We start from the raw sequence: 55,312 nt of genomic DNA on the forward strand, positions 1-55,312 counted from the left end.
CGACAAGTTCGAGGGCCGTTCCTCGCTGCGGTCCTGGCTGTACCGGATCGCCACCAACGTCTGCCTGGACCTGCTGAACGCGGGGAAGAAGCGGGCCCGGCCGATGGATTTCGGGGCGCCGCAGCACCAGGCTTCGGCCGTGCTCAACGAGCGGCCGGAGGTGACGTGGCTGGAGCCGGTGCCGGACGGGCGGGTGCTGCCGCAGACCGCCGATCCGGCGGAGACGGCGCTGGCGAGGGAGTCCGTGCGGCTGGCCTTCGTCGCGGCGCTCCAGCACCTGCCGGCGAAGCAGCGGGCCGTGCTGATCCTGCGCGAGGTGCTGGCCTGGAAGGCGGACGAGGTCGCGACGCTGCTCGACACCACGGTCGCGTCAGTGAACAGCGCCCTCCAGCGGGCGCGGGCCACCCTCGCCGGTCAGGCGGTGCGGGCGAGTGATCCGGCGGACCCGCTGGACGCGGAGCAGGCGAAGCTGCTGGAGCGGTACCTGAGCGCCTTCGAGGCGTATGACATCTCCCGGCTCACCGCCCTGTTGCACGAGGACGCGGTGCTGTCGATGCCGCCGTACGACCTGTGGCTGCGGGGTCACGCCGACATCGCGGCGTGGCACCTGAACCAGGGCATCGGCTGCAAGGGGTCCCGGCTCGTCCCGACGACGGCGAACGGCATGCCCGCCTTCGGCCAGTACCGTCCGCGCGCGGACGGCCGGCCCGGGCACGAGCCGTGGGCGCTGCAGGTGTTGGAGATATCAGAGGGGAAGATCGTCGGACTGAACGCCTTCCTGGACACCGCCAGGTGGTTCCCGTTGTTCGGGCTCCCCGAGCAGCTCGACGAGTCCGACGAGGTTCAGCAGGGCGCGTAGTCGCGGTGCGGCCCCGGCCACGCTGAGGCGGACCCCGGCCCGGCGTGCGGCGAGGGCGAGGCGGGCGAGCCCGTCCACCTCGGCGAGCCCGGCGTGGTCGAGGCCCCCGGCGGCGCACACCACCCACAGCGGGCGGGGGCCGTCCCGGCACAGGGCGTCGAGCCGGTCGGCGTCCTCGGGGGTCACGGCGGGGCCGGACAGCACCAGTCCTCTGATCTCCACGAGGGGTTGACCGGGCCGCGCACCCGAACTCATCGCCCGGGACGCGGCGGGAAAAGCCGTCGGCGCGGCTCCGGACGGGGAGCCGCGCCGACGGGGTCAGGGGGGTGGTGCTCAGGCGATGCGGTCGAGCACGATCGGGTTCGCGGTGAAGGCGGTGCCCGCCGGGGCGACGTCGTAGGAGCCTTCCAGGGCGGCCAGGGCGTACTCGAACTTCTCCGGGGTGTCGGTGTGCAGGGTCATCAGGGCCTGGCCCGCGGTGACCGTCTCGCCGGGCTTGGCGTGCAGTTCGATGCCCGCGCCCGCCTGGACCGGGTCCTCCTTGCGGGCGCGGCCGGCGCCCAGGCGCCAGGCGCCGACGCCCACCGCGTAGGCGTCCAGCCGGGTCAGGACACCGGAGGCGGGGGCGGTGACGACGTGCTGCTCGCGCGCGACGGGCAGGGTGGCGTCCGGGTCGCCGCCCTGGGCGGCGATCATCCGGCGCCACACGTCCATCGCGGAGCCGTCGGCGAGGGCCTTGGCCGGGTCGGCGTCCTTGATGCCCGCCGCGTCCAGCATCTCCCGGGCCAGGGCCAGGGTCAGCTCCACGACGTCGGCGGGACCGCCGCCGGCGAGGACCTCGACCGACTCGCGGACCTCCAGCGCGTTGCCGGCGGTCAGTCCGAGCGGGGTGGACATGTCGGTGAGCAGGGCGATCGTCTTGACCCCGCTGTCGGTGCCGAGGGCGACCATGGTGGAGGCGAGCTCGCGGGCGTCCTCGATGTTCTTCATGAAGGCGCCGGAGCCGACCTTGACGTCCAGGACCAGCGAGCCGGTGCCCTCCGCGATCTTCTTCGACATGATGGAGGAGGCGATCAGCGGGATCGCCTCGACCGTGCCGGTCACGTCGCGCAGCGCGTACAGCTTCTTGTCGGCGGGGGCCAGACCGTCACCGGCGGCGCAGATGACCGCGCCGGTGGTGTCGAGGACGTTCAGCATCTCCTCGTTGGACAGCAGCGCGCGCCAGCCGGGGATGGACTCCAGCTTGTCCAAGGTGCCGCCGGTGTGGCCGAGGCCCCGGCCCGAGAGCTGCGGCACGGCCGCGCCGCAGGCGGCGACCAGCGGGGCCAGCGGCAGGGTGATCTTGTCGCCGACACCGCCGGTGGAGTGCTTGTCGGCGGTCGGGCGGGAGAGGGAGTCGAAGTTCATCCGCTCGCCGGAGGCGATCATCGCGGCGGTCCAACGGGCGATCTCGGCCCGGTTCATGCCGTTCAGCAAGATGGCCATCGCCAGCGCCGACATCTGCTCGTCGGCGACGACGCCCCGCGTGTAGGCGTCGATGACCCAGTCGATCTGGTCGGGGCTCAGTTCACCGCGGTCGCGCTTGGTGCGGATGACGGAGATGACGTCCATGGAGTGCTTCCTTCTACGCGCATAGAGAAGAGGGGGAAGGATGAAACGGAAACACGACGGCCCTTCGCCCGGGAGGAACGAAGGACCGTCGCTTCGGCTATCTGAGGTGGTCCGGCCCGAAGGCCTGGGGCAGCATCGCCGAGAGCGGCAGGACGCCTTCCGGCGTCTCCACCTGGAGCTCGGGGCCCCCGAACTCGAAGAGCAGCTGCCGGCAGCGGCCGCACGGGACGAGGATCTCGCCCTTGCCGTCCACGCACGTGAAGTGAGTGAGCCGACCGCCGCCCGTGGCCTGGAGGGCGGACACCAGCCCGCACTCGGCGCACAGGCCCAGCCCGTAGCTGGCGTTCTCCACGTTGCAGCCCACGACCGTGCGGCCGTCGTCGACCAGCGCGGCCACACCGACCGGGAAGCCCGAGTACGGGGCGTACGCCCGCGTCATCGCCTCCCGGGCGGCGGTCCGCAGCGCCTCCCAGTCGGCGGCGGCGTGCGGGCTCACTTGCCCTGGCCCTTGCGGTACGGCAGGCCGTCCGCCTTGGGCATCCGCAGTCGCTGCGCCGACAGGGCGAGCACGAGCAGGGTCGTGACGTACGGGGCGGCGTCCACGAACTGGCTCGGGACGGCGTCGGTGAGCGCGTACCAGAGGAAGAGACCGGCGGAGCACAGGGCCGCGATGGCCGCCTGCACGTGCTTCTTCTTGTAGATCTGCCAGACGACGACGAGTACGAGCAGGATCGCCAGCAGCAGGAGCATCGCGTGGACGTTCTCGGCGCCACCGCGCAGCCGGAGGCTGTAGGTGAAGCCGAAGAGACCCGAGCCGAGGGCCATGCCGCCCGGCATCCAGTTGCCGAAGATCATCGCGGCGAGACCGATGTAGCCGCGGCCGCCGGTCTGGCCCTCCTGGTAGATGCCGGTGGAGACGATCGCGAGGAACGCGCCGCCGAGACCGGCCATCGCGCCGGATACGACCACGGCGATGTACTTGTACTTGTAGACGTTCACGCCGAGCGACTCGGCGGCGATCGGGTTCTCGCCGCAGGAGCGCAGGCGCAGACCGAAGGAGGTCCGCCACAGCACCCACCAGGTCGCCGGGACCAGCAGGACCGCCACGATGGTCAGCAGCGAGAGGTTGGTGACCAGCCCGCCGAGGACTCCGGCGATGTCGGAGATCAGGAACCAGTGTTTGCCTTGCAGCGTCGCCAACCAGTCCGAGAGCCCCGGGACGGTGATCTCGGTGATCGAGTCGATGCGCGGGGACTGCTTGGAGGAACCGCCCGGGGCCTTGTCGAAGGTGAAGTTCGACAGGTACTGGGTGAAGCCGACGGCCAGGATGTTGACCGCCACACCGGAGACGATGTGGTTGACGTTGAACGTCACGGTGATGATCGCGTGCAGCAGGCCGCCGAGGGCGCCGCCGACGATGCCCAGGAGGACACCGGTCCACGGACCCCACTGGTAGCCGGCCCAGGCGCCGAACCAGGTGCCCAGGATCATCATGCCTTCGAGGCCGATGTTGACCACGCCCGCGCGCTCGGCCCACAGGCCGCCGAGGCCGGCGAGGGCGATGGGCACGGCGAGCTGGAGGGCACCGGAGACCTGGCCGACGGAGGTCAGGTCGTTGGCGCCGGAGACGATCCTCACGAGGGAGATCAGGGCGAGTCCGCCCGCGATCATCAGCAGGATCCAGGGCAGGGTCAGCTTGCGGCGGCCGCCGCCCTTCTTGGGCGCGGCGCTCGTCGCGGAAACGGTGCTGGTGCTCACGCCGCGACCTCCTTGTTGTCGGTCTTGAGGGCGTGGCCTGCGGCCAGCTCTTCGCCGACCTTCTGCTGCTGGCGGCGGATGCCGTAGCGGCGGACGAGCTCGTAGCTGACGACGACGGCGATCACGATCAGGCCCTGCAGGATCGTGCCGATCTCCTTGGCGTAGCCGTTCTGGTCGAGACCGGCGGAGGCCTTGTCGATGAAGGCGATCAGGAGCGCAGAGAAGAAGATGCCGACGGGGTTGTTCCGGCCGAGCAGCGCGATGGTGATGCCGGTGAAGCCGATGCCCAGCGGGAAGGACAGGTTGTAGGTGTGCGACTCGCCGAGCAGCAGCGGCATGCCGGTCAGACCGGCGACCGCGCCCGAGACGAGCATGGACGTCATGATCATCTTCTTGGCGTCCACACCGGAGGCCTGGGCGGCCGACTCGCTGGCACCGGTGGCGCGCAGGTCGAAGCCGAAGCGGGTCCGGTTCAACACGAACCAGTAGACGATGCCCAGGGCGAAGGCGACGAAGGTGAAGCCGTAGATGTCGCCGCCGGACAGGGAGAGGGACGGGAACCAGCCCGACTCCGGGATGTCGCCGGTGGTGAGGTCGTTGGAACCGGCCGGCTGGACGCCGAAGTTCTTCGGCAGGATCAGCCAGGCGATCAGCGAGGTCGCGATGGCGTTGAGCATGATCGTGGAGACGACCTCGCTCACGCCGCGGCGGGCCTTGAGGATGCCCGCGATACCGGCCCAGAAGGCACCCGTCAGCATGGCCACGGCCACGATCAACAGGATGTGCAGCGGACCGGGCAGCGAGACCGCCGTGCCGACCACCGCGGAGAACATCGCCGCGAGGCGGTACTGGCCGTCGACGCCGATGTTGAAGAGGTTCATCCGGAAGCCGATGGCGACGGCCAGGGCTGCCAGGTAGTAGATGCCGGCCTGGTTGATGATCAGGACCTGGATGTCCTCGTAACCGGCCTGCTCGATCATGATGCGCAGCGGGTCGATCGGGTCGACGCCCGAGGCCGCCAGCACGATCACGGTCAGCACCAGGGCGCTGATCAACGCGAGCAGCGGCCCGGCGACCGAGAGCAGCAGCCGGTCCTTGTCGAATTTCTTCATCGGGCCTCGTCCTCCGTCGTCCCGTCGGCAGCGGCGGAGCCTTCAACGTGGTCGTTCGTTGCTTCCAGGTGCCCGCTCGCGGCACCCGTCATGGCGGTGCCCAGCTCCTCGGGCGTGATGGTCGCCGGATCGGCGTCCGCGACCAGGCGGCCGCGGTAGATGACGCGCAGCGTGTCGGACAGGCCGATCAGCTCGTCGAGGTCGGCGGAGATGAGCAGCACGGCCAGGCCCTCGCGCCGGGCCTCGCGGATGGCGTCCCAGATCTGCGCCTGCGCACCGACGTCCACACCGCGGGTGGGGTGGGCGGCGATGAGGAACTTGGGGTTGTGGCTCATCTCGCGGCCGACGATCAGCTTCTGCTGGTTGCCGCCGGACAGGGAGGCCGCGGTGACGTCGATGCCCGGGGTGCGGACGTCGTACTCGCGCACGATGCGCTCGGTGTCCTTGCGGGCGGCCTTCGGGTCGAGGACACCGCGCTTGGAGTTGGGCGCCTCGGTGACGTGGCCGAGGATGCGGTTCTCCCAGAGCGGGGCCTCCAGCAGCAGCCCGTGCCGGTGGCGGTCCTCGGGGATGTAGCCGATCCCGCCCTCGCGGCGCTTGCGCACCGGCTCCTTGGTGATGTCGCGGCCGTCGAGGGTGATCACGCCCGAGTCGGCGGCGTTCATCCCCATGAGGGCTTCGATGAGCTCCGTTTGGCCGTTGCCCTCGACGCCCGCGATGCCCAGGACCTCGCCCTTGTGGATCGTGAAGGTGACGTCGTCGAGCAGGAGTCGGCCCGCTTCGGCGCTCTCACGGACGTAGGAGTCCTCCGGAGCCATGCGCCCTATGGCCTCCGGTTCGACGGCGACGGCGTCGGTGGCGGCCAGCGTCAGGCCCTCGACGGTCAGCATCGCAACGGCCGTCACCGTGGACTCGCGGGTCTCCGGCGAGGGCAGCTCGCTGCCGACCATCAGCTCGGCGAGCTGCTTGGTGGTGGCGGTCCGGGGGTCGGCGGTGCCGACCGTGGTGCCGCGACGGATGACGGTGATGTCGTCGGCGACCTTCAGCACCTCGCCCAGCTTGTGCGAGATGAAGATGACGGTCAGACCCTCGGCCTTGAGCTCGCGCAGGTTGTCGAAGAGCGCGTCCACTTCCTGCGGCACGAGCACGGCGGTCGGCTCGTCGAGGATGAGGGTGCGGGCGCCGCGGTAGAGGACCTTGAGGATCTCCACGCGCTGGCGGTCGGCGACGCCGAGCTCTTCGACGAGGGCGTCGGGGCGGACCCCGAGACCGTACGCGTCGGAGATCTCCATGATCTTCTTGCGGGCCTTGCCGCCGATCCCGTACAGCTTCTCGCCGCCGAGGACGACGTTCTCCAGGACGGTGAGGTTGTCGGCGAGCATGAAGTGCTGGTGCACCATGCCGATGCCGCGGGCGATGGCATCGCCCGGGTTGGCGAAGGAGACCTGCTCCCCGTCGATCGCGATGGTGCCCTCGTCCGGCTTCTGCATGCCGTAGAGGATCTTCATCAGGGTCGACTTGCCTGCACCGTTCTCACCGATGAGGGCATGGACCGTGCCCTTGCGAACGGTGATGTCGATGTCCTTGTTGGCGACGACGCCAGGGAAACGCTTGGTGATGCCGTGCAGTTCTACGGCGGGGGGGCTGGACGCGTTGATGACGCACTCTCCTTGGCGCGAAGGAGCGGAAGGCAGGGGGGACAGGGCGGTGAGAGAAGGTACCGCGTCCACGGTTCCTCTACGCGCGTAGCACTGTCGGAAGTGAAAACTGGTGGCCGGGTGGCCAAGTGACGCGGGGCGGGGTCCGGGTGGCGGCAGAGCCGCCACCCGGACCCCGGAGACCGTTCGACCGGCAGGCCGACCCTTACGGGGCGGTCTTGACGGTGATCTTCTTCGCGATGATGTCGGCCTTGGCCTTCTCCACCGCGGCGATGACGTCGGCCATCTTCTTGTACTCGGGGTTGGAGTCGGCCAGGCCGACGCCGTTCTTGTCCAGGCCGTAGCGGACCTCACCGGTCTGCGGCTTGCCGTCCACGACCGACTTGATCTCGTTGAAGACCGCGGCGGAGACGTCCTTGGTGACCGAGGTCAGGATGTGGTCCTTGTACTTCGACAGACCGGCCTGGTTGTACTGGTCGGAGTCGACACCGATCGCCCACTTGCCGGCGGTGGCGGTGGCCTCGATCGCACCCGAGCCGGCGAGACCGGCGGCGGCGTAGATCACGTCGGCGCCGGCGTCGAGCTGGCCCTTGGCGGTGGCCTTGCCGAGGTCGGGCTTGGCGAAACCGGAGAAGTCCGGCGGCTGCGTCAGGTAGGCCGACAGCACCTTGGCGTTCGGGTTGGTGTCCTTGACGCCCTGGGTGAAGCCCGCCTCGAACTTCTTGATCAGCGGAACCTCGACACCGCCGATGAAGCCGACCGTGCCGGACTTCGAGGCCTTGGCGGCGGCGACGCCGGCCAGGTACGAACCCTGCTCCTCGTTGAAGACGAGGTTGGCGATGTTCTTGTCGGTCACCGAGGTGTCGTCGATGATGCCGAACGTGGTGTTCGGGAACTTCGGCGCGACCTTCTTGATGGCCGGGGCGTAGGAGAAACCGACGCCGATGACCGGGTTGTTGCCCTTGCGCGCGAGCTCGGTCAGGCGCTGGACCTTGTCGGCCTCGGACTCGCCCTCGGTGGGCTCGGCCTCGGCGGTCTTGATCTTGAGTTCGGTCTTCGCCTTCTCAAGACCGGCGTAGGCGGCGTCGTTGAACGACTGGTCGCCGCGGCCGCCGATGTCGTACGCGATGGCGGCGCTCTGCTCCTTCGTCCCGGAGGACGAGCTGGAGGACGTGGCGTCCGACGACTTCTTTCCGCCACAGGCGGTGGCCGAGAGGGCCAGCGCCGCGGACGCGATGCCCACGGTGGCGATCCTGGTGATCCGGCGCAAGGGGAGGCTCCTTCAAAACCTGACCGAAGCGCCACGACCGGCGCTGGTTTCGCGGCGATCGTAACGCGCGTAGATGTCAGTTAAGAGCCCGTTCAGGAGTCGTTATCGGATCGTCGCGAACCGGACAGTGACCGTTCGGTAACAGTCACGCGCCCAGCCCTTGCATACCAAGGGCTGGACAGGTGCGCCGGGTGCCGCTCAGATGTTGTACAAATTTTGCCCTGACGTTTACCGGGAAGGCCTGGCGCGCGGCCCGTCGAGCAGCGCGGCGGCGGTGAAGAACTCGACGCCGACGGCGATCGCGGACTCGTCCACGTCGAAGTCGCCCCGGTGCAGGTCCCGCTTGGCCGGATCGCCGGGCTTGTGCACTCCGAGGCGGGCCATGGCGCCGGGGACGTGCTCCAGGTACCAGGAGAAGTCCTCGCCCCCCAGGCTCTGCTCGGTGTCCTCGATCGCCCCGGGGCCGCGCCGGGCCGCCATCGCCTCGCGCAGCAGCTCGGTGACCAGCGGGTCGTTCACCACCGGGGGCACGCCCCGGACGTAGGTGATCTCGGACTTGGCCCCGTGCAGGGCCGCGACCTCGTCGATCGCCGCGTGGATCTGGTCTGGTGCCTCGTGCCAGGCGTTCAGGTCCAGGCACCGCACGGTTCCGGACAGCTCCGCGTGCATCGGGATGACGTTGCAGGCGTGGCCCGCCTCGATCCGGCCCCAGGTGACCGACATCCCCGAGCGGGCGTCCATACGCCGGGCCAGCACCGCCGGTACATCGACCGCGACGCGAGCGGCCGCCGTGACGAGGTCGGTGGTCAGGTGGGGGCGGGCGGTGTGACCGCCGGGGCCCGCGAGGGCCACCTCCAGCCGGTCGCAGGCCGAGGTGATGGGACCCGGGCGCAGTCCGATCTTCCCGGCGTCCACGCGGGGGTCGCAGTGCACCGCGATGATCTTGCCGACGCCGTCCAGGACCCCGTCCTCGATGGCGTCGCTGGCACCGCCCGGCAGGACTTCCTCCGCGGGCTGGAACAGCAGCCGCACCGGCTGCGGGAGCAGGCCCTGCCGGTCGAGCTCGGCGAGCACCAGGCCGGCCCCGAGCACGGTCACGGTGTGGACGTCGTGGCCGCAGGCGTGCGCCCGGTCGGGGAAGGTCGAGCGGTACGCGATGTGGGACTTGGTGTCCGGGATGGGCAGGGCGTCGATGTCCGCGCGCAGGGCGAGCACGGGCCGTACCCCGTCCCAGGTGCCGACGTCACAGATCAGGCCGGTGCCGGTGCTCAGCACCCGTGGTCGCAGGCCGGCTTTTTCCAGCCGGGCCTTGATCGCGGCCGTGGTGCGGAACTCCTGGTGCCCGAGCTCGGGATGCATGTGCAGGTCCCGGCGGAAGGCGATCAGTTCGGCACGCAGGTGGTCCGGAAGCGTGCCGGGCAGCTCGGGCCGGTCGGGCGTGCCGGGCAGGGCGGTCTGGGACTCGCGGGACATCAACTGGTTCACCCGTTGAAGGTTAGGCGCACGGATGGGTCAACTGGCCGGAGATCACCAAAAGTTCATGCCGTTAGGGGAAAGAAACCCGACCTCCGGACGCATGACCGGTTGCGACGGAGGGTAAACTCGCGCGCTCATCCGGCCGTCGGAGCCGCCTGGGCGGGGAGTCTGCGCACATCACGGGCGGTCTCGGTGACCCCCGCGAGGAAGCCCCGGGCCCGGGGTGAGGCGTCGGCCGTGAGCCAGGCCGGCTCCACATCGCATACGGCGACGGTGACGCCGGTGCCGGCCAAGGCGTACGGCAGCGTGTGGACGACCGTGGACGGAAAGCTGACGATGGTCCGGCCGACCGGTCCACGCCGGGCGATCAGCTCCAGGGGCAGGTCGGGGCGGACGATTTCCAGCCCGGCGGCCTCGCTCAGCGTCCGCAGCTTCAGCGGGGACTCACGGCGGTGCGCGAAGTACCGCGTCGCCCCGTGCTCCCGGGTCAGGGCGCACACGGCGTCGAGGTAGCGGGCCGGGTCCACCACCCCCGTCTCCACGAGCGAGGTGCCGACCAGGTCGGTGCCCCTGGTCAGGCGCGGCGGGCCGAAGCGGGAGCGGGTCCAGGCGAAGTCGTTGATCCTCAGCTCCATCCCGGGCAGCGGTGTGACCGGCATCGAGGTGAACACCCGTACCCGGCGGCGCCCTCCCGGAGCGAGCCGGCGCCGTGCGGTCCCCGACACCGGGGCGTACGCGAACTCCCGCACCCGGGACGCGGTCCCGCCGCCCGTGCGGTGCCAGCGGCGCAGCCGCTCGCCCCGGCCGAGCTGCGCGACGAACTCCATGGTGGCGGTGCCGTCGTCGACGACGACCAGTTCGGCGGTGCGGGCCGCCGGGGCGAGCAGCAGCTGCACGAAGCGGGAGAAGGGGTCCCCGAGCACGATCCGCTCGGCGCGGCGCACATCGGCGGCGAGCGCCGACAGGGCCCGGAACGGGGCCCCCGCGCCACCCCGCGCCTCCTGCCACCGGATGGTGAACCCCTCGTCGCGGGCCAGGGAGGCGACGCGGCGCAGCTGCCCCCGCGACATGGGGTCGGTGGGCGGCAGGACCACGATCAGCGGGGTGTGCGGCCGGCAGGCGGCGCGGGAGGCGGCCGTGGGCTGGCGGGGCACGGCACCCAGGAGCGGGGCGCCGGCGGGGGTGGACTCGGCGTGGGCCCATTCGAGGACGTTGAGCAGTTGGACCGGGCTCTCGACGAGGGCCAGGGTCGGGGCGGCGGTGGGCGCGGGGGCGGAGGGGGTCACCACGTACTCCTCGTCGGAGGGGGCGGGATCAGACGGTGGCGGGGGCCTGGCCTTGGCCGGGGGCGTGGCCTTGGCCGGTCGGCTCGCTCCGGCCGGGGAAGCGGCGGAGCTTCTTCATCGGGGCCAGCTCGGAGTCGTAGACGCGCTTGACGCCGTCGCCGAGGGCGGTCTCGATGGTGCGGATGTCGCGGACGAGGCGGGCGAGGCCACCGGGTTCGACGGAGGCGGCCTGGTCGGAGCCCCACATCGCACGGTCGAGGGTGATGTGCCGCTCGACGAACGCCGCGCCCAGGGCGACGGCGGCCAGCGTCGTCTGGAGGCCCGTCTCGTGGCCGGAGTAGCCGATCGGGACGTTCGGGTACTCCTCGCGGAGGGTGTTGATCACCCGCAGGTTGAGCTCCTCGGCCTTGGCGGGGTAGGTCGAAGTGGCGTGGCAGAGCAGGATGTTGTCACTGCCGAGCACCTCGACGGCGTGCCGTATCTGCTTCGGGGTGGACATGCCGGTGGAGAGCACCACGGTCCGGCCGGTGGCACGCAGGGCGCGCAGGAGGTCGTCGTCGGTGAGGCAGGCGGAGGCCACCTTGTGGGCGGGGAGGTCGAACTTCTCCAGGAAGGCCAAGGCCTCGGTGTCCCAGGGGGAGGCGAACCAGTCGATGCCGCGCCGGGCGCAGTGCGCGTCGATCGCGAGGTAGTCGGACTCGTCGAACTCGACCCGGTGGCGGTAGTCGATGTAGGTCATCCGGCCCCAGGGGGTGTCGCGCTCCACGTCCCACTGGTCCCGGGGGGTGCAGATCTCCGGGGTGCGCTTTTGGAACTTCACGGCGTCACAGCCGGCGTCGGCGGCGGCGTCGATGAGGGCGAAGGCGTTGTCGAGGTCGCCGTTGTGGTTGATGCCGATCTCGCCGACGACGTAGACGGGCTGACCGGGGCCGGCGAGGCGTCGGCCGAAGCCGCGCAGACGGGAGGTGGGGCTCATGGTGGGTGACGTCCTTCGTACGGGGGACGGGAGCGGGGGCGGGGTCGGGGTGTCGGACGGGGGGTCGAGCAGGGGGGCGAGGAGGCGGGCACGGGCCAGGTCGTGGGGGTCGTCGATCTCCAAGACCCGGGCCGGGTCGGTGACGACGGGCCGGATGCGCCCGAAGAAGCGGTGGCGGGCGGCGCGGAAGCCGTCGGCGGCCATGGCGTAGGCGGCGCCGGTCTCCAGCAGGTCCTCGGGGCGGTCCTGGCGGCGGGGGCGGTACGCGGCCTCGTGGTTGACGCCGGCCGCGGTGGTGTCGGGCCCCGCCCGCCAGAGGAAACCGTGGAACGGGGCCACGGTCAGGGCGCAGTCGGCGCCACCGGAAGCGACGGCCGCGGCCACGGACCCGATGTCGGACGGGGTCAGGAAGGGACTGGTGCACTGCACCAGAAGGACGACGTCGACGGTGACGGAGTGCAGTTCCTCGAAGGAGTCCAGCGCGTGGAGCAGGGCGGCCTCACTGCTCGCGGTGTCCCCGGCGAGGGCGGCGGGCCGGCGCAGGGCGACCGCCCCGGCGGCCCGGGCGGCGGCGACGATGGCCTCGGAGTCGGTGGAGACGACCACGTCGGTGACGGCGGGCGCCGCCAGGCAGGCCCGCACGGCCCGCGCGACGAGCGGGGTCCCCCCGACCTCGGCGAGATTCTTGCCCGGCACCCCCTTGGACCCACCCCGCGCCGGAATCACAGCGAGCACCCGCCCGGTCCCGAATCCCGCCCCGGGCGCGGCCCCCGGAGCCGGCCCGGGCGCCGGAACGCCCTGCGGAGCATCGGCGGGCACGGACGACCGGGCCGCCGAGCCCCGCGCGGCGGGAGCCGCAACGGGCCTGGAACCCGAGCCGGGGGCGGACGGGGGCACGTACACGGCCCGGGGCACGGGCGCGGGGACCGGCCCGGGGCCGACACCGGGCCTCGGCCCGAGAGCCGGCCCTGGCGCCCGAGCGCCCTGCGCAGCATCCGCGGGCACGGACGACCGGGCCGCCGAGCCCCGCGCGGTGGTAACCCGAACGGGCTCGGGGCCCGACCCGGACCCCGATCGGGAGACGGGCTCCGGGCCGTGGTCGGCCGGCCGGGATCCAGCCGACGCGGACGGGGGCAACGGGGCGGCGGGGGCCCGGGGCGGTGGCTGCGGGGGGCCGGGGGTCACAGGTCGCCCAGGCGGCGGATCGTGGGGGCCACGCGCTGCACCCCGTGGCGGTACGCGCCCCGCGCGGCCTCGCGCAGCCGGCCGCGGAGCCAGGCCCGGGCGCGCGACCCGGCCCGGTCGGACGCCGGCCGCAGGGTGCCGGGCAGCGGGTGCCCGTCCGGGTCCAGGCGGTGGCGGGCCAGCACCCCGGGGAGGTAGCCGGGGGCGGTGAGCCGCGTGTAGTAGGGGGCAACGGGCGGGAGCGACTCCCGCCCGAGCAGCTCGGCGAGCCGGGCGCGGGCGACGGCGAAGGGCTCCCCGCTCGGGGTCACCCCTTGCGCCGCGAGCCACCGCGGGTCGCCCCGGGGCAGCAGCCCCTGATCCAGTTGGTCCCACGAGGCGAGGCAGCCGGAGCCGAGGAAGTGGTGGTTGCCGAGCGCCTCGCGGATGCCGAGGTCGGTCAGGACGGCGGTCGGGACGCCTCGGTGCAGGGCCTCCAGGGCGGCGGTGGACGAGACGGTGACCAGCAGGTCGGCGTCATCCAGCACCTCACCCATGTTCCCGTACACCAGCCGGCAGTTGGCGGGCAGGCCGCCCGGCAGCCGCTCGCCCAGCCGCTGGTACGGGTGCTCCTCCAGGTGCGTGGTGTGCTCCCCGGGCCGGCTGCGCAGCTTGACCAGGACCTCCCGGTCGGGGTGGAGCCGGGCGTGGGCGGCGGCCCGCGCGAGCAGGTACGTACGGTCGGCGCGGCTCTCGGGTACGGAGGGCTGCACGGCGAAGACGACGGTGCGCGCCCGGGCGCGCGGCTCGTGGGCGGCGCCTTCGAGGAAGGGCAGCGCGGTCTCGGTGACGGCGTCCGACCCGGCGCCCACCCCGGCGTACACCGCGCGGAAGCGGTCCGCGTCGTAGGCGGAGTTGGCGAGGACAAGGTCGGCTCCGTGCCGCAGCAGCAGCCCGTCGGCGAGCTTCTCGTAGACCACTCCGACGTACCCGGTGACCAGGACGGGGCGGGCCGCGGGCACGGGCCACAGGGCGCGCACGCCGTGCAGGACGGCCTGGACCGCGCCGCCGACGAGGGCCAGGACGACCACGTCGTAGCGCTCGGCGCCGCGCGCTAGCCCGATCTCGGCCAGGAACTCGGCGCAGGTCACCTCGATGGGTCCGGCCGGACCGCCGGGGGTCGCCCCGACGCCGACCTCGCCCACCTCCCCGAGCTGGCGTGCGGTCGGGGTGGCGCGGCCGCGCAACAGGAATCCGGTGGGCCGGTGGTCGGGCGCGAGGCGCCGCGCGGTGAGCGCACCCCATTTCCATCGCGTATCGGAATCGGCGAGTACGGCGATGCGGAGATCGCCACGATTACTGGTGGCCGGCACTCGGCAGAAGCTATTCCGCGTTTCCTCCGACCGGCCCAACGACCGCGCAACAGCCGGTTAACAACCCGTCACCTCACGCCGAAATCGCCCGGGTTAACACGACCGCCCCACGTCGTTCACATGGAATCCGTATGCGGGCCACGGTGAATGCCGGGCGGGCGTCCTAACGTCACGCGGGTGGTCAAGCTCTCTGTCGTCGTGCCGTTCTACAACGTGCAGACATACGCGCCGGACGCCCTGCGGAGTCTCGAACTGAATGCCCGGGAGGATTTCGAGTTCCTGCTGGTCGACGACTGTTCGACGGACGGGACGGCCGCGTTGCTGGAGCGGGCGGCGGACCGGCTGCCGGGCGCCGTGCACCTCGCTCGGGAGCGGAACGGGGGTCTCGCCACGGCGCGCAACACCGGTCTGGACGCGGCGCGCGGCGAGTACGTGGCCTTCCTGGACGGGGACGACTGGCTCGCCCCCGACCACCTCGCCCGCACGCTGGCCGCGATCGAGGCCCTCGGCTGTGACTTCGTCCGGACCGACCACGTGCAGGTCACGGGCCGGACGCGGGGCGTGCGGAGGGTGCCGTTCGGGCCGCAGGGCGTCGTGGCCGATCCGCGCGCGGGAATCCTGCCGGCCTCGCGCGCGACGGCGGTGGACTATCCGTACGCCTGGGCCGGGATGTACCACCGCCGGCTGTTGGACCGGGGGTTGCTGCATTTCACGGACGGTCTGCGGACCGCGGAGGACCGGCCGTGGATCTGGCGGCTGCACCGGGAGGCGAAATCCTTCGCCGCGGTCGGGACGGCCGGAATCTTCTACAGACGTGGTATTGCCACCTCGTTGACCCGGATCGGTGACGAACGTCAACTCGATTTCATTCCCGCATTCGATCAAGTGCTGTCGGATACGGCCACGGACCGGGAATCGGGAGCACTCCTGCCGAAAGCAGTTCGAACGTATTGCGCGATCATCGCCCACCAGCTCGGTTCCATCGAGAAGTTCGAGCCGGCCGTGGCCCGGAAGCTGCGCACGCTGAGCGCGGCCGCGCTGGCGCGCATGCCCCGGGAGGCGCTCGACCAGGCGTTGGACTCGATGGACGTGGACCGCTCGGCCCGGCTGCGCCGGTTGCGGCGCCGCGCCGCCTCGGGGGCCGCCGCGTGAGCGTCACCCAGATCTTCCTCGCCTCCACGTCCTACGGGACGGCCACCCTGGCGGCGGCCCTCGACGCCGACCGCTTCCCGCCGGCCGCCCGCCGCATCCTGCTGACCAGCAACCACTCCCCCACCCCCGAGGTGAGCCCGGGCCTCACCGCCATGCCCGGCTTCGCCGCGCTGCGCGCCCGCTTCGACGAGGTCATCGACTGGAACGCGGTCGTCGCACCGCAGCACCCGGGGGTGTGGGCGCCGCGCGAGGAGGACGTGCCGATGTGGGAGCGACAGCTCCGCGCGCTGTGGGGGCTCGGGGAGGACCGGGTCGAGCTCGTCGTGGAGTCGCTCCAGGTCCCGCCGGCGCAGAGCCTGTGCCGGCTGTTCCCGGGCGCCGCCGTCGACGTCTACGCCGACGGGCTGATGAGCTACGGGCCCACCCGCTTCCGGCTCGACCCGCAGATCGGGATGCGGGTACGGCGGGTGCTGCACCTGGACCTGGTGCCGGGGCTGGAGCCGCTGCTGCTGACGGAGTTCGGGGTGCGCGGGGAACCGGTGCCCGCCGACAGCTTCCTGAAGGTGATGGCCGAACTCGCCGCGCACGCCCCGCCGGTGCCGGACGTCGGCGAGGCCCCCGCCCTGCTGCTCGGGCAGTACCTGTCGGCACTGGAGCTGATGTCGGCGTCCGAGGAGGAGGACCTGCACGTCGAGATGGTGCGCGGGGCGTACGCCCGGGGCCACCGGGACCTGGTCTTCAAGCCGCACCCGAGCGCCCCGGCACTGTACGCCCGGCGGGCCGGGGCGGAGGCCCACCGGCTGGGGGCGCGGTTGACGGTGCTCGGGGAGCCGGTCCTCGCGGAGACGCTGTACGAGCGGTTGCGGCCGGCGCTGGTGGTGGGGTGTTTCTCGACGGGACTGCTCACGGCCGCCACGCTGTACGGGATCGCGGTCGCACGGACGGGGACGGAGTCCCTCCTGGGCCGCCTGGAGCCGTACCAGAACAGCAACCGCGTCCCGCTGACGCTGGTGGACGCGCTGCTGCCGGAGCTGTCCGGGGCCGGGGAAGCGGCCGTGCCGGACGTGGCCGCCCTGGTCACGGCGGTCGGCTTCACGATGCAGCCGCGCGTCCTCGCGGAGCGGCGCGCGGACGCGCGGGCGTACCTCGCGGGCTCGTCGACCCCGCGGACGCGGCGGTACTTCGCCCGCCGCAGGCTCACGGTGCTGGGACTGCCGGGCGGCGTCCCCGCGCGGGCGGCCTTCCTGGCGCGCAGCCCGCTGCTGCGCCGGGTGGGCCGCCGCGTGCTGCGCCACCTGCGCTGAACCGCGCGCCCACCGGCGACCGGCCCCCGGGGCCCGTAAGCCCGCCGCCCGCCGGCCCGTCAGCCCGTCAGCCCGTCAGCCCGTCAGCCCGTCGCGAGTTTGGCCGCGAAGCCGAGGAAGAGGACGCCCGCCGCCGAGGTCGCGCCCGCCGAGAGCCGCTTGCGGCGGCGGAAGGCCGCCGACAGCCGGGTCCCGGTCAATATCAGCGTCGACAGGTACAGGAAGCTCGCCAGCTGCGACAGCGTCCCCAGCAGCAGGAACGACAGGGCGGGGTAGGCGTAGCCCGGGTCCACGAACTGCACGAAGAACGACAGCAGGAACAAGATCGCCTTCGGGTTGAACAGGCTCACCACCAACGCCCGCCGGTACGGCCGCTCGTCTTGGACCTCGGGCTCGGCCAGGGCCTCCTCCTGCCGGGCCGCCCGGTCGCGCCACATGCCCCACGCCGTCCGCATCATGCCGACCGCGAGCCACGCCAGGTATCCCGCCCCGAGGAACTTGACCAGGGTGAACACCACCGGGCTGGCCTTGAGCAGCGCTCCGGCCCCGGCGGCGGTCAGGAACATGAGGACGGCGTCCCCGGTGAACACCCCGCAGGCGGCCTTGTACCCCTCGCGGACACCCTTGCGGGCCGCGACGGACAGCACGTAGAGGGAGTTCGGTCCCGGCAGGAGGACGATGAGGACGAGGCCGGCGAGATACGTCGGCAGATCGGTGACACCCAGCATGGGAGGGAGTGTCCCACGCGGGTACGACAGGCCGATATCCGTCGGGCGGTGGCTGAAAGCAAGCTCACACGTCAGAACGCATCCGCCGGTACGTACGTGCCCCACACCTCCCGCAGTGCCCCGCACACCTCGCCCACCGTGGCCCGGGCCCGCAGTGCCTCCTTCATCGGGTAGAGCACGTTCGCCGAGGCGTCGGCCGCCGCCGCCCGCAACCCGTCCAGCGCCGCCGTCACCGCCGCCCCGTCGCGCTCCGCGCGCAGCCGCGCCAGCGCCTCGCACTGGCGCGCCTCGATCACCGGGTCCACGCGCAGCGGTTCGTACCGTTCCTCCTCCGCGAGCGCGAACCGGTTGACACCGACCACGACCCGTTCGCCCGCCTCCTGCTCGCGCGCGATGCGGTAGGCGTTCCGCTCGATCTCGCCCTTCTGGAACCCGGCTTCGATCGCGGCGACCGCCCCGCCCAGTTCCTCCACCCGCCGCATGAGCCCGAGCACGGCCGCCTCCAGCTCGTCCGTCATCCGCTCCACCGCGTACGACCCCGCGAAGGGGTCCGCCGTATGTGGCACGTCCGTCTCGTGCGCGAGCACCTGCTGGGTGCGCAGCGCGAGCCGCGCCGACTTGTCCGTGGGCAGGGCGATCGCCTCGTCGAAGGCGTTGGTGTGCAGTGACTGCGTGCCGCCCAGCACCGCGGCAAGCGCCTGCACCGCCACCCGCACGAGGTTCAGCTCGGGCTGCTGCGCGGTCAGCTGGACGCCGGCCGTCTGCGTGTGGAAGCGCAGCATCAGCGACTTCGGGTCGCGGGCGCCGAACTCCTCGCGCATGACCCGGGCCCAGATCCGCCGGGCGGCGCGGAACTTGGCGACCTCCTCCAACAGGGTCGTCCGGGCGACGAAGAAGAAGGACAGCCGGGGGGCGAAGTCGTCGACCGGCATGCCCGCGGCGAGGGCGGTGCGCACGTACGCGATCGCGTCGGCCAGGGTGAAGGCGATCTCCTGCGCGGGCGAGGCCCCGGCCTCCGCCATGTGGTAGCCGGAGATGGAGATGGTGTTCCACTTCGGGATCTCGGCCCGGCAGTAGCGGAAGATGTCCGCCGTCAGCCGCAGCGACGGGCCGGGCGGGAAGATGTAGGTCCCGCGCGCGATGTACTCCTTGAGCACGTCGTTCTGGATCGTCCCGGTGAGCCGGTCGGCCGCGATGCCCTCCTCCTCGGCCACGAGCTGGTACATCAGCAGCAGCAGCGCCGCCGGGGCGTTGATGGTCATGGAGGTCGAGACCCGGTCCAGGGGAATCCCGTGGAAGAGCAGCCGCATGTCCTCGACGGAGTCGATGGCGACGCCGACCTTCCCGACCTCGCCGTGGGCGAGCGGGGCGTCGGAGTCGTGTCCCATCTGCGTCGGCAGGTCGAAGGCCACCGACAGACCGGTGCCGCCGCCCTCGATCAGGGCCCGGTAGCGGGCGTTGGACTCGGCGGCGGTGCCGAAGCCCGCGTACTGGCGCATCGTCCAGGGCCGTCCGGTGTACATCGTGGAATAGACCCCCCGGGTGTAGGGGTAGTCCCCGGGTACCCCCAGGCTGACGGCGGGGTCCCAGTCCGCGAGGGCCTCGGGGCCGTAGACCGGGTCGATGGGGATTCCGCTCTCGGTGCGTGCTGGGGGACGAACCATGACCCACTCCTCCGTGGTGCCGGCCGGCCCGGGGTCACCGCCCGGACCACGCCGTGACGGCCGCTGGTCACAATGGCGCAACATCGCGGGGGCGTCCGCAACTGTCCACGCCCGTCGCGCATCACCTACTTACACATCAGAGAACAAACGGGGGGCCGTCATGCACCGTCAGAAGGCAATAATCCGCACGCTGGGAGTCGCCACCGCCGTCGCGCTCGCCGCGACCGCCTGCGGGCCGCAGAAGTCGGGGGCCGCGGGCTCCCCTTCCCCGGCCTCGTCCGCGCCCACGGCGGTCGCCTCCCCCTCCGCGTCCGCCTCGGACGACGGCAAGGACGCCTCCCCGTCGCCGTCGTCCTCCGCGTCCGTGTCCGCCTCGCAGTCGCCCACCGTCAAGCCGATCATGGCCAACGGTGACGAGAGCGACCAGATCCGCGAGCTCCAGGCGCGGCTGCGCCAGCTCAAGCTGATGTCGGTGGCGCCGACCGGCTTCTACGGTTCGAAGACGACCGCCGCGGTCCGCACCTTCCAGTCCGCTCACGGCTTGGCCGCGACCGGCTCGGTGGACGAGGCGACCTGGAAGAAGATCGAGGGCGCCAGCAAGAAGCCGACCGAGGAAGAGCTGCGCCCGCCGACCACCAACGAGGTGGACGCGCCGGACCCGCGCTGCATGCAAGGCAGGGTGATGTGCATCAGCAAGGAGAGCCGCACCCTCGCCTGGATGATCGACGGCAAGATCGTCTCCACGATGGACGTGCGCTTCGGGTCGGAGAACACGCCGACTCGCGAGGGCGAGTTCAAGGTGGAGTGGAAGGCCAAGGACTGGGTTTCGACGATCTACCACACGCCGATGCCGTACTCGATGTTCTTCAGCGAGGGCCAGGCGGTGCACTACTCGTCGGACTTCGCCGCCCGCGGCTACGCCGGCGCCTCGCACGGTTGTGTGAACGTCCGCGACAAGGGGAAGCTGTCGTCCCTGTTCGATCAGGTCCAGGCCGGCGACAAGGTCGTCGTCTACTGGTGAGACCGGCGACTTCGGCCGAGGTCGGCCGGGTCGAGGTAGAGGGCGCGGGCGGGACCGGGGGAACGTGCCCCGCCCGCGCCGGTTGCGCAGAGCCCAGGGGTACGGGGGGAACCCCGGCTCATGCGCGGCCGATGACCAGTCGGCTCGTTATGTACTGCGCCGACGGGTCGAAAAGTGTTACTGCCAGGCGTGACGGTGTCCGTCAGGCCGGGGTGCGGAAGCGGAGCGAGCCGCCCGGGAGCAGGGTCGGGGCCGGGCGGACGCCTCCCGGCCCGCTGCCGGGAGCGCCCGCGCCGGAGCCGTCAGCGCCGCTTTTGGTGGTGCCGCCGGGCCCGTCGAGCAGGCCCTCGCAGAAGCGCGGGATCTGCGCCACGCTCTTGGCGAGCTTGATCAGCTTCTCCCGGCGGTCGCCGGTGAGCCGGCCCGCGCGGTAGTCGCCGCACAGGTCCTTCCCCTGGAGCCGCAGCTCCTTGTCCTTGTCCGGGTCCTTGCCGCCGCCCTCGGTGGTGCCCGACGCGCCCGACGTGCCGTCGGTGACGGTGTCGTGGCCGCCGGAGCCGCCGCCGGTGCCCGTGTTCGCGGAGCCTGTGCCGGAGGGTCCCGAGGTGAATCCGGGGACGCCCCCGGCATCGGCGCGCCCGCCCGTGCCCGGCACCCGCGAGGCGCCGGGCGAGGCGGACGCGCCGTCCCGGTCCCGCAGCGGGCTCGGCCACAGCGGCGGGGCGGGCGTGGCTCCCGAGGCATCGCCGGAGGGCGCCGGGTCGGCGTCGGCGCTGACCGAGACGGCCGGCCCGGGAGCCGCGGAGTCGTGCGTGGTCGCGTCCAGCAGTCCGCCGGCGGCGGCCGCCAGGCCGCCGACCGCGACGCTCGCCAGTGCGGCCGCGAGCCCCAGGCGCAGGGGTGTGGCCCTCCGCCGCTGCGCCGGTATGCGTACGAGCGGTGCGGGCGAGAGGTCGACCAGGGGTTCGTCGGCGCCTGCTGCCGGGACCCGCTTCGCGAGCGTCGCGCCCTCGGCCCGGATTCCCGCGGCCGGGGCGCCCGTTGCCTGGGCGGCCGTGGCGCGGGCCGCGCGGAAGGCTGCCAGCGCGGCGGCCTCGCCGGGCAGCTCCCGCCCCGCGGGCGCCTGCGGGGCCACTGCCGCGAGTACGGCACGCAACCGCTCCACCTCGGCCCGGGTCTGCTGGTCAGCGTCCGGCCCGACCGGTGGTTCGCCGCACAGCAGTCGCTCCGCCGCGGCTCTGTCCAACCACCTGTTGCGCTCGTCGGCCATCACATGTCCTTCTGCGTCCGCCAACGTGAATGCGTCACACCGGTTTGTTCCACGAGGCCCGCGCCCCGGCCGCGCTGCGCCGGTACGGCGTCGAGATCGCGCACGCCCGCGCCGCTCCGTGGCGGGCTCCCGGCATTATGACCGAAAGGGAGGGCCACCTCGGTGTCCGGCGCCTCCCTGCCGGGGCCGCCACCGTTCCCGTCCACCGTGGCCGCGAGTTCCGCGCCCAGCATCTCCGCGAGTTTCTTCAGTCCCCGATGGGCGGCGGTACGTACGGCGCCGGGCCGCTTGCCGAGCGTCTCGGCGGCGCTCTTCGCGTCGAGACCGACGACCACGCGCAGGACGACGGCCTCGGCCTGGTCCTGCGGGAGCTGCGCTATCAGCGCCATGGTCGAGCTGGTGGAGAGCGCCTCCATCGCCGCGCCGGCGGTGTCGCTGTCGGCGGCGTGGCCGGTGAGTTCGCTGTCGTCCCCGCCGATGGCGGGACGGCGGCCGCGCATGCGGATGTGGTCGAGCGCCCGGTTGCGGGCGATGCGGGCGGCCCAACCGCGGAACCGGTCGGCGTCACCGGTGAAGGAATCGAGATCGCGGGCGATCTGTAGCCAGGCCTCGGACGTGACGTCCTCCGCGTCGCCGTCGCCGACGAGCGTGCGTACGTATCCGAGCAGGCGCGGATGCACGGCGCGGTACACAGTACGGAACGCGTTCTCGTCGCCGTCTTGTGCCGCGAGCACCGCGGCGGTCAGCTCCGCGTCGTCCCCCAGCAAAGTCCCCAACCCGTTCACTGTCCTGTACGTGTGGCGCAAATCCGCACGTTACGGCCTTCAAGCACGTCTCGTCCACGAGTTGTACAACCAGCAACCAACCCTGCGCGGAGCGGGGTGTGACAGAAAACGCATCCGGGGCGCTGACATGAGTACGGGCTTGTCGCACGAGCCCGTATCGGATGGCGGCCGGGGCCTCTCCTGTGGGGGGTGGCGGCCTCGGTCGTCTTCCCCTCTTCCTCCTGGTCATGCATGCCCGGCGTCATCCTTTCGGCTCACTTCCGGGTGAAATCCTCGAATCGGTACGCCACACGCTGCCCGGCATCGCTAGCGTGGCGGTACACCCGCGCCGCGCCCCGAGGAGCCCCCCGCTGTCCAGCCACTTTCCGGCACAGGTCCAAGGGGCCGCCGCGCCCGGACGGGGTCCGGGGAAGAATTGTGGGGCAAGCCCGGGCGCTCCGGTAGCCGGCGGCGACCACGGCCCGGGTCTCTCACGGTTCAACGCCCTGCCCCACGACACGGCGCACATGGCGCTGCTGCACTGCTGCGGAAGTGGACGCTGGGCCCACCGGATGGCCGTCCACCGCCCCTACCCGGACCTCCCCGCGCTGCTGGCCGCGGCCGACGAGGCCTCCTACGACCTCTCCCAGGGCGACCTGACGGGCGCCCTGGCCCGCGAATGCTCGGCGGAACTGGCGCACGGCGCCCCCTACGCCGCGCTCCTCGCACTGGACGCGGCCCGGGCGGAGTACGAGCGGACCTTCGGCCACGCCTTCGTGATCTGCCTGGACGGACATCCACCCGAGGAGCGGGCGGACGCGCTGCTGGCGGCGATCCGGCGGCGGATGGCCCACGAGACGGACGAAGAACGCGCGATCTCCGCGGACGAGCTGCGCCGCCTCGCCCAGGCCCGGCTCGTACGGATGCTGGACCGGTTGCCGACCGGACCGACCGGACCGACCGGACCGCTCCCGACCGCCGGTAAGCCCGGCGGGCCGCCCGACGGCCCGCCCGCCGCCGATTTCGGGCTATTTGCACCCGTGGGGTAGCCCGTCCGTGCCTGTTTGATCACACCGATGGACCCGGCGCAAGGGAACCGACAAAGCGTCGCTACGATGTCCGGGGCCGGTGGACCGTACCCGGCCGGGCCCGACCGACAAAGAAGCCGGCTGGCCCCCGCCCCGCTTCCGGAGGGTTTTCCGTGCCGGCTGGAACGTTGTACCGCGGCCGGGAAGGAATGTGGTCCTGGGTGGCTCATCGAGTCACCGGCGTCCTCATTTTCTTCTTCCTGTTCGTACACGTCCTCGACACCGCTCTCGTCCGCGTCTCCCCCGAGGCGTACGACGGTGTCGTGGCTACCTACAAGACCCCGATCGTCGCGCTGCTGGAGTACGGCCTCGTGGCCGCCATCCTCTTCCACGCGCTCAACGGTCTGCGTGTGATCGCCGTGGACTTCTGGTCCAAGGGCCCGCGTCTCCAGAAGCAGATGCTCTGGACCGTGCTGGTCGTCTGGATCGTGCTGATGGCCGGGGCCGTGTACCCCGTCCTGCACCACGCCTACCTTGAACTGTTCGGGAAGTGACACGCATGTCTTCTGACACTTCTTCCGCCCAGGGCATCGGCGCCGTAGAGGGCGTCTCCCTCTACGACGTCGACAACCCGGCGCCGTACATCGAGGCCCCGCGCAAGCGCACCGGCAAGACGCCGCGCTCGACCCGCGGCAACTTCGAGATGGCCGCGTGGCTGTTCATGCGCCTCTCGGGCATCGTCCTGGTGGTGCTGGTCATCGGCCACCTGATCATCCAGCTGGTGCTGGACGGCGGCGTCTCCAAGATCGGCTTCGCCTTCGTGGCCGGCCGCTGGGCGTCCCCGTTCTGGCAGGTCTGGGACCTGCTGATGCTGTGGCTGGCCATGCTGCACGGCTCCAACGGTCTGCGTACGGTCATCAACGACTACGCGGAGCGCCCGGGCACGCGGCTGTGGCTGAAGGGCCTGCTCTACACCGCCACGGTGTTCACCATCCTTCTGGGCACGCTGGTGATCTTCACCTTCGACCCGAACATCCGCTAGGCACGGGCTGAGGCGAATCGACTCATGAAGATCCACAAGTACGACACCGTCATCGTCGGCGCCGGTGGCGCCGGCATGCGCGCCGCCATCGAGGCGACGAAGCGCAGCCGCACCGCCGTGCTGACGAAGCTCTACCCCACCCGCTCCCACACGGGCGCCGCGCAGGGCGGCATGGCCGCCGCGCTCGCCAACGTCGAGGACGACAACTGGGAGTGGCACACCTTCGACACGGTCAAGGGCGGTGACTACCTGGTCGACCAGGACGCCGCCGAGATCCTGGCGAAGGAGGCCATCGACGCGGTCCTCGACCTGGAGAAGATGGGCCTGCCGTTCAACCGCACCCCGGACGGCACCATCGACCAGCGCCGCTTCGGCGGTCACTCCCGCAACCACGGCGAGGCGCCGGTCCGCCGGTCCTGCTACGCCGCGGACCGCACCGGTCACATGATCCTCCAGACGCTGTACCAGAACTGCGTCAAGGAGGGCGTCGAGTTCTTCAACGAGTTCTACGTCCTGGACCAGCTGCTGGTCGAGGTCGACGGCGTGAAGAAGTCGGCGGGCGTGGTCGCGTACGAGCTCGCCACCGGCGAGATCCACGTGTTCCAGGCGAAGTCCGTGATCTACGCCTCGGGCGGCACCGGCAAGTTCTTCAAGGTGACCTCCAACGCGCACACCCTCACCGGTGACGGCCAGGCGGCCTGCTACCGCCGCGGCCTGCCCCTGGAGGACATGGAGTTCTTCCAGTTCCACCCGACGGGCATCTGGCGCATGGGCATCCTGTTGACGGAGGGCGCCCGCGGTGAGGGCGGCATCCTGCGCAACAAGGACGGCGAGCGCTTCATGGAGAAGTACGCGCCGGTCATGAAGGACCTCGCGTCCCGTGACGTCGTCTCGCGCTCCATCTACACCGAGATCCGTGAGGGCCGCGGCTGCGGTCCCGCCGGTGACCACGTGTACCTGGACCTGACGCACCTTCCGCCGGAGCAGCTCGACGCGAAGCTCCCGGACATCACCGAGTTCGCCCGTACGTACCTCGGCATCGAGCCGTACACGGACCCGATCCCGATCCAGCCCACCGCGCACTACGCCATGGGCGGCATCCCGACCAACGTCGAGGGTGAGGTCCTCGCGGACAACACCACCGTCGTCCCGGGCCTGTACGCGGCCGGCGAGGTCGCCTGCGTCTCCGTGCACGGCGCGAACCGTCTGGGCACCAACTCGCTGCTGGACATCAACGTCTTCGGCAAGCGCTCGGGCATCGCGGCCGCGGCCTACGCCCACGCCAACGACTACGTCGAGCTGCCGGAGAACCCCGCGCAGCAGGTCATCGACCTCGTCGAGCAGCTGCGCAACTCCACGGGCAACGAGCGCGTCGCGGAACTGCGCCTGGAGCTCCAGGAGACGATGGACGCGTGCGTGATGGTGTTCCGTACGGAACAGACCATCAAGACCGCCGTCGAGAAGATCGCGGAGCTGCGCGAGCGCTACAAGAACGTGTCCGTGCAGGACAAGGGCAAGCGCTTCAACACGGACCTGCTGGAAGCCATCGAGCTGGGCAACCTGCTCGACCTGGCCGAGGTCATGGCCGTGTCCGCGCTGGCGCGCAAGGAGTCCCGCGGCGGTCACTACCGCGAGGACTACCCGAACCGCGACGACGTCAACTTCATGCGCCACACCATGGCGTACCGCGAGGTCGGCGCCGACGGTAAGGACAGTGTCCGGCTGGACTACAAGCCCGTCGTCGTCACCCGCTACCAGCCGATGGAGCGTAAGTACTGATGGCCACCCCGACCCTGTCCAAGACGGACGCGATGGAGGCCGCGGCCGCGGCCTCGCCCTTCATCACGGTCACCTTCCGGATCCGCCGCTTCAACCCGGAGATCTCGGAGGAGTCGACCTGGCAGGACTTCCAGGTCGAGATCGACCCGAAGGAGCGCGTGCTCGACGGTCTCCACAAGATCAAGTGGGACCTCGACGGCACGCTGACCTTCCGCCGCTCGTGCGCGCACGGCATCTGCGGCTCCGACGCGATGCGGATCAACGGCAAGAACAGGCTCGCCTGCAAGACGCTGATCAAGGACATCAACCCGGAGAAGCCGATCACCGTCGAGGCCATCAAGGGCCTCACGGTGATGAAGGACCTCGTGGTCGACATGGAGCCCTTCTTCCAGGCGTACCGCGACGTCATGCCGTTCCTGGTGACGACGGGCAACGAGCCGACGCGCGAGCGTTTGCAGTCCGCCGAGGACCGCGAGCGCTTCGACGACACCACCAAGTGCATCCTGTGCGCCGCGTGCACGTCCTCGTGCCCGGTGTTCTGGAACGACGGCCAGTACTTCGGCCCGGCGGCGATCGTCAACGCGCACCGCTTCATCTTCGACTCGCGTGACGAGGCCGGCGAGCAGCGGCTGGAGATCCTGAACGACAAGGACGGCGTGTGGCGCTGCCGCACGACCTTCAACTGCACCGACGCGTGCCCGCGTGGCATCGAGGTCACGAAGGCCATCCAGGAAGTCAAGCGGGCGCTGATCACCCGCCGCTTCTAGTCCTTGACGCACCTCTTGCACCGCTCGGCCCTGGCGGGCCTCCCGGGCTGCGAGGTGCTGCGCCGGACTCCGTCCGGCGGTCTCGGCTGAGGTCGCCGGTCGCCTGAGGCCCCGCACCCGGACATTCGTCCCGGGGGCGGGGCCTTCGCCGTGTCCTCACTCCCAGGAGTGAAGGGCGGCCGGAAGAACCTTTCATCAGACGGAAGGCGCCCCCGGACGGCGGTACCGTCACCGGCGTCGCTTGAACCGGAGCGCCGTCCGCACCCACGCTGAGCGAAGGAGGCACGTCGTCGTGAACCGTAAGCACGAGCGCGTTCACGTCCTGACCGATCCCGTCGAGGGCGAGTACAAGAGCCACCGCATCCACGCCGCAGGCGAGTTGGCGATCCTGCCCGACTCGGTGGGGGCGAAGGTCGCCCTCGACGTGGCCGACCTCCTGGAGGCGGGCCGGCCGGCCAAGAGGCGGCCCGCGCCGTCCGAGCGGAAGCCGGAGGCTTAGGCCGCCGCGAAGTCGGTGAACGCCGCCCAGGCCGAGGGGGTGAGCGTCAGGGCGGGGCGGGCGGTGTCCTTGGAGTCCCGCACGTGCACGGCGGACGGGCAGGCCGCGACCTCGACGCAGTCCCCGCCCGAGCTTCCGCTGTAGCTGCTCTTCTGCCAGGACATGGCCACCTCGACACACTCGCCGCCCGTGCCGTCGCTGTAGCTGCTCTTGAACCATGCCAGTTCGGTCTTCATCGCTCTCCCGGCAGCCGCTCGATCCGCTGCTCCGAAGCCTTGGGGTTCAGCGCCACTCCTCGAATGTTCGCATGCCGTTGAACCATGTCGCTGACCACCAACCGGTCCGAAAAGCACCCAGCTTTGGCCCTGCCCTTCCAAGTAACCCAGCATGCGCCGCTCAGGCGTCTCCGCGATCGTCATGGGCCCCGTCGCCCCCACGACCTCCTCGCATTCGAGCGGGACGAGCTGAATGCATACATGGGAGAGCCTGCCGCAGTCGAGAAGGGGCTGGAGCTGCTCCCGCCAGACCGCATCTCCTCCCACCTTGCGGCGCAAGAATGTCTCCTCCAGCACGAAGCAGAACACCGGGGCTGGTTCCTTGTACAGAAGCGCTTGACGGTCCAAACGCGCAGTCAGCCGACTCTCTGTCTCCGCAGCAGCGACCGGTGGCCAATGGTCCACAAAGACCTGGCGCGCGTACGCCTCGGTCTGGAGCAGGCCGTGCAACACGTGCGTGGAGTACACCCAGAGGCTGACCGCCTTCTTCTCGATCGGCAGGAAGTCACGGAACTGCGGGGCGTACCGCTGTTCCTCCTCCAGGTACGGCACCGCCGCCTTCAGGAGGCCGTCGCCGCCCAGCAGGTCGTCGACCTGCTCGATCGTGCCGGCGTCCATCACCCGCTCGCCCCGCTCGAACGCCCCGATCGTCGACGGCGAGAAGTTGGTGTCGCCGCCCAACTGTTGTCGTGACACCCCCCGTTTCTCACGGAGCGTGAGCATCTGGGCCCCCAGCCCGCGTCGGAGCGCCGACGGCAGGGGTTCACTCGGGTTCACAGGCTCGGACATCGGCTTCACGGCCCCTCACGGATCGCCGTCTGTGACGGCACGACCACTGTTCAGGCTAGCTCCGGCCCGTCACCCTCTGTGTTGTGAACGAGGAAATCTCCCCCCGCGCCTGGACCCCGGACTGGGTTCCCGATTCCGGCTTCCGACTCAGGCTCGCCGGTGTCCACTTCGATGCCGTCCGTATCCAGGGCCAGCTCGGCGAGGAAATCGCCAAGCAGCTGAGCCTGCTCACCGACCACGATCCCGGGCCCATCGTCTACGGACTCAACGGCTTTCGCTGGATGTACTTCCTGCTCCCGCCCGGCACCGCGCGGGAGCGGAGCCGGCCCTCGTACGCCCAGCGGTACACCTCGCGCACCCGGCCCGCCGCCGCCTACGTCGGGGTGCCCGCCGTGTACGGGACGACCTGGCCGCTGGCCTGGCGGTCGCTGCCGACCCCCGAGGCTCCGCACGTCGATCCGGAGTTGCTGGGGAAGGCCATCGAAATGCTGCCTTGAACCTGTTCAAAAAGAGGTCTACAGTCAGCCTCGTCAGCAGTTGAACACGTTCAAAGGGGCTGGGGCATGGACCTCACCGTGGTCGCGTACGTCATCTACCTGGTCATCAGCATCGGGCTCACCGTCTGGGTGGCCCGGACCCTCACCCGCAACGGCCGCATCTTCATAGCCGACGTCCTCCAGGGCAACGAGAAGCTCGCGGACGCCGTGAACCACCTCTTGGTCGTCGGCTTCTACCTGGTGAACATCGGCTTCGTCACCCTGTACCTGCGCTCGGGCGAGACCATCACCGAGGCCAGAGGCCTCTTCGAGGCGCTCTCGGTGAAGCTCGGCGTCGTCCTGCTCGTCCTCGGCGTCATGCACCTCGGCAACGTGTGGGTGCTCAACAAGATGCGCCGGCGCGGCATCATGGAGCGCCGGCAGACCCCGCCGGTGGCTCCCCAGGGGTGGACCGCCCCGGCCGGGGCCTGAACCCCGATGGCCACGCCGACCGCGGAGAACGCGCCGATCCGGTACCTGACCGTCCTCTACGACGCGAACTGCCCGCTGTGCGTGCACATCCGGCACTGGCTCCTCGGGCAGCGGTGGCTCGTACCGCTGCGGCTGGTCCCCGCCGGGTCGTACTCGGCCCGGCAGGCGTTCCCGGGCCTGGACCACGCGGCGACGCTGCGCCAGATCACCGTGGTCGGGGACCGGGGCCAGGTCTGGGCCGACACCGACGCCTTCATCGTCTGCCTGTGGGCCCTGTCCGAGCACCGGCCCAGGGCCGAGTGGCTGGCCACCCCGGCCGGCCGTCCCTTCGCCCGGGCCGCCGTCTACGCCGCCTCCGCCTGGCGGACCGCGCTACGTACCGACGGCGGGGCGGAAGCGGAAGAACCGGCCTGTGACGACCGCTGCGCCGCACCCCGATAGGGTCGTACACCGTGACCGATCAGAAGGCTCCCAAGAGCGAGCAGACCCGCACTCTCATCCTCGAAACCGCCCTCCGCCTGTTCCAGGAACGCGGCTTCGACAAGACGACCATGCGGGCCATCGCCAAGGAGGCGGGGGTTTCGGTCGGCAACGCCTACTACTACTACGCTTCGAAGGAACACCTGGTCCAGGGGTTCTACGACCGGATCTGCGCCGCCCACCAGGCGGCGGTCCGGCCGATCCTGGACAACGAGAGCGACTTGCAAAAGCGCCTCGCGGGCGTCCTGACGACCTGGCTGGACATCGCGGCGCCGTACCACGAGTTCGCCTCGCAGTTCTTCAAGAACGCGGCCGACCCGGAGAGCCCGCTCAGCCCCTTCTCGCCCGAATCGGAGCCCGCCCGCGAGGCGGCCATCGACATGCACCGGGAGGTGCTCGCGGGTGCGAAGACCAAGGTGCCGGAGGAACTGGCCGACGCACTGCCCGAGCTGATGTGGCTCTCGCAGATGGGACTCGTCCTGTACTGGGTATTCGACCGCTCGCCCGACAGCGAGAAGACCCGCCGCCTCGCCGAACGAGGCGCGCAGCTCACCACCCGGGGCATCGTCCTCGCCCGGTTCCGAGTGCTGCGGCCGCTGGTGCGGGAGGTCCACGAACTCTTCGCGGACTTCCTGCCGGGCATGGCCCAGACGGCGGTATCCCGCAAGAAGCGCGCCTCCGACCCCTACCCCGAGAGGTAGTCCCAGTGGCCGGAGGCGGTTCGCCCTAGAGCCAGTTGAGTTCCGACAGGCGCCATACGCCCGTGCCGTCGGAGAGGTACTGCGCTCCGCCGACGGTCTCGCGGGACATCACGTAGTCCTTCTTCTGCCAGATCGGCAGGATCGGGATCTGCTGGGCGACCAGTTTCTGGAGCTCGCGGAAGTCGGTGGCCGCCTCGCCTCGGTCCGAGTGTCCCCGGGTGCGGGCGATCAGGTCGTCCACGGTCTTGTCGGAGAAGCCGTTGTTCATGCTGGAGCCGGTGGCGACGAGCGGCGCGAGGAAGTTGTCCGCGTCCGGGAAGTCGGCGATCCACCCCAGGGTGTAGACGTCGAAGTCGCCCGCCGCGTACTGCTTCTGGTAGTCCTGGAACGCGTCGACGGCCTTGATCTTCACCTGGAACAGGCCGGTGTCCGTGAGCTGCTTGGCGATCGCGTCGGCTTCCTCCAGGTTGGCGCCGCGCCGGTTGACCCCGAGGGTCATCGATACGGGAGCGGTGATCCCGGCGTCCTTGAGGATCTTCTTCGCGGTCGCCTCGTCGGGCTTGGGGTAGGTGTCGAAGAACGGCGTGCTGTGGCCGGCCACTCCGGCCGGGACCAGGGAGTAGAGCGGGGTGACCGTGCCCTTGTGGATCTCGGCGGCCAGCTTGGAGCGGTCCAGGACCGCCGCGATCGCCTGGCGTACGGCGGGCTTGGCCATGGTCGATCCGGGCCGGACGTTGAAGATCATGATGCGGGTCTCGGTGCCGCCGGAGACCTGGTAGCGGGTGTCCGTCAGGCCCGGGCCGAGGCCCGCGAGCACCTCGGGCGGCATGTCGCGGTGGGCGACGTCGATCTTCCGGTCCGTCCAGGCCCGGTTGAGTTCGGCGGAGCCCTTGAAGTACCGGACGGAGATGGCCGCGAGGGCCGGTTTGGCCTGGCCCTTGTACGTCGGATTGGGCATGAGGTCGGCGCTGGTGCCGGCCTCGTACCCGGTGAGGGTGAAGGGGCCCGAGCCGTCGACCTTGGTTCCCTCGCGCAGGGCCTTGGCCGGGTAGACGTCCTTGTCGACGATCGAGGCCGCACCCGTCGCGATCTTGAAGGGGAAGGTGGCGTCGGGGGCCGAGAGGTTGAAGGTGACGGTGCGGCCGCTCGCCTTGACCGACTCCAGCGTGTCGAAGAGCGAGGCCGGACCCTGGTCCGCCTTGATCGCCTTGATCCGGTCGAAGGAGAACTTCACGTCGTCGGCGGTGACCGCGCGCCCGTTGGAGAACTTCACCTCGGGACGGAGTTGGCACTGGTACGTCGTGAGCTTCTGCCCCACGAACGCGCACTCGGAGGCGGCGTCCGGGACCGGCGTGTCCGAGCCGGGCTTGATGGTCAGCAGCGACTGGTAGACGTTGCTGAACAGGGCCCAGGAGCCGGCGTCGTACGCCCCGGCCGGATCGAGGCTGGAGACGGAGTCGCTCGTGCCGACCCTGATGGCGCCACGGCCCTCGCCGTCGGGGAGCAGTTGCCACGCCGCGACGCCACCGCCCGCCGCGAGGACGAGGCCGGCGGCGATGACCTTCAGTCGGGCAGAACGCATCTCCCTGACCCCACTATCCACAATAGGCACTCCGATTATCGGTCAGCCAATCACGGAATATCAGCCACCGGAAGGCCCGTTATGCCTGCTCAGGCCTGGTATGAGGCCAGTTCGACCACAGTGATGTCCGACGGCGCACCGACCCGGACGGGCGGCCCCCAGGCACCCGCTCCCCGCGACACGTACAGCTGCGTGTCCCCGTAGCGCTCCAGTCCGGCGACGGTCGGGTTGGCGAGTTCCGCGATGTAGTTGCCGGGCCAGAGCTGGCCACCGTGGGTGTGCCCGGACAACTGGAGGTCCACGCCGTGCCGGACGGCGTCGTGGATGACGATCGGTTGGTGCGCCAGGAGCACGGCGGTCCGGGAACGGTCGCGGTCGCCGAGGGCCTTTTGGAAGTCGGGGCCGTGGCCCTCGCTCTTGCCCTGGACGTCGTTGACGCCGGCGAGGTCGAAGTACGGCAGGGCGCGGCGGGCGTTCTCCAAGGGCTCGATGCCGAGTTCTCGGACGTGGTCGACCCACTGCTGAGCGCCCGAGAAGTACTCGTGGTTCCCGGTGACGAAGAAGGAGCCGTGCCGGGCCCTGAGCCCGCGCAGGGGCTCGGCGGCCGGGCCGAGGTCGTGCACGGTGCCGTCGACGAGGTCGCCGACGATGGCGATGAGGTCGGGCTGGGTGCGGTTGACGGTGTCGACGATCCGGGTGGTGTGGGCCCGGCCGAGGATCGGACCGAGGTGGATGTCGCTGACGACGGCGATCCGGAAACCGTGCGCGGCGCGGGGCAACCGGGCCAGGGGCACCTGCACGCGCTTGACGCGGGGGCCGCGCAGGACCCCGTGCGTGCCGACGCCCACGGTGCCGAGTGCCGCGGCGGCGGCGGCCCCGCCGACGGTTCGGGCGACGAACAGCCGCCGGGTGAGGTCCGCGGGGGTGACGGGCGGAGGGCCGCCGGCCGTCGCCGGCGCCGGGGAGGAGGACGCCGGGGCCGGGGAAGCCGGTGCGGCGGCGGTCGCGGGCACCGGCAGGGGTTCCCGCGCGGCGGACCGGCGGAGCCAGACCCGGCGCACCGGCTCGGCGACCAGCATCGCCATCGTCAGGTACAGCAGCACCGCGAGCCACATGAACCCCGGCCAGGCCACCAGCCGCTGGAGCCAGAACGGCGCACCCACGTGCCCCGACACCAGCGCCGCGACCGCGAGCACGGGCAGGACGAACGCCAAGGCGGTGCCCGCGCGGCGCGCCGGTCCACCCGGTCGGGTGGTGTCACGGACCAGCCGGGCCCACAGCCACCGGTGTACGAGGGCCAACAGGAGCAGTACCGCGAGCGCGGCCACCGCGAGGACGAATACGGTCATCGTGACTCACGCCGCAGCGCCCGCACCCCGCGCAACCCGATCACTCCAACGGCCGTCCCCAGGAGAAAGGACGTGACCGCGAGGAGAAGGTGGACCCAGAAGTACGCCGTAGGGTCACCGGCCGCGTCGAAGGACAGGCCGCTCCCGTTCTTCCACAAATTCCGGACGAAGGTCACCCAGATGAACCAGCTCCACACTCCGAAGGCGAGCAGGAACCAGGAGGCGGCGCGGCTGAGTTTCATGCCCTCAGTATCGGTTTCGCCCTCGGGACGGACGCGCCGGGGTGGGCTGTACCGGCGGTGGTTGCGGCGGGTTGACCTGCCGGCGGCTGCGGGCAGCCCATCGGGATGTACGTTCACCTGCGTGTCTGCCAAGAAGACCGCGCTGACGGTCCTTTCCGCCGCGCTGCTGGTCCCCGCGATGCTCGCCGCCCCCGCACACGCCGACCCGGCCGCGCCGTCGACGCTGCCGGTGGACGGGAAGGGCAAGCCCCGCAAGGCGCCCCCGCCGCCCTCGTCGATGTCCAGCGTCGGCGGCGCCGCGCTCGGTCAGCCCGGCACCCAGGTGAGCCTGCTGCCCGGGGCGCCGGCCCTGCCGGCGAACCTCACGGGGCGGTCGTGGATCGTCGCGGACGCCGACACCGGCGAGGTGCTGGCCGCGCACAACCCGCACTGGCGGCTGCCGCCGGCCTCCACCATGAAGATGCTGTTCGCGGACACGGTGCTGCCGAGCCTCCCCAAGGACCAGGTGCACAGGGTGACCGAGCAGGAGATGGCCGATGTCGGCGCGGGCAGCAGCCTGGTCGGGGTCAAGGAGGACACCGAGTACACCGTCCACGACCTGTGGCTCGGTGTCTTCCTGCGGTCGGGCAACGACGCGGTGCACGTGCTGTCGGCCATGAACGGCGGCGTCGAGAAAACCGTCAAGGACATGCAGGCGCACGCCGAGGAGCTCCAGGCCCTCGACACGCACGTGGTCTCCCCCGACGGGTACGACGCCCCCGGTCAGGTGTCGAGCGCGTACGACCTCACCCTCATCGCCCGCTCCGGACTGCAGAAGCAGGACTTCCGGGAGTACTGCGGCACGGCCAGCGCCCAGTTCCCCGGCAGACAGGAATCGGGCAAGCCGCGTGACTTCTTCGAGATCCAGAACACCAACCGGCTGATGACGGGCGCGGGCGGCATCTCCCCGTACAAGGGCATCGCCGGGGTGAAGAACGGCAACACCAGCATGGCCGGCGCGACCTTCACCGGGGCGGCGCAGCGCGGGAACAAGAAGCTGCTGGTCACGGTGATGAACCCGGACGCCGGCGGGATCAATTCGGTGTACGAGGAGACGGCCGAGCTCTTCGACTGGGGCTTCGCGGCGGCCGGGAAGGTCAAGCCGATCGGTGAGCTGGTACCGCCGAAGAGCGCGGACACCAAGTCGAAGGGTGCTCCTGCCCAGTCGCACGAGCAGAGCCAGGCGGCGGCGGGCGGCGACCCCCGCGACAACGGTCTGGGGACCGCGCTGGGCATCGCGGGCGGGGCGCTGGCCGCGCTGGCGGGCGGCGCGTTCGCCTTCAACCGGCGGTGGCCGTCGGCGCGGCGGGGGCGGCGGTCGACGGACGAGGACCTCGTGTAGGGACTGCGGGGCGGTGACGGCAGGGCGGGTCGCCATCACGCCGCTGTCAGGCCGTCGTCAGGCCGCCCCCGCGTGCTCGTCGCGCGTGTCGCCCTTCTCGGCCGTCCCGCCGGCGGCGGCCTTCTCCTCCGTCCAGGCGTCGGTCGCGGCGTCGGTCACGGCCTTCTCGTCCGGCCCGTCGTCGGCGGCCGTCCACGCGGCGCAGAACAGCAGCAGCTTCGCCGTGAGGTTGATCCAGAGCAGCAGGGCGATCGGCACGCCGAAGGCCCCGTACATGCTCTTTCCGGCGATCTCGCGGATGTAGCCGCTGAGCAGCAGCTTCAGCAGCTCGAATCCGGCCGCGCCGATGAGCGCCGCCTGGACAAGCCGGCCGCGGCGCGGTTCGACGCCGGGGAGCAGTGTCAGGAGGTAGAGCAGCAACAGGAAGGCGGCCAGGACGCCGACCAGGAAGGCACCCGCACGCAGGACGACGCCGCCCGCGCCGTGCTGGGGGACGCCGAGCAGCTCGCCGAACTTGCCTACCGCGCTCGACCCGATGATCGAGGCGGCGGCCGAGGCCAGTCCGGCGCCGCCGAGTCCGAACAGGACGAGCGCGTCCTTGCCCTTGCGGACGATGGGGTTGCCCTGGTCCTCGTCGTCCTTGTCCCAGACGGCACGCAGGCAGTCCCGCATCGAGCCGACCCAGCCGATGCCGGTGAAGAGCAGCAGGCCGCCCGCCACGAGTCCGACGGTGCCCGCGTTCGCGACGAGGGCGTTGAGGTCGAGCTGGTCGGAGATGCCGGGGACCTGTTGGGCGAGGGTCTTCTGGAGGCGGTCCAGCTGCTCCTGGCTGAGGAGTCCCGCGCCGATGGCGGCGGCCACGGTGATCAGCGGGAAGAGCGCGAGGAAGCTGATGAAGGTGATCGCGGCGGCGAGCCGGGACCAGTGGACGCGGTCGAGCCGCTCGTACGAACGCCAGGCGTGCGTCCGCATCAGGGCTGCCACCAGCGGCCCGATCACCGGGATCTTCGTCAGCCAGTCCATGGGGTCCCCGTAAATGGGATGCCGGAAATATCCGGGATTGCATCGATTTGGTACTACGGTCGTCGTTTGTGACTTTTCGCCAGGTGCCCTCGATGCGGCGTCCGTTTCACGACCTGGTCCTACGGAGGATCAGGTTCCGCACGCTCCAGGCCCTGCGGCCCCTCCGTCAGGAGCGCCGTATGACCGCCTCGTTCGCCGGGGAGCCCTGCGCCGGGAAGCCCGCAGGGCCGGGGCCGAAAGGGTATTCGCGCAGCTTCCGCCAGACGCCGTCCGAGCCCTGCTCGTAGAGCGCGAACCCCCCGCACAGCCACTCGGCCGAGTAGTCCGCGAGCGTGGCGAACGCCACGTCCATCTCTTCCTCGGAGATCCCGTGGGCGACGGTGACGTGCGGGTGGTACGGGAAGGCCAGCTGCCGGTCGAGCGGCCCCTCCGGGTCGCGGAGCCGACCCTGGAGGCGGGTGCAGCCGGAGCCGCCCTCCACCACCTTGACGAAGACGACCGGCGAGAGCGGACGGAAGGTTCCCGTGCCCTCCAGCCGCATCGCGAAGGCGCGGAAGCCGGCCGCGACCTCGGCGAGGTGCGCCCGGATCGCCGGGAGCCGGTCCGCTTCCACCTCGGTGGGCGGGACGAGGGTGACGTGCGTGGGGATGCCGTGCGCGGCGGAGTCCCCGAAGCCCGCGCGCAGCTCCTGGAGTCGGCTGCCGTACGGCTCCGGGACCGCGATCGAAACGCCGAGCGTTACGGTCCCCACGTCTGTCTCCTCCGTCTGTCGCTTCCGTCTGTCACCGAAGGGGTGGTGCCGCCTCAGTGTGGCGGCACCACCCCTTCGACCGCCAGGGCTCCCGCCGGTCAGTGCTTGGCGGGCAGGAAACCGAGCCGCTCATACGCCTGGGCCAGGGTCTCGGCGGCGACCGCGCGGGCCTTCTCCGCGCCCTTGGCCAGGATGGAGTCCAGCGTCTCCGGGTCGTCCAGGTATTCCTGGGTGCGCTGCCGGAACGGTGTTACGAAGTCGACCATCGCCCCGGCGAGGTCGGTCTTGAGCGCGCCGTAGCCCTTGCCCTCGTACGCGGCCTCCAGCGCGGGGATCGACTCGCCCGTGAGGGTGGAGTAGATCGTGAGCAGGTTGCTGACGCCGGGCTTGTTCGCCGTGTCGAAGCGGATCTCGGCCTCGGTGTCGGTGACCGCGCTCTTGATCTTCTTCTCGGTGACCTTGGGCTCGTCGAGGAGGTTGATCAGGCCCTTGGGGGACGAGGCGGACTTCGACATCTTGATCGTCGGGTCCTGGAGGTCGTAGATCTTCGCGACCTCCTTGACGATGTGCGCGGAGGGGAGCGTGAAGGTCTGACCGAACCGCTGGTTGAAGCGCTCGGCCAGGTCACGCGTGAGCTCGATGTGCTGGCGCTGGTCCTCGCCGACGGGGACGGAGTTCGCCTGGTAGAGCAGGATGTCCGCGACCTGGAGGATGGGGTACGTGAACAGGCCGACGGTGGCGTTGTTGACGCCGCCCTTGGCGGACTTGTCCTTGAACTGGGTCATCCGGCTGGCCTCGCCGAAGCCGGTGATGCAGTTCATGACCCAGCCGAGCTGCGCGTGCTCGGGGACGTGGCTCTGGATGAAGAGCGTGCAGCGCTCGGGGTCCAGGCCGGCGGCGAGCAGCTGGGCGGCGGAGAGCCGGGTGTTCGCGCGGAGGTCCTTCGGATCCTGCGGCATGGTGATCGCGTGCAGGTCGACGACCATGTAGAAGGCGTCGTGCGTCTCCTGCAGGGCGACGTACTGGCGGATGGCTCCGAGGTAGTTCCCGAGGTGGAACGAACCGGAGGTGGGCTGGATGCCGGAGAGCGCGCGAGGACGATCAGAAGCCATGGCTTCATTCTCTCAGGTGTGACGGCGGGCTCGGGCCCTCCGCCGGCCGGAACCTTCCGGGTCGCGCCGCCGATCCCGGGCCCCCACCGCGATACCGGGCGGTAGCGCCCCGACCGGATCTTGCCCCGGCCGAGCGACCGCTTTCCGGCCTCCGCCCCACCCCGGGGGCCGGTGTCCGGCGGCACCGCCTGCCGTCCGGCCGAACCAATTCACTCGCCGGCGACTGAGGCGCGGGGCCGGGCAAACCCAGCCTCGCCGGCGATTGAGGCGCGGGCCCGGGCCGAGCCCGGTGTCCGGCCGCGCCGCCCGCCGTCCCGCAGGGCCGGGCAAACCCAGCCTCGCCGGCGATTGAGGCGCGGGTTCGGGCGGAGCGCGGGGCGCGGCGGCGGCGAGGCTGAGAAGGCGGTCAGGACAGCGGGAGGCCGGGGGCCGGGAAGGCGGCCATGAGGTCCGTGACCTCCCCGCGGACAGCGGACAGGGTCCGCTCGTCCGAGGCGGCCGCCGCGTCGACCGCACGCGCGATCCACTCCGCCACCACCGGCATGTGCTCCACCGACAACCCCCGCGAGGTCAGCGACGGCGTACCGATCCGGATCCCCGACGGGTCGAACGGCTTGCGCGGATCGAACGGCACCGTGTTGTAGTTCACGACGACCCCCGCCCGGTCCAGCGCCTTCGCCGCCACCTTGCCGGGAACCCCCCGCGACGTCAGGTCCAGCAGGATCAGGTGGTTGTCCGTACCGCCCGACACCAGGTCGAAGCCCCGCTCCAGCAGCGACGCGGCCAGCGCCTTCGCGTTGGCCACGACCGCGTGCGCGTACGTGACGAACGCCGGCTGCGCCGCCTCGTGCAGCGCCACCGCGATGCCCGCCGTCGTCTGGTTGTGCGGGCCGCCCTGGAGGCCCGGGAAGACGGCCTTGTCGATGGCCTTCGCGTGCTCCTCCCGGCACATCAGCATCGCGCCGCGCGGCCCGCGCAGGGTCTTGTGCGTGGTGGTGGAGATGACGTCCACGTGACCGGCCGGGCTGGGGTGCGCCCCGCCCGCGATCAGACCCGCGATGTGCGCCACGTCCGCGACGAGGACCGAGCCCGCCTCCTTGGCGATCGACCCGAAGGCCTCGAAGTCGATCGTGCGCGGCAGCGCGGTACCGCCACAGAAGATGATCTTCGGTCGCTCGGCGAGCGCCAGCTCCCGCACCGCGTCGTAGTCGATCCGGCCCGTCTCCGCGGAAACCCCGTACTGCACGCCCCGGAACCAGGAGCCCGTCGCCGACACTCCCCAGCCGTGCGTGAGGTGGCCGCCCATCGGCAGGGCCATGCCCATCACCGTGTCGCCCGGCTTCGCGAAGGCCAGGTACACGGCAAGGTTCGCCGGGGAGCCGGAGTACGGCTGCACGTTCGCGTGGTCCACGCCGAACAGGCCCTTGGCCCGCTCGATCGCCAGGGACTCGACGCGGTCTATGTTCTGCTGGCCCTCGTAGTAACGGCGGCCCGGGTAGCCCTCGCTGTACTTGTTCTGCAGGACGGTGCCGGAAGCCTCCAGCACCGCCGCGGAAACGTAGTTCTCACTCGGGATGAGGCGGAGCGTCTGCGCCTGGAGGGTTTCCTCGGCCGCGACGAAGGACGCCAGCTCGGGGTCGGTCGCGGAAAGGGCGGGATGGCGGCGCGCGTTCATGGCGGTCCTCCGGGGTCGATGTCTGGTCTCGTCCCCGCGAGGCCCAGGCGAGCGGCCCTGTGTGCGGTCCTGCGCGCACGACTCCCCCGGAGTCGTTTCTCCGTGCGCCAGTCGCCGTGCGTATGGCCCACCCTAGCGGGCGCGCCGCAAGAAAGGTTTCTCCGTCCGTCGTACGAGCGAACATGGAAAGTGACGCCACCTCGTCGACTGCCTGCCGGACGGAGACCCCGTGTCGAAGACTGCTGATGCCATCCGCACCGCCGACGCGCACAGCGCGCACAACTACCACCCGCTCCCGATCGTCGTCGCGTCGGCGGAGGGGGCGTGGATGACCGACGTGGAGGGCCGCAGGTACCTCGACATGCTCGCCGGCTACTCGGCGCTCAATTTCGGCCACGGCAACCGCCGTCTCATCGATGCCGCGCACGCGCAGTTGGAGCGGGTCACTCTCACCTCCCGCGCCTTCCACCACGACCGCTTCGCGGACTTCTGCACCGAACTCGCCGCCCTGTGCGGCAAGGAGATGGTGCTGCCGATGAACACGGGCGCGGAGGCGGTGGAGACGGCGGTCAAGACCGCCCGCAAGTGGGGGTACGAGGTCAAGGGCGTCCCGGACGGCCACGCGAAGATCGTGGTGGCGGCCGACAACTTCCACGGCCGGACCACCACCATCGTGTCGTTCTCGACGGACCACGAGGCCCGTGACCACTTCGGTCCGTACACGCCCGGCTTCGAGATCGTCCCGTACGGCGACCTCACCGCGCTCTCCCACGCGGTGACCTCGAACACCGTGGCCGTGCTGCTGGAGCCGATCCAGGGCGAGGCGGGTGTCCTCGTACCGCCCGCCGGCTACCTCCAGGGCGTACGCGAACTCACGCGCGAGCGGAACGTCCTGTTCATGGCGGACGAGATCCAGTCGGGCCTCGGCCGCACCGGCGAGACGTTCGCGTGCGCGCACGACGGGGTCGTGCCGGACGTGTACGTCCTCGGCAAGGCGCTGGGCGGCGGTGTCGTCCCCGTCTCGGCCGTGGTCGCCGACCGGGACGTACTCGGGGTGTTCCGGCCCGGCGAACACGGGTCCACCTTCGGCGGCAACCCCCTCGCCTGCGCGGTCGCCCTGGAGGTGATCGCGATGCTGCGCACCGGCGAGTACCAGCAGCGCGCCGCCGAGCTCGGCGACCACCTGCACCGGGAGCTGAACCTGCTGGTGGGCGGTGGCGCGGTGACCGCCGTCCGGGGCCGCGGCCTGTGGGCGGGCGTCGACATCGACCCGGCACGCGGGACGGGCCGGGAGATCTCCGAGAAGCTGATGGAGCTCGGGGTGCTGGTGAAGGACACCCACGGCTCGACCATCCGCATCGCCCCGCCGCTGGTGATCGGCAAGGAGGACCTGGACTGGGGCCTGGACCGGCTCCGCACGGTGCTGGCGGTCTGACGGCCCGGCCGCTACAGGATGACGTGGGGCAGGAAGCGGGCGTACTCGTCCGTGACCGGCCCCGCCGACTCCCGGATGCCCAGCCCCGCCGCCTCCTCCTCGACGACCCACGCGCCGAGCACCACCCGGTTGCCGTCGAAGTCCGGCAGCGGGGCCAGGGCCTGGAAGACGTACGTCTCGTCCTCCTCCGGCACGAACGGCGCCCCGCCCACCGGGTGCAGGGTGACCCCCGCGCCCTCGCGGCCCAGCAGCGGCTTCGCGGCGAAGCCGGTGGTGTCCGCGAGCTCGCGCGGCCCGTCGAGGTAGGCGGGCAGCAGGTTGGGGTGCTCGGGGAACAGCTCCCAAAGGATGGCCAGCAGCGCCTTGTTGGCGAGGAGCATCTTCCACAGCGGTTCGATCCAGCAGGTGCTGCCGGAGCCGCCGCCGTGGTCGTACGTGGCCAGGACGTGCGGGCCGAACTCGTCCCCTACCAGCCACTCCCACGGGTACAGCTTGAAACAGCTGCGGATGAACCGCAGTCGGTCGTCCACGAACCGGCCCGAGAGGCCGTCCCAGCCGATCTGTTCCACCGACAGGGCGTGCGTGGCCAGTCCCGCCTGCTCGGCGGTCTCCTGGAGATAGGCGACCGTCATCAGGTCCTCGCCCAGCTCGTCGGTCTCGGAGTGCGCGAAGTGCACGGGCCCCGGCGGCAGCAGCTCCGCCTGTCGGCGCCACGCCTCGACCAGACGCTCGTGCAGGGAGTTCCACTGGTCGGCGCCGGGGAAGCGTTCCTCCATCCAGAACCACTGCGGACTCGCCGCCTCCACCAGCGAGGTGGGGGTGTCCGCGTTGTACTCCAGCAGCTTGGCCGGGGCGCCGGAATCGTCGTGGCGCAAATCGAAACGGCCGTACAGGGAGGGCTGTTCGGCGCGGCGCCGCCAGGACTCGGCGATCCGGGCGGCGAGCTCGGGATCGTGGATGCCGAGGTCCGCGAAGCGGTCGTGTTCGACGATGTGCGCGGCCGCCGCGAGGCACATGGCGTGCAGTTCCTCGACGACGTTCTCCAGCGCCTCGACCTCGGGGAGGGAGAACGAGTAGTACGCGCTCTCGTCCCAGTAGGGGCGCAGGGAATCGTCCGGGTAGCGGGTCAGGGGGTAGATCAGGCCCTGTTCCTCGACGGTCTTCTGCCAGTCGGGACGGGGCTCGACGGTGTGCCGCTTCACGTGGCCGGGCCTTCCCTCAGCCGCCGCTGGAGCCGCTGTGGCCGCCGATGCCGCCGCGGGTGACGGCGGACTTGTCGAAGCTGCCGCCCTTGACCTTGCCGCTGCTGGTGCTGCCGCCGTAGTAGTACGCGCCGCGACCGCCGCTCCTGCACTCGTTGTCGTTCAGCTTCTGCAAGGTGGCGCGGTCGGCGCAACGCTTGTCGGGCTCGCCGCTGCTGCCGCAGGCCACGAGACCGGCCGCGAGCAGGCCCATGCCGCCGAGTGCGACGGCGCCGGAACGCATGCGGCGCCGGGTGCCGGCGCCGGTGGTGGTGTCCATGTATGAGTTCGCTCCCCCTGGGTGGCGTTGCCCCACAGACTAGAACGGGCCCGCGGGGAGATGGAATCCGGCCGTCGTCACACCCCTGTCACGACGGTGACCTACAGTCTCTTCGTGCTGATTGGGATGGTTTGCGCGCTGGGTGCGGCGGTCTGTTTCGGGACGGCGTCGGTGTTGCAGGCGGTGGCCGCGCGGGCGGCCGAGCCGGGGACGGGGTCCGGGGTCGACGCGGCCCTGCTGCTGCGGGCGGTGCGACAGTGGCGGTACGTGGCGGGGCTGGGCCTGGACGCGGTCGGGTTCGTCCTCCAGATCGTGGCGCTGCGACACATCCCCATCTACGTGGTGGGCGCGGCGCTGGCGGCCAGCCTGGCGGTGACGGCGGTGGTCGCGGCGCGGCTGCTGCGGGTGCGACTTGGCCGGGCGGAGTGGGGCGCGGTCGCGGTCGTGTGCGGCGGCCTGGTGATGCTGGGGCTGTCCTCGGGCGAGGAGGGCACGGAGACGGGGCCGCCCGCGCTGAAGCCGGCGCTGTTGGTCGTGGCGGTGCTGGTACTGCTCGCCGGGGCGGCTGCGGGCCGCCTCCCGGGCCGGGCCCGGGCGCTGGTGCTGGGCCTGGCGGCGGGGACGGGCTTCGGGGTGGTGGAGGTGTCGGTCCGCCTCATCGACGGCGTGGACTTCACCAACCCGGCGCTGTACGCGCTGCTGTTGGGCGGGGCGGCGGGGTTCCTGCTGCTCACGTCGGCGTTCCAGCGGGGTTCGGTGACGGCGGCGACGGCGGGCCTGGTCCTGGGCGAGACCCTCGGCCCGGCGGCGGTGGGCGTGGCCTGGCTCGGCGACCGCACCCGCGAGGGCCTGACCTGGCTGGCCGTCCTCGGCTTCGCGGTAGCCGTCGCCGGCTCCCTGGCCCTTGCGCGCTTCGGCGAACCGTGACCCTGGCCGGTGCCCTGCCCGCGCTTGAGGCGGACACCCACCCCGCCCGGCGAACCGGGCAACCCCCGCGCAGGACCGCACAACGACCCGGCCAGGGCATCCGCGGAGGGCCCGCGCAAACACCCGGCCAGGGTCACGGCAGGGACGACAGCAGGGACGACAGCGTCGGTGACCACGCGCTGTCCGGTGGGGTGCCGTAGCCCACCACCACCGCCTCCCGCGCCGGCAGGTCCGACGTCGGGTGGCGGAAGGCCGACAGGCCCTCCAAGGCCAGGCCCTGACCGGCCGCCGCCTGGAGTACCGGCCGCTCCATGCCCGGCGCGAGGTCAAGCACCACGTGCAGCCCGGCCGCGATGCCCGCGACCCCCGTCACGGACGCCCGGTCGGACACCGCCGCGACCACCGCGTCCCGCCGCTTGCGGTACCGCGTCCGCATCCCCCGCACGTGCCGGTCGTACACCCCCGAACGGATGAACTCCGCCAACGTCAACTGCTCCACCGCGCCGGAGGTCCAGTCGGTGTGGCCCTTCGCCGCGAGCACCTCCTCCAGCAGCGCGTCCGGCACCACCATCCAGCCCATCCGCAGCCCCGGCGCCAGCGACTTGCTCGCCGTCCCCAGGTACACCACCCGGTCCGGGTCCAGCCCCTGGAGCGCGCCGACGGGCTGGCGGTCGTAGCGGAACTCCCCGTCGTAGTCGTCCTCCAGGATCAGACCGCCGGTGGTCCTCGCCCAGTCGACCGCCGCCGCCCGCCGCTCCGGCGTCAGCGCGCCCCCCGTCGGGAACTGGTGCGCCGGGGTGAGCAGCACCGCGCCGGCGCCCGTGCCGGGCAACTGGTCCGTCCGCGCCCCGGCCCCGTCCAAGCGGAGCGGGTGCGTCCGCAGTCCGGCCCCCGTGAGCAGGTCCCGGTGGATGTCGAGGCCGTACCCCTCCACCGCCACGTCCCGTACCCGCCGCGCCCGCAGCACCTTCGCCATCAGCATCAGCCCGTGCGCGAACCCGGCGCACAGCACGATCCGCTGGGGCTCCGCGTACACGCCCCGCGCCCGTGCCAGGTACCCGGCCAGCTCCTCCCGCAGCTCCACCCGACCGCGCGCGTCCACCGCGTACCCGAGCGCGTCGTTCGGGGCGGCCGTGAGCGCCCGTCGGGTCGCCGCCGCCCAGGCCGCGCGCGGGAAGCTGCCCAGGTCCGGCGAGCCGGACACGAGGCTGTACGCGGGCCCCCTGCGCGCGGCGGGACGTGCCCGGACGGCGGGGGCGGCGGCGACCCGGCGCGGCCTGGCCCGTTCCGCGACGCGGGTGCCCGAGCCCTGGCGGGCCGTCAGCCAGCCCTCGGCGACGAGTTCCGCGTACGCCTCCGCGACCGTGTTCCGGGCGATGCCCAGGTCGGCCGCGAGGGACCGCGAGGACGGCAGCCGGGTGCCGGGCGCGAGCCGCCCGCCGCGCGCGGCCTCGCGCAGGGCCTCCGTCAGCCCGGCCCGCAGCCCCCGTCCGGCGGCGAGGTCGAGGTGCAGGTCGGCGCCGAAAGTGGCCCATGTTTCCGTCATGGATGTGGACCATATAGGCGGGCTGCCTCCTCCGTACGGTGGGGGCATGACGACGACCAAAGCCACGGAACACGCCCCCGAAGAGCCCGCCCGCCTGAACTGGTACAAGCACGCGCCCGAGGTCTACAAGGCCATGGTCGCGCTGGAGATCGCGGCCAAGAAGGGCTTGGACCCCGTCCTGACCGAGCTGGTCAAGACCCGCGCCTCGCAGCTGAACGGCTGCGCCTTCTGCCTGGACATGCACACCAAGGACGCACTGGCGGCCGGCGAGAGCGTCGAGCGGCTCGTGCAGCTCTCCGCCTGGCGCGAGTCCCGGCACTTCTACACCGAGAAGGAACTGGCCGCGCTCGCGCTGACGGAGTCGGTGACCGTCCTGACGGACGGTTTCGTTCCCGACGAGGTCTACGCGACCGCCGCGAAGCACTTCGAGGAGGCCGAACTGGCCCAGCTGATCGCCGTGATCACGACGATCAACGCCTGGAACCGGTTCGGCGTCACCTGCCGCCTGGTGCCGGGCCACTACACGCCGGGCACGCCGGGGCACTGAGCCCCGGTCGGCGCCGGGCCCCGGTCGGCGCCGGGCAGCCGGCGCCGGGGCTCTCAGCCGCCGGGCCGGAACGCCTCCAACGCCGCCGCGTGGTGCTGTTGGGTGACCGCCCAGTCGGCGGCCGGGCCCGCGGTCAGGACGGCCCATTTGCCACCGTCCGGCGTGCGGGAGACCCGCTCCACGCCCCGGCGGCGGCCGTGGGTCTCCGCGCTGTCGTACTCGTAGACCAGTTCCGCGGCGTCATCGGAGCCGGGGACCCGGCCTACGCGGATCTCCTCGTAGCCCGGGGTCCGGGCGCGCAGATCGGCGGAGGCGCCTTGTACGGCCTGCAACGGGCTGAGTTCCGCCTCGCTGACCCGGAAGACCTGGAGCAGTGACGCCCGGTCGGGGGAGCGGTAGAAGACTCCGCTCCCGCTCGCTTCCCGGGCCCAGCCGGTGGGCACCGCGATGGTGAACCCGTCCGGGTCACGGACCGTCTCGTGCGCACCGCCCACGGGGGAGGCGGTGCTCGCGGAGGGGCTGCCGGACGGCCCGCCCGGGGGTGAGGAGGCGGGCGGCGTCGGGGACGCGGACGCGCCGCCGTCCGCCGGGGCGCCGGACGCCGTCGCCCCCGCGTACGCGGCCGGCCCCGACGGGCTCCGCTCGACGAACCAGACGGCGGCCGCCCCGATCGCGAGGGCGGCCACCGCGATTCCCGCCGTGGTCGGCGTCAACCACCGCCCGCCCGACCCCGCGGGGCGCGGGGGCATCGGGGGCAGGGGCGGCGGCGTCGGTGGGCCGGGCGGCAGGAGCGTGTCGTACGCCGGCGGCACGGTCGGCAGGGTCCCGTCGAAGGCCGGGGGCGCCGGCGGCAGGTCGCCCTCGTAGGCCTGGGGCGCGGTCGGCGCCGGCGGGTCGTACGGCGGGGCCGTCCACGCCGGAGGCTGTGCGAGCGGGTCGTACGGGGGCGGTGTCTGCGGCGGCGCGGCGGGGGCGTCGGCCGGGGCCGGGGCGTCGGCCGGGGCGTCCCACACCCAGCGCTGCGTGCGGGCGTCCCAGCGGGGCGCGCCCTGCGGCTGCGGGGCCACGGCTCAGCCTCCCAGCGAGGTCAGCAGCCCGGCCAGCGCGGTCGCGGCGCTGACCGACTCCACCAGCGGCGCCCAGCGTTCCAGCGCCGCGCGCAGCCGGGCGGCGAGCCCGGGCCGGATCTCCCGGGCCGTCTCCAGCTCCTCGGCGGCGCCGTCCAGTTCGGCGTCCAGAGCGGACCGGTCCTCGCCCCGCGGTACCCGGACGAGGGCGGCGCGCAGTTCCAGTACCGCGTCGAGCAGCACCTGCGGGGTCGGGGCCTCGGCCGCGCCCCCGTGCCGGACCGTGTTGGTGTTGTTGCTGCCGCCGATGCTGAAGGCGCTGCCGGTGACGTCTCCGAGCGAGACCGACGGCTCCGCCGAGTCCCCCGCGCCCGTGTTGCTCCCGTCAGTTGCCACCGCTGCTCCCTCTGCCCTTGCCACCGCTGTGGTGTCCGGTGTTGGTGTTGTTGCTGCCTCCGACGCTGAAGGCGCTGCCGTTCACCGACTGGATGAACACCCCGCCTTCCGCGACGTTGACGGCGCGGGCCGCGAACTCCTCCGTGTGCCAGCCCGCTTCGTGCAAGGCGACGATAATGCCGCCGACCACCCGGTCCTGGACGGTTTTCAGGAAGCGGTCCAAGTCCATGAGGTGGAACAGCGATCCGTTGTCCTCGGAGGCGAGTTCGCGCACCGACAGGCGCGGCCCCTCGGGGCGGGCGCCGCCGTGGCCGCCGGTCACGATCCGCCACCAGCTCGTCAGGCCGCGGGCCAGGGTGGTGACGGAGGCGGCGATGGAGCCGGGGGTGCGCCGCAGGGCCCAGACGGCCTTTCCGAAGGCGTTGTTGTTGCGGTAGCGCTGGGCGTCGGCGTCCGCGTTGTGGAAGGCGACGTCCACGGGGAGCAGCACGTGCGGCGCCACTTCGAGCATCATCATGCCGCCCTGCGTGTGGACCCGTACGAAGACGGTGACGACGAGGTTCTCGTCCCAGCCGCCCACGCGCACCCGCAGGAAGTGCCGGCGGCGCTCGCCGCCCTCCTCGATGGCGGCGGCCCGCTGCTGCGCGTACTGGGCGTGGATGGCCTGCGCGGCGTCCCGGTGCGGCAGCCCGTTGGCGGGCAGGAACACGCACTCGTCGACGACGAGTTCCCGTAAACGGTCGCCGACCGCGGCCTGGGCGTCCGCGGAGCCGTGCGGCGAGGGCTCCCGTAGGCGCTCCAGCAGCGGGACGATCCGGGAGACGAGGTGGGCGTTGGTGACCGGCGTCGGCTTGCGGTCGGGGCCCAGGTCCTCGCGCGGGCGCAGTTCGACGGAGAGCTGCCAGGGCCGGTAGGGATCGCCCGCGCCGCAGAAGGGGTCGTTGACGTCGTACATGATCACCGGCGCGTGTTGCTCGGCCCGGATGCGGGCGCGGACGCGCTGGAAGCGTACGCCGGGGGCCGCTTCGGCCGCGTCGCCCGCGTGGTCGGCGTAGCGGCGCTCATTGAGGTCGTTGGTGATGGTGCGGTAGACGTGGCCGCGCTGGAGACCCACGACGGTGACGATGGCGGCGAAGACGACGGGCACCCACCAGAGGGCGGCGGTGGCCGCGACGGTGCTCCCGAAGGACTGGGCGAAGAACAGGGCGCCGGGTCCGCCCGAGTCGCCGAGCAGGCTCATCAGGGCGAATCCGCCCACGGCGAGGAAGAGCAGGGTGACGGCGAGCGTCACCAGGACGTAGACGCGAAGGATCACGGCCAAGGCCCGCAGCAGCGCCGTGTTCCGGCCGCGCAGCCAGTCGGCGAGGCTCAGCAGCAGGAAGGGGAAGACCAGCAGCATGAGGGCGCCGCCGGTGAGGAGGGAGCCGACGAACCAGGCGCCGAGCACCCCGGCCGCCCAGCCGAGTTCCGTGCGGCGGGCGCGCAACGCGTGGGCGAGCACCCGGGAGGCGTCGTAGCCGTAGGAGGGGGCGACGATGCGCTCTTCGTGGACGTAGAGCTCGTCGATGACCCGGTCGCGGAATCCGGCGTCGAGGTAGGTCCCGGCGCACAGGAACCGGCCGGCCTCGCTGAGCGAGGGGTGCACCGGCGGGCGGCCGGCGCGGGGATCGCCCCAGCCGGTCGGACCGGTCGGCTGATGGGGAATCGGTGTCTCGGTCACCGACCGACCTTAGGTTCCCCCTACATCACGCGACAGGCCGAATCACGCCAAAGCGCCCCGGCCTGGTTTGGCCGGGGCGCTTCGTCGTTCGTACTGGTTCGAACTGGTGGGACCGGCGCGAGGACCGGCCCGACCGTTCGGATCAGATCAGGCCGAGCTCGCGCACCGCGTCGCGCTCCTCGACCAGCTCCGCCACGGACGCGTCGATGCGCGCACGGGAGAACTCGTTGATGTCGAGGCCCTGGACGATCTCGTACTTGCCGTCCTTCGTGGTGACGGGGAAGGAGGAGATGATGCCCTCGGGAACGCCGTAGGAGCCGTCCGACGGGACGCCCATCGAGGTCCAGTCGCCCGCGGCGGTGCCGTTGACCCAGGTGTGGACGTGGTCGAGGGCGGCGTTGGCGGCGGAGGCGGCCGAGGACGCGCCACGGGCCTCGATGATCGCGGCGCCGCGCTTGGCGACGGTCGGGATGAAGGTGTCGGCCAGCCACTGCTCGTCGTTGACGACCTCGGCGGCGTTCTTGCCGGCGATCTCCGCGTGGAAGATGTCCGGGTACTGGGTGGCCGAGTGGTTGCCCCAGATGGTGAGGCGCTTGATGTCGGAGACGGCGGCGCCGGTGCGGGCGGCCAGCTGCGAGATCGCGCGGTTGTGGTCCAGGCGGGTCATCGCGGTGAACCGCTCGGCCGGTACGTCCGGGGCGGCGGCCTGCGCGATGAGCGCGTTGGTGTTGGCCGGGTTGCCCACGACCAGGACCTTGATGTCGTCCGCGGCGTGCGCGTTGATCGCGGCGCCCTGCGGCTTGAAGATGCCGCCGTTGGCGGAGAGCAGGTCACCGCGCTCCATGCCCTTGGTGCGGGGGCGGGCGCCGACGAGCAGCGCGACGTTGGCACCCTCGAAACCCTTGTTCGGGTCGTCGAAGATGTCGATGCCGCGGAGCAGCGGGAAGGCGCAGTCGTCGAGCTCCATGGCGGTGCCCTCAGCGGCCTTCATGCCCTGGGGGATTTCGAGGAGCCGGAGCTTGACCGGCACGTCGGCGCCGAGGAGGTGACCGGACGCGATGCGGAAGAGCAGCGCGTAGCCGATCTGGCCGGCGGCGCCGGTGACGGTGACATTCACGGGAGTGCGGGTCATGGCCTTCTCCGTTAGACAGCTGGCGGTGGGGCGTCCCTGCCCCATGTGCTGGAGGACGCCGCTTCCCTGTCCTTGCGAATCTTGACGTGAAGAGACATCCGCGGTCAGGCTATCCGACCCCGGGGGCGGCTAATCCACAGGCCCGTGTGGTGCGTGGCACACGCACCCGGATGTTCGAAGGCGGTCCGGGTGTCCGGGCCCTCATTCCACCCGGAACACCTGCCCGGTCCGGTGTCCTTCGACGGACTTGACGTAGGCGTTCGCCGCGCGGGCGACCGGCACGGCGTCGAATCCCGCGAAGGTGTCCCCGTAGACGTCGAGGGACTCGGTGAAGACGGTGGGGCTGACGGCGTTGATCCGCTGCCGGCCGGGGAGTTCGATGGCGGCGGCCCGTACGAACGCCTCCACCGCGCCGTTGACGAGGGAGGCGACGGAGCCGGTGAGCAGCGGCTCGCGGGCCAGCACGCCGGTGATCAGCGTGTACGAGGCGTGCGCCGGCAGCCGGGTGGCGCCCTGGCGGACCAGCTCGATCTGGCTGACGGCCTTGCCTTCGAGGCCGCCGCGCACGTCCTCGGTGGTCAGTTCGCCCAGCGGGCGCCACGGGACGCTCCCGGCCGCGCTCGCGACGGCGTCGACCGCGCCGAAGCGCTCGGCGACCGCGTCGTACATGGCGCGGATCGACTCGGGGTCGGTGATGTCGACCAGGACGTCGGCGCCCTTGCGGGAGGCGGTGACGACCTGGTGGCCGCGCTCGCGCAGGGCGGCGTGCACAGCGCGTCCGAGGGTTCCGTTGGCGCCGATCAGCACGACTTTCAGGGGGCTCGTGGTCATGCCCACGAGCATCACCCGCAGGCGACCGTGAAGTCCAGCTACCTTTCCTTCATCGAAGATGAAGCAGAACTACCAAGTGGTCTACGCTGGCCGCATGCTGGACGTGAAACGCATGGTGATGCTCCGCGACCTGGCCGAGCACGGAAAGGTGACGGTGGTCGCCGACCTGCACCGGGTGACCCCGTCCGCCGTCTCGCAACAGTTGCGCGCGCTGGAGGCCGAGGCGGGCGCCGTCCTCGTCGAGCGGGAGGGCCGGGGCCTGCGCCTGACCCCCGCCGGTGCCGCGCTGGCCGGGGCCTGCGAACCGGTGCTGGCCGCCCTGGAGCGGGCGGAGGGAGCGGTGAGGGCACTGGACGCCGGGCCCGTCGGCGAGGTGCGGATCGGCTGCGCCCCGAGCGCGCTGGCCACGGTGGCGGCCCCGTTGCTGGCGGCCCTCACCCTGCGCCACCCCCTGCTGCGCCCCCGCATCGTGCAGGCCGATCCGGAGGAAGCCGTCCCGCGGCTGCGGCAGCGGCGCCTGGACCTGGCGGTGGTCTACGCGTACCCGCTGCTCGGCGCCCCGCCCGCGAGCGGGACCAGCGCCGTCCCGCTCTTCGAGGACCCGCTGTGCCTGGCGCTGCCCGAAGCGCTGCTCCCGGCCTACGAGCGGGACGGCCTGGGGGCCCTGCGGGAGGCGGACTGGGTCAGCGCGCCCGCACCGAGCAGCTGCCGCGAGATGCTGCTGCACGCCTGCCGAAACGCCGGCTTCACCCCGCGGCTCGCGCACGAGTGCGGGGACCTGCGCGCCGGGCTGTGGCTGGTGGCCACCGGCCGGGCCGTCTCGATGCTGCCGAAGCTGATGTGCGACGCCCCGCCGCCCGGCACGGTCGTGGTGGACCTGCCGGGCCCGGGGCGGACGCTGGAGGCGCTGGTACGGGCGGGTACCGAAGCCCAGCCGGCGGTCGCGGCGGTGCTGGCCGCCCTGAGCGCGCGGGCCGCGCCGGGGGCGCGGTGAGCCGGGCACGGTGAGCCCGGCGGAGCTGAGCCGGGCGGATCGTGAGCCGGCGCGGTGAGCCGGGCGGACGGGGCTCACCGGACGGTGAAGCGGACCGCCGTCTCCAGGAACGGGATGTGCACCCAGGGCCCGGGTTCCATCACCAGCGCCAGCAGCGTGATGGCCACACCCAGGATTCCGTACGTCACGAGGTCCGTGAACCGCGAGCGGACGGCGAGCATCCCCACCGAGGGCAGTACGCGCCGCATCACGGCGGCGGCGATCAGCGCGACGCCGATGATCAGGCAACCCACCCGGGCCTGACCCATGGCCGTCGTCAGCAACCCGGCCGCGGTGGCGGCGAGGACGCTGAGCATGGGCCACTGCCGGGCGGGCGCGGGCGCGTCCCCGGGGGCGGCCCTGCCGCCCCCCTCGGGGCGGGCGGTGTCCCGGGTGACGGACGGGAACCGGCGTGACTTGGGTGCCTCCGGGGTCCCCTCGTCCCCGGAGGCCGGGCCGGCCGGGCCGGTGGTGCGCTCAGCCCGCACTGGTGGTCCGTTCCGCCGCCTCGACGACGTTGACGAGCAGTTGGGCACGGGTCATCGGGCCCACACCGCCGGGGTTCGGGGACAGCCAGCCCGCCACCGCCGCGACGCCCGGGTGCACGTCGCCGACGATCTTCCCGCTCTCGTCACGGCTGACGCCGACGTCGAGGACGGCCGCGCCCGGCTTCACGTCCTCCGGCTTGACCAGGTGCGGGACGCCGGCCGCCGCGACGATGACGTCCGCCTGCCGCAGCAGCCGCGACAGGTCGCGGGTACCGGTGTGGCACAGGGTCACGGTGGCGTTCTCCGACTTGCGGGTCAGGAGCAGGCCGATGGAGCGCCCGACGGTGACGCCGCGGCCCACGACGACGACGTGCGCGCCGTTGATCTCCACCCCGTGGTGCCGCAGCAGCGCCACGATCCCGTACGGGGTGCAGGGCAGCGGGCCGGGCTCGTTCAGCACCAGCCGCCCGAGGGACATCGGGTGCAATCCGTCGGCGTCCTTGAGCGGATCCATCAGCTCCAGGACGCGGTTGGTGTCGATGCCCTTGGGGAGGGGCAGTTGCACGATGTAGCCCGTGCACTCGGGGTTCTCGTTCAGTTCCCGGACGACCGCCTCGATGTCCTCCTGAGAGGCGGTGGCGGGGAGTTCGCGCTGGATGGAGGCGATGCCGACCTCCGCGCAGTCCTTGTGCTTGCCGTTGACGTACCAGCGGCTGCCCGGATCGTCACCGACCAGCAGGGTGCCGAGTCCGGGGGTGACTCCCCCGGCCTTCAGCGCCGCCACGCGGGCGGTCAGTGCGGACTTGATCGCGGCTGCGGTGGCCTTGCCATCGAGAATCTGGGCGGTCATGCACCCATCCTCCCGGATGGAGCCGCCCCGGTTCCACTCCGGGCGGCACGGGAAGTGCCTTGGTCATTTCATTGCACTTGCACAACAAGTCCCGGCCCGTCTGCGAACCGGCTGGACAATCGCCCCGCGCCGGGACGACGATGACGGGCAATGAGTGCCGCGGGCAGTGCCGGGGGGTGGACCGCAGAACGCAGTGTTTCCTCCGATAGTGCCGTGCGTCCCCGCACTTCCACGGAGGAACAACCCCAAGATGAGTTTCGGCGACCCGAACAACCCGTACGGACAGCAGCAGCCGCCGCAGGGCCAGCCCAACTACGGCTACCCGCAGCAGGCCCCTCAGGGCGTGCCCCCGCAGGGCCAGCCCGGCTACGGTTACCCGCAGCAACCCGGGCAGCCGCCGTACGGTGCGATGCCCCCGGCCCCCGGCACGCTCCAGGCGAACAACGGCTACATCAACGTGGCGGGACTCGGCACCGTCGAGGTCGCCACGATGGGCCGCCGCTTCGGCGCCCGTTTGATCGACGGCCTGGTCATCGGTGTCCTGTACTCGATCCTCAGCGCGATCGGCGTCGCGAGCGCCTTCGGTGCGTCGACGAGCATCAAGGACTGCACCGGCATGGACTACGCGTCGTCCGCGTACCAGAGCTGCGTCAACGACCAGGCCGAGGCCGCCGGCGGCATGATCGCCACCTTCTTCGGCGTCATCCTCGTCTTCTTCGTCGCCACCCTGCTCTACGAATGGCTGATGATCGCGTTCGTGGGCGCGACGGTCGGCAAGCTGGCCCTGGGCCTGAAGGTCGTCAAGGAGAACACGGGCCAGGTCCCGGGCATCGGCGGCGGCTTCATCCGCTGGATCATCCCGATGGTCGGTGCGTTCCTCTGCGGCATCGGTCAGGTCCTGGTCTACCTCTCCCCCTTCTTCGACAACTCCGGCAAGTTGCAGGGCTGGCACGACCGTGCCGCCGGCACGATCGTCGTGAAGAAGTAAGCAGCGGTACCGCTCACAAGACGGCGAAGGCCGCGCTCCCCGGACGGGGGGCGCGGCCTTCGCCGTGTGCGGGGTGCGTCAGTGGAAGAAGTGGCGGGTGCCGGTGAAGTACATGGTCACGCCCGCCGCCTTCGCGGCCTCGATGACCTGCTCGTCACGGACCGAACCACCCGGCTGCACGACGGCCTTGACGCCGGCCGCCGTCAGGATCTCCAGCCCGTCCGGGAACGGGAAGAAGGCGTCGGAGGCCGCGTACGAGCCCTGCGCGCGCTCCGCGCCGGCCCGCTCGACCGCGAGCTTCGCGGAGTCGACGCGGTTGACCTGGCCCATGCCGACACCGACCGATGCGCCGTCCTTGGCGAGCAGGATCGCGTTGGACTTGACGGCCCGGCAGGCCTTCCAGGCGAAGGCGAGCTCGGCGAGTTCGGCGGCGGAGAGGGCGTCGCCGGTGGCCAGCGTCCAGTTCGCGGGGTCATCGCCCTCGGCCTGGAACGCATCCGACTGCTGGAGCAGCACGCCGCCCGAGATCGGCTTCAGGTCGCCCGGCTGGTGCGGGGTGCCGTCGACCTTCAGGACGCGGATGTTCTTCTTCCTGGCGAGGATCTCGATCGCGCCGTCCTCGTAGCCGGGGGCGGCGATGACCTCGGTGAAGATATCCGCGACCTGCTCGGCGAGCTCGACGGTCACCGGGCGGTTGACGGCGATGACGCCGCCGAACGCGGAGAGCGGGTCACAGGCGTGCGCCTTGCGGTGCGCGGCGGCGATGTCCGTGTCCACGGCGATCCCGCACGGGTTGGCGTGCTTGATGATCGCGACGCAGGGCTCTTCGTGGTCGTAGGCGGCGCGACGGGCCGCCTCGGTGTCCACGTAGTTGTTGAAGGACATCTCCTTGCCGTGCAGCTGCTCGGCGTTGGCGAGCCCGCCGGGCTGCCCGTCCGTGTA

At 71.6% G+C, this 55,312-nt stretch carries 54 protein-coding genes, 1 pseudogene and 1 riboswitch (2 of these 56 only partly in view); of the genes and pseudogenes, 20 read left to right on the forward strand and 35 right to left on the reverse strand.

The genetic code is table 11. From position 1 onward, the window contains the following. Positions 1 to 859: the 3' portion of a sigma-70 family RNA polymerase sigma factor gene (locus ACV7NM_RS12850; RefSeq protein WP_463410426.1), read on the forward strand. Its footprint begins 149 nt before the window's first position; 859 of the gene's 1,008 nt are visible here — the last part of the coding sequence; the start codon falls outside the window, past its left edge; its stop codon occupies positions 857 to 859. On the opposite strand, the gene ACV7NM_RS12855 is transcribed toward ACV7NM_RS12850, so the two are convergent. From ACV7NM_RS12855 to ACV7NM_RS12910, 12 genes and pseudogenes are all read right to left on the reverse strand, one after another. Further along, positions 746 to 1,081: an STAS domain-containing protein gene (locus tag ACV7NM_RS12855; RefSeq protein WP_463410427.1), complete on the reverse strand. Its 336-nt coding sequence runs from the start codon at positions 1,079 to 1,081 to the stop codon at positions 746 to 748. The two genes, ACV7NM_RS12850 and ACV7NM_RS12855, sit on opposite strands and share 114 nt — an antisense overlap. A gap of 111 nt (positions 1,082 to 1,192) precedes the next feature. Next, complete coding sequence (locus tag ACV7NM_RS12860) at positions 1,193 to 2,470, reverse strand: thymidine phosphorylase (protein ID WP_463410428.1); 1,278 nt, start codon at positions 2,468 to 2,470, stop codon at positions 1,193 to 1,195. A 97-nt stretch (positions 2,471 to 2,567) separates the two neighbouring features. After that, the gene (locus ACV7NM_RS12865; RefSeq protein ID WP_463410429.1) at positions 2,568 to 2,966 is read right to left on the reverse strand and encodes a cytidine deaminase; all 399 of its coding nucleotides are present in this window, start codon (positions 2,964 to 2,966) and stop codon (positions 2,568 to 2,570) included. Beyond that, on the reverse strand, positions 2,963 to 4,228 hold the full coding sequence (locus tag ACV7NM_RS12870) for an ABC transporter permease (RefSeq protein WP_463410430.1): 1,266 nt from the start codon (positions 4,226 to 4,228) through the stop codon (positions 2,963 to 2,965). Before ACV7NM_RS12870 ends, ACV7NM_RS12865 begins: the two co-directional genes overlap by 4 nt. Further along, positions 4,225 to 5,340: an ABC transporter permease gene (locus ACV7NM_RS12875; RefSeq protein WP_463410431.1), complete on the reverse strand. Its 1,116-nt coding sequence runs from the start codon at positions 5,338 to 5,340 to the stop codon at positions 4,225 to 4,227. Before ACV7NM_RS12875 ends, ACV7NM_RS12870 begins: the two co-directional genes overlap by 4 nt. Then, on the reverse strand, positions 5,337 to 7,034 hold the full coding sequence (locus ACV7NM_RS12880; protein WP_463413926.1) for an ABC transporter ATP-binding protein: 1,698 nt from the start codon (positions 7,032 to 7,034) through the stop codon (positions 5,337 to 5,339). The genes ACV7NM_RS12875 and ACV7NM_RS12880 overlap by 4 nt, the downstream gene beginning before the upstream one ends. Positions 7,035 to 7,203: 169 nt before the next feature. Continuing rightward, the gene (locus tag ACV7NM_RS12885) at positions 7,204 to 8,268 is read right to left on the reverse strand and encodes a BMP family lipoprotein (protein WP_463410432.1); all 1,065 of its coding nucleotides are present in this window, start codon (positions 8,266 to 8,268) and stop codon (positions 7,204 to 7,206) included. A gap of 228 nt (positions 8,269 to 8,496) precedes the next feature. Beyond that, a complete protein-coding gene (locus ACV7NM_RS12890; protein WP_463413927.1) occupies positions 8,497 to 9,741 on the reverse strand; it encodes an amidohydrolase in 1,245 nt (414 codons plus the stop codon). A 137-nt stretch (positions 9,742 to 9,878) separates the two neighbouring features. After that, complete coding sequence (locus tag ACV7NM_RS12895; protein ID WP_463410433.1) at positions 9,879 to 11,030, reverse strand: hypothetical protein; 1,152 nt, start codon at positions 11,028 to 11,030, stop codon at positions 9,879 to 9,881. Between the two features lie 28 nt (positions 11,031 to 11,058). Then, a complete protein-coding gene (locus tag ACV7NM_RS12900; RefSeq protein WP_463413928.1) occupies positions 11,059 to 12,006 on the reverse strand; it encodes an N-acetylneuraminate synthase family protein in 948 nt (315 codons plus the stop codon). Positions 12,007 to 12,348: 342 nt separating this feature from the next. Beyond that, a pseudogene (locus ACV7NM_RS12905) lies at positions 12,349 to 13,191 on the reverse strand (acylneuraminate cytidylyltransferase family protein); the annotation flags it as partial. Then, entirely contained in the window at positions 13,188 to 14,543 is a 1,356-nt protein-coding gene (locus ACV7NM_RS12910) for a DUF6716 putative glycosyltransferase (RefSeq protein WP_463410434.1), read from the reverse strand. The gene ACV7NM_RS12910 and the pseudogene ACV7NM_RS12905, both read right to left, overlap by 4 nt. Positions 14,544 to 14,720: 177 nt before the next feature. Here ACV7NM_RS12910 and ACV7NM_RS12915 point away from each other — a divergent pair, with 177 nt between their 5' ends. Then, entirely contained in the window at positions 14,721 to 15,695 is a 975-nt protein-coding gene (locus ACV7NM_RS12915) for a glycosyltransferase family 2 protein (RefSeq protein WP_463410435.1), read from the forward strand. After that, on the forward strand, positions 15,692 to 16,999 hold the full coding sequence (locus ACV7NM_RS12920; RefSeq protein WP_463410436.1) for a polysialyltransferase family glycosyltransferase: 1,308 nt from the start codon (positions 15,692 to 15,694) through the stop codon (positions 16,997 to 16,999). Before ACV7NM_RS12915 ends, ACV7NM_RS12920 begins: the two co-directional genes overlap by 4 nt. An 83-nt stretch (positions 17,000 to 17,082) precedes the next feature. Here the strand turns inward: ACV7NM_RS12920 and leuE are convergent, their stop codons facing one another. Beyond that, complete coding sequence (gene leuE, locus ACV7NM_RS12925; protein ID WP_463410437.1) at positions 17,083 to 17,727, reverse strand: leucine efflux protein LeuE; 645 nt, start codon at positions 17,725 to 17,727, stop codon at positions 17,083 to 17,085. Positions 17,728 to 17,798: 71 nt separating this feature from the next. Next, positions 17,799 to 19,391, reverse strand: coding sequence for an acyl-CoA mutase large subunit family protein (locus ACV7NM_RS12930; RefSeq protein WP_463410438.1), 1,593 nt, complete (start codon positions 19,389 to 19,391; stop codon positions 17,799 to 17,801). A 160-nt stretch (positions 19,392 to 19,551) separates the two neighbouring features. Here ACV7NM_RS12930 and ACV7NM_RS12935 point away from each other — a divergent pair, with 160 nt between their 5' ends. After that, positions 19,552 to 20,412: a L,D-transpeptidase family protein gene (locus ACV7NM_RS12935; RefSeq protein ID WP_463410439.1), complete on the forward strand. Its 861-nt coding sequence runs from the start codon at positions 19,552 to 19,554 to the stop codon at positions 20,410 to 20,412. A 202-nt stretch (positions 20,413 to 20,614) separates the two neighbouring features. On the opposite strand, the gene ACV7NM_RS12940 is transcribed toward ACV7NM_RS12935, so the two are convergent. Continuing rightward, positions 20,615 to 21,682: a hypothetical protein gene (locus ACV7NM_RS12940; RefSeq protein ID WP_463410440.1), complete on the reverse strand. Its 1,068-nt coding sequence runs from the start codon at positions 21,680 to 21,682 to the stop codon at positions 20,615 to 20,617. Further along, positions 21,682 to 22,449, reverse strand: a complete 768-nt coding sequence (locus ACV7NM_RS12945; protein WP_463413929.1) for an RNA polymerase sigma factor — start codon at positions 22,447 to 22,449, stop codon at positions 21,682 to 21,684. The genes ACV7NM_RS12940 and ACV7NM_RS12945 overlap by 1 nt, the downstream gene beginning before the upstream one ends. Before the next feature lie 524 nt (positions 22,450 to 22,973). Between ACV7NM_RS12945 and ACV7NM_RS12950 the strand changes: the two genes are divergently transcribed. The 6 genes from ACV7NM_RS12950 (at position 22,974) to ACV7NM_RS12975 (ending at position 27,561) form a co-directional block, all read left to right on the forward strand. Next, positions 22,974 to 23,495: a 2-oxo-4-hydroxy-4-carboxy-5-ureidoimidazoline decarboxylase gene (locus ACV7NM_RS12950; protein ID WP_463410441.1), complete on the forward strand. Its 522-nt coding sequence runs from the start codon at positions 22,974 to 22,976 to the stop codon at positions 23,493 to 23,495. A 152-nt stretch (positions 23,496 to 23,647) separates the two neighbouring features. Continuing rightward, positions 23,648 to 24,028, forward strand: a complete 381-nt coding sequence (sdhC, locus tag ACV7NM_RS12955) for a succinate dehydrogenase, cytochrome b556 subunit (protein ID WP_463410442.1) — start codon at positions 23,648 to 23,650, stop codon at positions 24,026 to 24,028. A 5-nt stretch (positions 24,029 to 24,033) separates the two neighbouring features. Next, positions 24,034 to 24,516, forward strand: a complete 483-nt coding sequence (locus ACV7NM_RS12960; protein WP_136217245.1) for a succinate dehydrogenase hydrophobic membrane anchor subunit — start codon at positions 24,034 to 24,036, stop codon at positions 24,514 to 24,516. A gap of 24 nt (positions 24,517 to 24,540) precedes the next feature. Further along, positions 24,541 to 26,295: a succinate dehydrogenase flavoprotein subunit gene (gene sdhA, locus ACV7NM_RS12965; RefSeq protein WP_463410443.1), complete on the forward strand. Its 1,755-nt coding sequence runs from the start codon at positions 24,541 to 24,543 to the stop codon at positions 26,293 to 26,295. Then, a complete protein-coding gene (locus tag ACV7NM_RS12970; RefSeq protein ID WP_463410444.1) occupies positions 26,295 to 27,062 on the forward strand; it encodes a succinate dehydrogenase iron-sulfur subunit in 768 nt (255 codons plus the stop codon). The genes sdhA and ACV7NM_RS12970 overlap by 1 nt, the downstream gene beginning before the upstream one ends. A gap of 292 nt (positions 27,063 to 27,354) precedes the next feature. Next, positions 27,355 to 27,561 carry a hypothetical protein gene (locus ACV7NM_RS12975; protein ID WP_463410445.1) on the forward strand — a complete coding sequence of 69 codons (207 nt, stop codon included), beginning with the start codon at positions 27,355 to 27,357 and terminating at the stop codon, positions 27,559 to 27,561. Here the strand turns inward: ACV7NM_RS12975 and ACV7NM_RS12980 are convergent. Beyond that, the gene (locus ACV7NM_RS12980; RefSeq protein ID WP_463410446.1) at positions 27,558 to 28,625 is read right to left on the reverse strand and encodes a Scr1 family TA system antitoxin-like transcriptional regulator; all 1,068 of its coding nucleotides are present in this window, start codon (positions 28,623 to 28,625) and stop codon (positions 27,558 to 27,560) included. The genes ACV7NM_RS12975 and ACV7NM_RS12980 overlap by 4 nt on opposite strands. Before the next feature lie 83 nt (positions 28,626 to 28,708). Between ACV7NM_RS12980 and ACV7NM_RS12985 the strand changes: the two genes are divergently transcribed. The 4 genes from ACV7NM_RS12985 (at position 28,709) to ACV7NM_RS13000 (ending at position 30,774) form a co-directional block, all read left to right on the forward strand. Then, entirely contained in the window at positions 28,709 to 29,122 is a 414-nt protein-coding gene (locus tag ACV7NM_RS12985) for a hypothetical protein (protein WP_463410447.1), read from the forward strand. A gap of 66 nt (positions 29,123 to 29,188) precedes the next feature. Then, a complete protein-coding gene (locus ACV7NM_RS12990; protein WP_463410448.1) occupies positions 29,189 to 29,593 on the forward strand; it encodes a hypothetical protein in 405 nt (134 codons plus the stop codon). Between the two features lie 6 nt (positions 29,594 to 29,599). Continuing rightward, complete coding sequence (locus tag ACV7NM_RS12995) at positions 29,600 to 30,034, forward strand: thiol-disulfide oxidoreductase DCC family protein (protein ID WP_463410449.1); 435 nt, start codon at positions 29,600 to 29,602, stop codon at positions 30,032 to 30,034. Between the two features lie 11 nt (positions 30,035 to 30,045). Continuing rightward, positions 30,046 to 30,774, forward strand: coding sequence for a TetR family transcriptional regulator (locus ACV7NM_RS13000; RefSeq protein WP_463410450.1), 729 nt, complete (start codon positions 30,046 to 30,048; stop codon positions 30,772 to 30,774). A gap of 25 nt (positions 30,775 to 30,799) precedes the next feature. Here the strand turns inward: ACV7NM_RS13000 and ACV7NM_RS13005 are convergent, their stop codons facing one another. From ACV7NM_RS13005 to ACV7NM_RS13015, 3 genes are all read right to left on the reverse strand, one after another. Continuing rightward, the gene (locus tag ACV7NM_RS13005; protein ID WP_463410451.1) at positions 30,800 to 32,356 is read right to left on the reverse strand and encodes an ABC transporter substrate-binding protein; all 1,557 of its coding nucleotides are present in this window, start codon (positions 32,354 to 32,356) and stop codon (positions 30,800 to 30,802) included. 89 nt (positions 32,357 to 32,445) lie between these two features. Then, positions 32,446 to 33,705 carry a metallophosphoesterase gene (locus ACV7NM_RS13010; RefSeq protein WP_463410452.1) on the reverse strand — a complete coding sequence of 420 codons (1,260 nt, stop codon included), beginning with the start codon at positions 33,703 to 33,705 and terminating at the stop codon, positions 32,446 to 32,448. Beyond that, complete coding sequence (locus ACV7NM_RS13015) at positions 33,702 to 33,947, reverse strand: SCO4848 family membrane protein (RefSeq protein WP_136217236.1); 246 nt, start codon at positions 33,945 to 33,947, stop codon at positions 33,702 to 33,704. The genes ACV7NM_RS13010 and ACV7NM_RS13015 overlap by 4 nt, the downstream gene beginning before the upstream one ends. A gap of 121 nt (positions 33,948 to 34,068) precedes the next feature. On the opposite strand from ACV7NM_RS13015, the gene ACV7NM_RS13020 reads away from it, so the two are divergent. Then, a complete protein-coding gene (locus ACV7NM_RS13020; RefSeq protein WP_463410453.1) occupies positions 34,069 to 35,328 on the forward strand; it encodes a D-alanyl-D-alanine carboxypeptidase family protein in 1,260 nt (419 codons plus the stop codon). A gap of 57 nt (positions 35,329 to 35,385) precedes the next feature. Here ACV7NM_RS13020 and ACV7NM_RS13025 read toward each other — a convergent pair whose 3' ends face one another. From ACV7NM_RS13025 to ACV7NM_RS13040, 4 genes are all read right to left on the reverse strand, one after another. After that, positions 35,386 to 36,351, reverse strand: coding sequence for a YihY/virulence factor BrkB family protein (locus ACV7NM_RS13025; RefSeq protein ID WP_463410454.1), 966 nt, complete (start codon positions 36,349 to 36,351; stop codon positions 35,386 to 35,388). Between the two features lie 166 nt (positions 36,352 to 36,517). Beyond that, complete coding sequence (locus ACV7NM_RS13030; RefSeq protein ID WP_463410455.1) at positions 36,518 to 37,102, reverse strand: 2'-5' RNA ligase family protein; 585 nt, start codon at positions 37,100 to 37,102, stop codon at positions 36,518 to 36,520. Positions 37,103 to 37,200: 98 nt separating this feature from the next. Continuing rightward, positions 37,201 to 38,214, reverse strand: coding sequence for a tryptophan--tRNA ligase (gene trpS, locus ACV7NM_RS13035; RefSeq protein ID WP_136217232.1), 1,014 nt, complete (start codon positions 38,212 to 38,214; stop codon positions 37,201 to 37,203). A 406-nt stretch (positions 38,215 to 38,620) separates the two neighbouring features. Further along, positions 38,621 to 39,889 carry a serine hydroxymethyltransferase gene (locus ACV7NM_RS13040; RefSeq protein WP_463410456.1) on the reverse strand — a complete coding sequence of 423 codons (1,269 nt, stop codon included), beginning with the start codon at positions 39,887 to 39,889 and terminating at the stop codon, positions 38,621 to 38,623. A 34-nt stretch (positions 39,890 to 39,923) separates the two neighbouring features. Beyond that, positions 39,924 to 40,014, reverse strand: a riboswitch (ZMP/ZTP riboswitch). Positions 40,015 to 40,118: 104 nt separating this feature from the next. On the opposite strand from ACV7NM_RS13040, the gene rocD reads away from it, so the two are divergent. Further along, entirely contained in the window at positions 40,119 to 41,324 is a 1,206-nt protein-coding gene (gene rocD / locus ACV7NM_RS13045; RefSeq protein WP_463410457.1) for an ornithine--oxo-acid transaminase, read from the forward strand. An 11-nt stretch (positions 41,325 to 41,335) separates the two neighbouring features. On the opposite strand, the gene ACV7NM_RS13050 is transcribed toward rocD, so the two are convergent. Then, on the reverse strand, positions 41,336 to 42,526 hold the full coding sequence (locus ACV7NM_RS13050; protein ID WP_463410458.1) for a glutathionylspermidine synthase family protein: 1,191 nt from the start codon (positions 42,524 to 42,526) through the stop codon (positions 41,336 to 41,338). A gap of 16 nt (positions 42,527 to 42,542) precedes the next feature. Next, entirely contained in the window at positions 42,543 to 42,845 is a 303-nt protein-coding gene (locus tag ACV7NM_RS13055; RefSeq protein ID WP_136217228.1) for a hypothetical protein, read from the reverse strand. A 126-nt stretch (positions 42,846 to 42,971) separates the two neighbouring features. Here ACV7NM_RS13055 and ACV7NM_RS13060 point away from each other — a divergent pair, with 126 nt between their 5' ends. Next, positions 42,972 to 43,772: a DMT family protein gene (locus ACV7NM_RS13060; RefSeq protein WP_463413930.1), complete on the forward strand. Its 801-nt coding sequence runs from the start codon at positions 42,972 to 42,974 to the stop codon at positions 43,770 to 43,772. Between the two features lie 133 nt (positions 43,773 to 43,905). Here the strand turns inward: ACV7NM_RS13060 and pdxR are convergent, their stop codons facing one another. Then, the gene (pdxR, locus tag ACV7NM_RS13065; RefSeq protein ID WP_463410459.1) at positions 43,906 to 45,318 is read right to left on the reverse strand and encodes a MocR-like pyridoxine biosynthesis transcription factor PdxR; all 1,413 of its coding nucleotides are present in this window, start codon (positions 45,316 to 45,318) and stop codon (positions 43,906 to 43,908) included. 46 nt (positions 45,319 to 45,364) lie between these two features. Here pdxR and ACV7NM_RS13070 point away from each other — a divergent pair, with 46 nt between their 5' ends. After that, positions 45,365 to 45,865, forward strand: coding sequence for a carboxymuconolactone decarboxylase family protein (locus ACV7NM_RS13070; protein ID WP_463410460.1), 501 nt, complete (start codon positions 45,365 to 45,367; stop codon positions 45,863 to 45,865). Positions 45,866 to 45,918: 53 nt separating this feature from the next. Here the strand turns inward: ACV7NM_RS13070 and ACV7NM_RS13075 are convergent, their stop codons facing one another. The 5 genes from ACV7NM_RS13075 to ACV7NM_RS13095 form a co-directional block, all read right to left on the reverse strand. Next, positions 45,919 to 46,932 carry a hypothetical protein gene (locus tag ACV7NM_RS13075; RefSeq protein WP_463410461.1) on the reverse strand — a complete coding sequence of 338 codons (1,014 nt, stop codon included), beginning with the start codon at positions 46,930 to 46,932 and terminating at the stop codon, positions 45,919 to 45,921. Positions 46,933 to 46,935: 3 nt separating this feature from the next. Continuing rightward, positions 46,936 to 47,328 carry a hypothetical protein gene (locus ACV7NM_RS13080; protein ID WP_463410462.1) on the reverse strand — a complete coding sequence of 131 codons (393 nt, stop codon included), beginning with the start codon at positions 47,326 to 47,328 and terminating at the stop codon, positions 46,936 to 46,938. After that, on the reverse strand, positions 47,318 to 49,048 hold the full coding sequence (locus ACV7NM_RS13085) for a hypothetical protein (protein ID WP_463410463.1): 1,731 nt from the start codon (positions 49,046 to 49,048) through the stop codon (positions 47,318 to 47,320). The genes ACV7NM_RS13080 and ACV7NM_RS13085 overlap by 11 nt, the downstream gene beginning before the upstream one ends. A 142-nt stretch (positions 49,049 to 49,190) precedes the next feature. Continuing rightward, positions 49,191 to 50,180 carry a malate dehydrogenase gene (locus tag ACV7NM_RS13090; protein ID WP_136217221.1) on the reverse strand — a complete coding sequence of 330 codons (990 nt, stop codon included), beginning with the start codon at positions 50,178 to 50,180 and terminating at the stop codon, positions 49,191 to 49,193. Between the two features lie 201 nt (positions 50,181 to 50,381). After that, positions 50,382 to 51,011, reverse strand: coding sequence for a short chain dehydrogenase (locus tag ACV7NM_RS13095; protein WP_463410464.1), 630 nt, complete (start codon positions 51,009 to 51,011; stop codon positions 50,382 to 50,384). A gap of 94 nt (positions 51,012 to 51,105) precedes the next feature. On the opposite strand from ACV7NM_RS13095, the gene ACV7NM_RS13100 reads away from it, so the two are divergent. Continuing rightward, a complete protein-coding gene (locus ACV7NM_RS13100) occupies positions 51,106 to 52,005 on the forward strand; it encodes a LysR family transcriptional regulator (protein ID WP_463410465.1) in 900 nt (299 codons plus the stop codon). Between the two features lie 74 nt (positions 52,006 to 52,079). Here ACV7NM_RS13100 and ACV7NM_RS13105 read toward each other — a convergent pair whose 3' ends face one another. Together ACV7NM_RS13105 and ACV7NM_RS13110 are read right to left on the reverse strand one after the other, a co-directional pair. Then, the gene (locus tag ACV7NM_RS13105) at positions 52,080 to 52,532 is read right to left on the reverse strand and encodes a DUF3017 domain-containing protein (protein WP_463410466.1); all 453 of its coding nucleotides are present in this window, start codon (positions 52,530 to 52,532) and stop codon (positions 52,080 to 52,082) included. Then, on the reverse strand, positions 52,522 to 53,382 hold the full coding sequence (locus tag ACV7NM_RS13110; protein ID WP_463410467.1) for a bifunctional methylenetetrahydrofolate dehydrogenase/methenyltetrahydrofolate cyclohydrolase: 861 nt from the start codon (positions 53,380 to 53,382) through the stop codon (positions 52,522 to 52,524). The genes ACV7NM_RS13105 and ACV7NM_RS13110 overlap by 11 nt, the downstream gene beginning before the upstream one ends. A gap of 250 nt (positions 53,383 to 53,632) precedes the next feature. Here ACV7NM_RS13110 and ACV7NM_RS13115 point away from each other — a divergent pair, with 250 nt between their 5' ends. Further along, positions 53,633 to 54,370 carry an RDD family protein gene (locus ACV7NM_RS13115; RefSeq protein ID WP_463410468.1) on the forward strand — a complete coding sequence of 246 codons (738 nt, stop codon included), beginning with the start codon at positions 53,633 to 53,635 and terminating at the stop codon, positions 54,368 to 54,370. Between the two features lie 78 nt (positions 54,371 to 54,448). On the opposite strand, the gene purH is transcribed toward ACV7NM_RS13115, so the two are convergent. Beyond that, positions 54,449 to 55,312, reverse strand: partial view of a bifunctional phosphoribosylaminoimidazolecarboxamide formyltransferase/IMP cyclohydrolase gene (gene purH, locus ACV7NM_RS13120; protein WP_463410469.1) — the 3' portion only. It continues 732 nt past the right edge of the window; only the last 864 of its 1,596 coding nucleotides appear in the window; its start codon lies off the right edge, out of view; the stop codon is at positions 54,449 to 54,451.

The organism is Streptomyces sp. Tek67B01 (assembly GCF_055231995.1).

Excerpts from the sequence above, each read along its gene's own strand:
- ACV7NM_RS12860 (WP_463410428.1), bottom strand. The coding sequence starts at position 2,470 with ATGGACGTCATCTCCGTCATCCGCACCAAGCGCGACCGCGGTGAACTG.
- ACV7NM_RS12875 (WP_463410431.1), bottom strand. The coding sequence starts at position 5,340 with ATGAAGAAATTCGACAAGGACCGGCTGCTGCTCTCGGTCGCCGGGCCG.
- ACV7NM_RS12890 (WP_463413927.1), bottom strand. The coding sequence starts at position 9,741 with ATGTCCCGCGAGTCCCAGACCGCCCTGCCCGGCACGCCCGACCGGCCC.
- ACV7NM_RS12900 (WP_463413928.1), bottom strand. The coding sequence starts at position 12,006 with ATGAGCCCCACCTCCCGTCTGCGCGGCTTCGGCCGACGCCTCGCCGGC.
- leuE (WP_463410437.1), bottom strand. The coding sequence starts at position 17,727 with ATGCTGGGTGTCACCGATCTGCCGACGTATCTCGCCGGCCTCGTCCTC.
- ACV7NM_RS12930 (WP_463410438.1), bottom strand. The coding sequence starts at position 19,391 with ATGGTTCGTCCCCCAGCACGCACCGAGAGCGGAATCCCCATCGACCCG.
- ACV7NM_RS12935 (WP_463410439.1), top strand. The coding sequence starts at position 19,552 with ATGCACCGTCAGAAGGCAATAATCCGCACGCTGGGAGTCGCCACCGCC.
- ACV7NM_RS12940 (WP_463410440.1), bottom strand. The coding sequence starts at position 21,682 with ATGGCCGACGAGCGCAACAGGTGGTTGGACAGAGCCGCGGCGGAGCGA.
- ACV7NM_RS12950 (WP_463410441.1), top strand. The coding sequence starts at position 22,974 with ATGGCGCTGCTGCACTGCTGCGGAAGTGGACGCTGGGCCCACCGGATG.
- ACV7NM_RS12960 (WP_136217245.1), top strand. The coding sequence starts at position 24,034 with ATGTCTTCTGACACTTCTTCCGCCCAGGGCATCGGCGCCGTAGAGGGC.
- sdhA (WP_463410443.1), top strand. The coding sequence starts at position 24,541 with ATGAAGATCCACAAGTACGACACCGTCATCGTCGGCGCCGGTGGCGCC.
- ACV7NM_RS12970 (WP_463410444.1), top strand. The coding sequence starts at position 26,295 with ATGGCCACCCCGACCCTGTCCAAGACGGACGCGATGGAGGCCGCGGCC.
- ACV7NM_RS12980 (WP_463410446.1), bottom strand. The coding sequence starts at position 28,625 with ATGTCCGAGCCTGTGAACCCGAGTGAACCCCTGCCGTCGGCGCTCCGA.
- ACV7NM_RS12990 (WP_463410448.1), top strand. The coding sequence starts at position 29,189 with ATGGACCTCACCGTGGTCGCGTACGTCATCTACCTGGTCATCAGCATC.
- ACV7NM_RS12995 (WP_463410449.1), top strand. The coding sequence starts at position 29,600 with ATGGCCACGCCGACCGCGGAGAACGCGCCGATCCGGTACCTGACCGTC.
- ACV7NM_RS13005 (WP_463410451.1), bottom strand. The coding sequence starts at position 32,356 with ATGCGTTCTGCCCGACTGAAGGTCATCGCCGCCGGCCTCGTCCTCGCG.
- ACV7NM_RS13010 (WP_463410452.1), bottom strand. The coding sequence starts at position 33,705 with ATGACCGTATTCGTCCTCGCGGTGGCCGCGCTCGCGGTACTGCTCCTG.
- ACV7NM_RS13015 (WP_136217236.1), bottom strand. The coding sequence starts at position 33,947 with ATGAAACTCAGCCGCGCCGCCTCCTGGTTCCTGCTCGCCTTCGGAGTG.
- ACV7NM_RS13025 (WP_463410454.1), bottom strand. The coding sequence starts at position 36,351 with ATGGACTGGCTGACGAAGATCCCGGTGATCGGGCCGCTGGTGGCAGCC.
- trpS (WP_136217232.1), bottom strand. The coding sequence starts at position 38,214 with ATGGCTTCTGATCGTCCTCGCGCGCTCTCCGGCATCCAGCCCACCTCC.
- ACV7NM_RS13040 (WP_463410456.1), bottom strand. The coding sequence starts at position 39,889 with ATGAACGCGCGCCGCCATCCCGCCCTTTCCGCGACCGACCCCGAGCTG.
- ACV7NM_RS13055 (WP_136217228.1), bottom strand. The coding sequence starts at position 42,845 with ATGGACACCACCACCGGCGCCGGCACCCGGCGCCGCATGCGTTCCGGC.
- ACV7NM_RS13060 (WP_463413930.1), top strand. The coding sequence starts at position 42,972 with ATGGTTTGCGCGCTGGGTGCGGCGGTCTGTTTCGGGACGGCGTCGGTG.
- pdxR (WP_463410459.1), bottom strand. The coding sequence starts at position 45,318 with ATGACGGAAACATGGGCCACTTTCGGCGCCGACCTGCACCTCGACCTC.
- ACV7NM_RS13070 (WP_463410460.1), top strand. The coding sequence starts at position 45,365 with ATGACGACGACCAAAGCCACGGAACACGCCCCCGAAGAGCCCGCCCGC.
- ACV7NM_RS13090 (WP_136217221.1), bottom strand. The coding sequence starts at position 50,180 with ATGACCCGCACTCCCGTGAATGTCACCGTCACCGGCGCCGCCGGCCAG.
- ACV7NM_RS13095 (WP_463410464.1), bottom strand. The coding sequence starts at position 51,011 with ATGACCACGAGCCCCCTGAAAGTCGTGCTGATCGGCGCCAACGGAACC.
- ACV7NM_RS13100 (WP_463410465.1), top strand. The coding sequence starts at position 51,106 with ATGCTGGACGTGAAACGCATGGTGATGCTCCGCGACCTGGCCGAGCAC.
- ACV7NM_RS13110 (WP_463410467.1), bottom strand. The coding sequence starts at position 53,382 with ATGACCGCCCAGATTCTCGATGGCAAGGCCACCGCAGCCGCGATCAAG.
- ACV7NM_RS13115 (WP_463410468.1), top strand. The coding sequence starts at position 53,633 with ATGAGTTTCGGCGACCCGAACAACCCGTACGGACAGCAGCAGCCGCCG.